55 protein-coding genes and 1 pseudogene (2 of these 56 running past the window's edge) are annotated in these 56335 nt (G+C 68.4%); 25 read left to right on the plus strand and 31 right to left on the minus strand.

Annotation, left to right across the window (positions count from 1 at the left end; all coding sequences use genetic code 11):
• Window positions 1-1877: the 5' portion of a serine/threonine-protein kinase gene (locus IT779_RS19215; protein WP_196150711.1), read on the minus strand. It extends 1807 nt beyond the left edge of the window; only the first 1877 of its 3684 coding nucleotides appear in the window; the start codon lies at window positions 1875-1877; its stop codon lies beyond the left edge, outside the window.
• A gap of 384 nt (window positions 1878-2261) precedes the next feature.
• Between IT779_RS19215 and sthA the strand changes: the two genes are divergently transcribed.
• Window positions 2262-3662, plus strand: coding sequence for a Si-specific NAD(P)(+) transhydrogenase (gene sthA / locus IT779_RS19220; protein WP_196150712.1), 1401 nt, complete (start codon window positions 2262-2264; stop codon window positions 3660-3662).
• A 38-nt stretch (window positions 3663-3700) separates the two neighbouring features.
• Here sthA and IT779_RS19225 read toward each other — a convergent pair whose 3' ends face one another.
• Genes IT779_RS19225 through IT779_RS19245 form a run of 5 tightly spaced genes read right to left on the minus strand, consistent with a single transcriptional unit; the run spans window position 3701 to window position 7176 of the window.
• On the minus strand, window positions 3701-4105 hold the full coding sequence (locus tag IT779_RS19225; RefSeq protein ID WP_196150713.1) for a hypothetical protein: 405 nt from the start codon (window positions 4103-4105) through the stop codon (window positions 3701-3703).
• On the minus strand, window positions 4102-5217 hold the full coding sequence (locus IT779_RS19230; protein WP_196150714.1) for a molybdopterin-dependent oxidoreductase: 1116 nt from the start codon (window positions 5215-5217) through the stop codon (window positions 4102-4104). The genes IT779_RS19225 and IT779_RS19230 overlap by 4 nt, the downstream gene beginning before the upstream one ends.
• A complete protein-coding gene (locus tag IT779_RS19235) occupies window positions 5214-5852 on the minus strand; it encodes a methyltransferase domain-containing protein (RefSeq protein ID WP_332838865.1) in 639 nt (212 codons plus the stop codon). The genes IT779_RS19230 and IT779_RS19235 overlap by 4 nt, the downstream gene beginning before the upstream one ends.
• Window positions 5849-6520: a TIGR04282 family arsenosugar biosynthesis glycosyltransferase gene (locus tag IT779_RS19240; RefSeq protein WP_196150715.1), complete on the minus strand. Its 672-nt coding sequence runs from the start codon at window positions 6518-6520 to the stop codon at window positions 5849-5851. The genes IT779_RS19235 and IT779_RS19240 overlap by 4 nt, the downstream gene beginning before the upstream one ends.
• Window positions 6517-7176, minus strand: a complete 660-nt coding sequence (locus IT779_RS19245; RefSeq protein WP_196150825.1) for a glycosyltransferase family 2 protein — start codon at window positions 7174-7176, stop codon at window positions 6517-6519. Before IT779_RS19245 ends, IT779_RS19240 begins: the two co-directional genes overlap by 4 nt.
• Before the next feature lie 126 nt (window positions 7177-7302).
• Between IT779_RS19245 and IT779_RS19250 the strand changes: the two genes are divergently transcribed.
• The 3 genes from IT779_RS19250 to IT779_RS19260 are packed head-to-tail and all read left to right on the plus strand — an operon-like array spanning window position 7303 to window position 10376.
• Window positions 7303-8634 carry a hypothetical protein gene (locus tag IT779_RS19250; RefSeq protein ID WP_408637770.1) on the plus strand — a complete coding sequence of 444 codons (1332 nt, stop codon included), beginning with the start codon at window positions 7303-7305 and terminating at the stop codon, window positions 8632-8634.
• A gap of 4 nt (window positions 8635-8638) precedes the next feature.
• Entirely contained in the window at window positions 8639-9340 is a 702-nt protein-coding gene (locus IT779_RS19255) for a response regulator transcription factor (protein ID WP_196150716.1), read from the plus strand.
• The gene (locus IT779_RS19260; protein ID WP_196150717.1) at window positions 9333-10376 is read left to right on the plus strand and encodes a sensor histidine kinase; all 1044 of its coding nucleotides are present in this window, start codon (window positions 9333-9335) and stop codon (window positions 10374-10376) included. The genes IT779_RS19255 and IT779_RS19260 overlap by 8 nt, the downstream gene beginning before the upstream one ends.
• Here IT779_RS19260 and IT779_RS19265 read toward each other — a convergent pair.
• Window positions 10294-11409 (minus strand): NAD-dependent epimerase/dehydratase family protein, encoded by a 1116-nt coding sequence (locus IT779_RS19265; protein WP_196150718.1) that lies wholly within the window; start codon window positions 11407-11409, stop codon window positions 10294-10296. The two genes, IT779_RS19260 and IT779_RS19265, sit on opposite strands and share 83 nt — an antisense overlap.
• A gap of 152 nt (window positions 11410-11561) precedes the next feature.
• Window positions 11562-14825 carry a protein kinase domain-containing protein gene (locus tag IT779_RS19270; RefSeq protein ID WP_196150719.1) on the minus strand — a complete coding sequence of 1088 codons (3264 nt, stop codon included), beginning with the start codon at window positions 14823-14825 and terminating at the stop codon, window positions 11562-11564.
• Window positions 14826-15054: 229 nt separating this feature from the next.
• Here IT779_RS19270 and IT779_RS19275 point away from each other — a divergent pair, with 229 nt between their 5' ends.
• Entirely contained in the window at window positions 15055-15522 is a 468-nt protein-coding gene (locus tag IT779_RS19275) for an RDD family protein (protein ID WP_196150720.1), read from the plus strand.
• 3 nt (window positions 15523-15525) lie between these two features.
• Here IT779_RS19275 and IT779_RS19280 read toward each other — a convergent pair whose 3' ends face one another.
• A complete protein-coding gene (locus IT779_RS19280) occupies window positions 15526-16398 on the minus strand; it encodes a TauD/TfdA dioxygenase family protein (protein ID WP_196150721.1) in 873 nt (290 codons plus the stop codon).
• Window positions 16399-16419: 21 nt separating this feature from the next.
• The gene (locus IT779_RS19285) at window positions 16420-17394 is read right to left on the minus strand and encodes a quinone oxidoreductase family protein (RefSeq protein WP_196150722.1); all 975 of its coding nucleotides are present in this window, start codon (window positions 17392-17394) and stop codon (window positions 16420-16422) included.
• A gap of 236 nt (window positions 17395-17630) precedes the next feature.
• Between IT779_RS19285 and IT779_RS19290 the strand changes: the two genes are divergently transcribed.
• The 3 genes from IT779_RS19290 (at window position 17631) to IT779_RS19300 (ending at window position 21609) form a co-directional block, all read left to right on the plus strand.
• The gene (locus IT779_RS19290) at window positions 17631-18731 is read left to right on the plus strand and encodes an AraC family transcriptional regulator (protein WP_196150723.1); all 1101 of its coding nucleotides are present in this window, start codon (window positions 17631-17633) and stop codon (window positions 18729-18731) included.
• A 423-nt stretch (window positions 18732-19154) separates the two neighbouring features.
• The gene (locus IT779_RS19295) at window positions 19155-20375 is read left to right on the plus strand and encodes a cation:proton antiporter (protein WP_196150724.1); all 1221 of its coding nucleotides are present in this window, start codon (window positions 19155-19157) and stop codon (window positions 20373-20375) included.
• Window positions 20376-20484: 109 nt separating this feature from the next.
• Window positions 20485-21609, plus strand: coding sequence for a serine hydrolase domain-containing protein (locus IT779_RS19300; protein ID WP_196150725.1), 1125 nt, complete (start codon window positions 20485-20487; stop codon window positions 21607-21609).
• Between the two features lie 79 nt (window positions 21610-21688).
• Here the strand turns inward: IT779_RS19300 and IT779_RS19305 are convergent, their stop codons facing one another.
• From IT779_RS19305 to IT779_RS19315, 3 genes are all read right to left on the minus strand, one after another.
• Window positions 21689-22039, minus strand: coding sequence for a PASTA domain-containing protein (locus tag IT779_RS19305; protein ID WP_196150726.1), 351 nt, complete (start codon window positions 22037-22039; stop codon window positions 21689-21691).
• Window positions 22040-22101: 62 nt separating this feature from the next.
• Window positions 22102-23841 (minus strand): class I adenylate-forming enzyme family protein, encoded by a 1740-nt coding sequence (locus IT779_RS19310; RefSeq protein ID WP_196150727.1) that lies wholly within the window; start codon window positions 23839-23841, stop codon window positions 22102-22104.
• Window positions 23842-23884: 43 nt separating this feature from the next.
• Entirely contained in the window at window positions 23885-25087 is a 1203-nt protein-coding gene (locus IT779_RS19315) for an amidohydrolase family protein (RefSeq protein ID WP_196150728.1), read from the minus strand.
• A gap of 239 nt (window positions 25088-25326) precedes the next feature.
• Here IT779_RS19315 and IT779_RS19320 point away from each other — a divergent pair, with 239 nt between their 5' ends.
• The 3 genes from IT779_RS19320 to IT779_RS19330 all read left to right on the plus strand — a co-directional run bounded on the left by IT779_RS19320 (window position 25327) and on the right by IT779_RS19330 (window position 28463).
• Window positions 25327-26448 (plus strand): acyl-CoA dehydrogenase family protein, encoded by a 1122-nt coding sequence (locus IT779_RS19320; RefSeq protein WP_196150729.1) that lies wholly within the window; start codon window positions 25327-25329, stop codon window positions 26446-26448.
• A gap of 10 nt (window positions 26449-26458) precedes the next feature.
• Entirely contained in the window at window positions 26459-27703 is a 1245-nt protein-coding gene (locus IT779_RS19325) for an acyl-CoA dehydrogenase family protein (RefSeq protein WP_196150730.1), read from the plus strand.
• A 112-nt stretch (window positions 27704-27815) separates the two neighbouring features.
• Window positions 27816-28463 (plus strand): TetR/AcrR family transcriptional regulator, encoded by a 648-nt coding sequence (locus IT779_RS19330; protein WP_196150731.1) that lies wholly within the window; start codon window positions 27816-27818, stop codon window positions 28461-28463.
• A gap of 15 nt (window positions 28464-28478) precedes the next feature.
• Here the strand turns inward: IT779_RS19330 and IT779_RS19335 are convergent, their stop codons facing one another.
• Genes IT779_RS19335 through IT779_RS19350 form a run of 4 tightly spaced genes read right to left on the minus strand, consistent with a single transcriptional unit; the run spans window position 28479 to window position 30248 of the window.
• The gene (locus IT779_RS19335) at window positions 28479-29285 is read right to left on the minus strand and encodes an SAM-dependent methyltransferase (protein WP_196150732.1); all 807 of its coding nucleotides are present in this window, start codon (window positions 29283-29285) and stop codon (window positions 28479-28481) included.
• Window positions 29282-29749, minus strand: coding sequence for a nuclear transport factor 2 family protein (locus IT779_RS19340; RefSeq protein ID WP_196150733.1), 468 nt, complete (start codon window positions 29747-29749; stop codon window positions 29282-29284). Before IT779_RS19340 ends, IT779_RS19335 begins: the two co-directional genes overlap by 4 nt.
• Window positions 29746-30096, minus strand: a complete 351-nt coding sequence (locus IT779_RS19345) for a DoxX family protein (RefSeq protein ID WP_196150734.1) — start codon at window positions 30094-30096, stop codon at window positions 29746-29748. The genes IT779_RS19340 and IT779_RS19345 overlap by 4 nt, the downstream gene beginning before the upstream one ends.
• Window positions 30093-30248 (minus strand): hypothetical protein, encoded by a 156-nt coding sequence (locus IT779_RS19350; RefSeq protein WP_196150735.1) that lies wholly within the window; start codon window positions 30246-30248, stop codon window positions 30093-30095. Before IT779_RS19350 ends, IT779_RS19345 begins: the two co-directional genes overlap by 4 nt.
• An 89-nt stretch (window positions 30249-30337) precedes the next feature.
• On the opposite strand from IT779_RS19350, the gene IT779_RS19355 reads away from it, so the two are divergent.
• Window positions 30338-30979, plus strand: a complete 642-nt coding sequence (locus tag IT779_RS19355) for a TetR/AcrR family transcriptional regulator (RefSeq protein WP_196150736.1) — start codon at window positions 30338-30340, stop codon at window positions 30977-30979.
• Window positions 30980-31007: 28 nt separating this feature from the next.
• Here the strand turns inward: IT779_RS19355 and IT779_RS19360 are convergent, their stop codons facing one another.
• Window positions 31008-31589: a TetR/AcrR family transcriptional regulator gene (locus IT779_RS19360; RefSeq protein ID WP_196150737.1), complete on the minus strand. Its 582-nt coding sequence runs from the start codon at window positions 31587-31589 to the stop codon at window positions 31008-31010.
• A gap of 168 nt (window positions 31590-31757) precedes the next feature.
• On the opposite strand from IT779_RS19360, the gene IT779_RS19365 reads away from it, so the two are divergent.
• The 3 genes from IT779_RS19365 (at window position 31758) to IT779_RS19375 (ending at window position 33942) form a co-directional block, all read left to right on the plus strand.
• On the plus strand, window positions 31758-32183 hold the full coding sequence (locus tag IT779_RS19365) for a nuclear transport factor 2 family protein (protein WP_196150738.1): 426 nt from the start codon (window positions 31758-31760) through the stop codon (window positions 32181-32183).
• Window positions 32184-32221: 38 nt separating this feature from the next.
• The gene (locus tag IT779_RS19370) at window positions 32222-33232 is read left to right on the plus strand and encodes a zinc-binding dehydrogenase (RefSeq protein WP_196150739.1); all 1011 of its coding nucleotides are present in this window, start codon (window positions 32222-32224) and stop codon (window positions 33230-33232) included.
• 392 nt (window positions 33233-33624) lie between these two features.
• Window positions 33625-33942 (plus strand): hypothetical protein, encoded by a 318-nt coding sequence (locus IT779_RS19375; RefSeq protein WP_196150740.1) that lies wholly within the window; start codon window positions 33625-33627, stop codon window positions 33940-33942.
• A 190-nt stretch (window positions 33943-34132) separates the two neighbouring features.
• Here IT779_RS19375 and IT779_RS19380 read toward each other — a convergent pair whose 3' ends face one another.
• Window positions 34133-34996: an endo alpha-1,4 polygalactosaminidase gene (locus IT779_RS19380; RefSeq protein WP_198428669.1), complete on the minus strand. Its 864-nt coding sequence runs from the start codon at window positions 34994-34996 to the stop codon at window positions 34133-34135.
• A 119-nt stretch (window positions 34997-35115) separates the two neighbouring features.
• Between IT779_RS19380 and IT779_RS19385 the strand changes: the two genes are divergently transcribed.
• The 3 genes and pseudogenes from IT779_RS19385 (at window position 35116) to IT779_RS19390 (ending at window position 38163) form a co-directional block, all read left to right on the plus strand.
• The gene (locus tag IT779_RS19385; protein WP_332838866.1) at window positions 35116-35715 is read left to right on the plus strand and encodes a histidine phosphatase family protein; all 600 of its coding nucleotides are present in this window, start codon (window positions 35116-35118) and stop codon (window positions 35713-35715) included.
• A gap of 501 nt (window positions 35716-36216) precedes the next feature.
• A pseudogene (locus tag IT779_RS39095) lies at window positions 36217-36438 on the plus strand (CYTH domain-containing protein); the annotation flags it as partial.
• Window positions 36439-36510: 72 nt separating this feature from the next.
• On the plus strand, window positions 36511-38163 hold the full coding sequence (locus IT779_RS19390; RefSeq protein ID WP_332838867.1) for a CYTH domain-containing protein: 1653 nt from the start codon (window positions 36511-36513) through the stop codon (window positions 38161-38163).
• Between the two features lie 73 nt (window positions 38164-38236).
• Here IT779_RS19390 and IT779_RS19395 read toward each other — a convergent pair whose 3' ends face one another.
• Complete coding sequence (locus IT779_RS19395) at window positions 38237-39034, minus strand: SDR family NAD(P)-dependent oxidoreductase (protein WP_196150743.1); 798 nt, start codon at window positions 39032-39034, stop codon at window positions 38237-38239.
• 38 nt (window positions 39035-39072) lie between these two features.
• A complete protein-coding gene (locus IT779_RS19400; RefSeq protein WP_196150744.1) occupies window positions 39073-39942 on the minus strand; it encodes an LLM class flavin-dependent oxidoreductase in 870 nt (289 codons plus the stop codon).
• A gap of 160 nt (window positions 39943-40102) precedes the next feature.
• On the opposite strand from IT779_RS19400, the gene IT779_RS19405 reads away from it, so the two are divergent.
• Window positions 40103-40870: an SDR family NAD(P)-dependent oxidoreductase gene (locus IT779_RS19405; protein WP_196150828.1), complete on the plus strand. Its 768-nt coding sequence runs from the start codon at window positions 40103-40105 to the stop codon at window positions 40868-40870.
• A gap of 10 nt (window positions 40871-40880) precedes the next feature.
• On the opposite strand, the gene IT779_RS19410 is transcribed toward IT779_RS19405, so the two are convergent.
• The 5 genes from IT779_RS19410 to IT779_RS19430 all read right to left on the minus strand — a co-directional run bounded on the left by IT779_RS19410 (window position 40881) and on the right by IT779_RS19430 (window position 46060).
• The gene (locus IT779_RS19410) at window positions 40881-41507 is read right to left on the minus strand and encodes a TetR/AcrR family transcriptional regulator C-terminal domain-containing protein (RefSeq protein ID WP_196150745.1); all 627 of its coding nucleotides are present in this window, start codon (window positions 41505-41507) and stop codon (window positions 40881-40883) included.
• Window positions 41508-41583: 76 nt separating this feature from the next.
• Window positions 41584-42882, minus strand: coding sequence for an acyl-CoA dehydrogenase family protein (locus IT779_RS19415; RefSeq protein WP_196150746.1), 1299 nt, complete (start codon window positions 42880-42882; stop codon window positions 41584-41586).
• Between the two features lie 4 nt (window positions 42883-42886).
• Complete coding sequence (locus IT779_RS19420; protein WP_196150747.1) at window positions 42887-44035, minus strand: CaiB/BaiF CoA transferase family protein; 1149 nt, start codon at window positions 44033-44035, stop codon at window positions 42887-42889.
• Window positions 44032-44808: an enoyl-CoA hydratase/isomerase family protein gene (locus IT779_RS19425; protein ID WP_196150748.1), complete on the minus strand. Its 777-nt coding sequence runs from the start codon at window positions 44806-44808 to the stop codon at window positions 44032-44034. Before IT779_RS19425 ends, IT779_RS19420 begins: the two co-directional genes overlap by 4 nt.
• Before the next feature lies 1 nt (window position 44809).
• The gene (locus tag IT779_RS19430) at window positions 44810-46060 is read right to left on the minus strand and encodes an acetyl-CoA C-acetyltransferase (protein ID WP_196150749.1); all 1251 of its coding nucleotides are present in this window, start codon (window positions 46058-46060) and stop codon (window positions 44810-44812) included.
• Window positions 46061-46288: 228 nt separating this feature from the next.
• Here IT779_RS19430 and IT779_RS19435 point away from each other — a divergent pair, with 228 nt between their 5' ends.
• Window positions 46289-47152 (plus strand): SDR family oxidoreductase, encoded by an 864-nt coding sequence (locus IT779_RS19435; protein WP_196150750.1) that lies wholly within the window; start codon window positions 46289-46291, stop codon window positions 47150-47152.
• Between the two features lie 18 nt (window positions 47153-47170).
• Here the strand turns inward: IT779_RS19435 and IT779_RS19440 are convergent, their stop codons facing one another.
• Both IT779_RS19440 and IT779_RS19445 read right to left on the minus strand, forming a co-directional pair.
• Entirely contained in the window at window positions 47171-47788 is a 618-nt protein-coding gene (locus IT779_RS19440; protein ID WP_196150751.1) for a TetR/AcrR family transcriptional regulator, read from the minus strand.
• Between the two features lie 5 nt (window positions 47789-47793).
• Window positions 47794-48864 (minus strand): NAD(P)H-dependent amine dehydrogenase family protein, encoded by a 1071-nt coding sequence (locus tag IT779_RS19445; RefSeq protein ID WP_196150752.1) that lies wholly within the window; start codon window positions 48862-48864, stop codon window positions 47794-47796.
• Window positions 48865-48919: 55 nt separating this feature from the next.
• On the opposite strand from IT779_RS19445, the gene IT779_RS19450 reads away from it, so the two are divergent.
• The 3 genes from IT779_RS19450 to IT779_RS19460 are packed head-to-tail and all read left to right on the plus strand — an operon-like array spanning window position 48920 to window position 51957.
• On the plus strand, window positions 48920-49804 hold the full coding sequence (locus tag IT779_RS19450; protein WP_196150753.1) for an SDR family NAD(P)-dependent oxidoreductase: 885 nt from the start codon (window positions 48920-48922) through the stop codon (window positions 49802-49804).
• Window positions 49805-49819: 15 nt separating this feature from the next.
• Window positions 49820-50884: an NAD(P)H-dependent amine dehydrogenase family protein gene (locus tag IT779_RS19455; RefSeq protein WP_196150754.1), complete on the plus strand. Its 1065-nt coding sequence runs from the start codon at window positions 49820-49822 to the stop codon at window positions 50882-50884.
• A gap of 8 nt (window positions 50885-50892) precedes the next feature.
• Window positions 50893-51957, plus strand: a complete 1065-nt coding sequence (locus IT779_RS19460; protein WP_196150755.1) for an NAD(P)H-dependent amine dehydrogenase family protein — start codon at window positions 50893-50895, stop codon at window positions 51955-51957.
• Window positions 51958-51981: 24 nt separating this feature from the next.
• Here IT779_RS19460 and IT779_RS19465 read toward each other — a convergent pair whose 3' ends face one another.
• Together IT779_RS19465 and IT779_RS19470 are read right to left on the minus strand one after the other, a co-directional pair.
• Complete coding sequence (locus IT779_RS19465; protein WP_196150756.1) at window positions 51982-52839, minus strand: SDR family oxidoreductase; 858 nt, start codon at window positions 52837-52839, stop codon at window positions 51982-51984.
• Between the two features lie 119 nt (window positions 52840-52958).
• On the minus strand, window positions 52959-53996 hold the full coding sequence (locus tag IT779_RS19470) for an LLM class flavin-dependent oxidoreductase (RefSeq protein ID WP_332838868.1): 1038 nt from the start codon (window positions 53994-53996) through the stop codon (window positions 52959-52961).
• Between the two features lie 378 nt (window positions 53997-54374).
• On the opposite strand from IT779_RS19470, the gene IT779_RS19475 reads away from it, so the two are divergent.
• Window positions 54375-54806: an NUDIX domain-containing protein gene (locus IT779_RS19475; protein ID WP_196150758.1), complete on the plus strand. Its 432-nt coding sequence runs from the start codon at window positions 54375-54377 to the stop codon at window positions 54804-54806.
• A 68-nt stretch (window positions 54807-54874) separates the two neighbouring features.
• Here the strand turns inward: IT779_RS19475 and IT779_RS19480 are convergent, their stop codons facing one another.
• Complete coding sequence (locus tag IT779_RS19480; RefSeq protein ID WP_196150759.1) at window positions 54875-55342, minus strand: NUDIX hydrolase; 468 nt, start codon at window positions 55340-55342, stop codon at window positions 54875-54877.
• 252 nt (window positions 55343-55594) lie between these two features.
• On the opposite strand from IT779_RS19480, the gene IT779_RS19485 reads away from it, so the two are divergent.
• Window positions 55595-56335, plus strand: the 5' portion of a protein-coding gene (locus IT779_RS19485; protein WP_196150760.1) for a phosphotriesterase family protein. 231 nt of this gene lie beyond the right edge of the window; 741 of the gene's 972 nt are visible here — the first part of the coding sequence; it begins with the start codon at window positions 55595-55597; its stop codon lies off the right edge, out of view.

A 56335-nucleotide genomic window follows, 5' to 3' on the forward strand; every position in this document is an offset into this window, starting at 1 on the left:
GGCACGGCCAAGTCCGGCGCCGCCAAGTCCGGCACGGCCACGTCCGGCACGGCCACGTCCGGCACGGCCACGTCCAGTGCCGCCACGTCCGGTCCGACCAGGTCTGGTGCGACCGGGTCCGGTCCGGCCACACCCGGTCCGGCCACATCCGGTGCCGCCACGTCCGGTCCGACCAGGTCTGGTGCGACCGGGTCCGGTCCGGCCACATCCGGTGCCGCCACATCCGGTGCCGCCACGTCCGGTGCCGCCACGTCCGGTGCCGCCAGGTCTGGTCCGACCAGGTTCAGTGCGGCAAGGTTCGGTGCGGAATCCGCGTATTCAAGCTCCGTCGAATCGGAGTGGTCCGCCGCGTCCGGCAGAGGATCCAAATCGGACCGAGATGACGAATTCGATGGTCCAGCTGAGACTTTCGGCGGGGAGAGCGCTGCCACATCCGTCTCCCCCGTGCCCGCCTTCGTCTCGGGATTCTCTGCCGTCGCCTCCGCAGCGTCCGGCCCAGCCGTCGCCTCCGCAGCGTCCGCCCCTCCCACGCTCGGTTCTGCCGTAGACGGCTCCGCCGGGTTCGCTCGTTCCGGGTTCGCCCCTGCCAGGTTCACCCCAACGGAGTTCGGCTCAACGGAGTCCACCCCAGCGGAGTTCGGCCCAGCCGTCGCCGCCTCCACTATGGTCGCTTCCGCCGCGTCCAGCTGTCCCGTTGACTTCCCCACCGAGTCGAAACCGTTCGGATCAGGTTCCGGCCGAGCGGAATTCACGTCGGCGGCTCGCGGCGGGGTCTCCGGCAATTCCGCGGCAGGTCGGCGCGCCGCGACCGGATCGGCTTCGGAGCCTGCGGGTTCCGCACCGGCACGAGGACGAGCGTGTGGTTCCTCGAGATGGGCCGTCGCGGCCGCCGGACTCGGTGAGCTGAACTTCGGTATGGGGTCGGCCGGATCCTGGTCGGCGGTGATCGGTTTGGTGGAGTGGGGTCGGCGCGGCTGCGGCGCGGGTGGGCGGTCCGGGATCGACACGGCGGGAACCGGCCCGGACTCGACGGTGAGCGCTTGCGCGGCCGCCTCCGCCAGCGCCACGCAGGTGGGATAGCGGGATGCGGGCTTCTTGGCCAATGCGGTGGCGATCACGGAGTCGAAGCCGACCGGAAGTTCGGGACGCACCGTGCGCGGACTGGGCGGCGCTTCGGTGAGATGCGCGGCGATGACGGCGGCTTGGTCGTCGCGCGGGAACGGATACCGGCCGGTGAGGAGGTGGTAGAGGGTGCAGCCGAGGGAGTAGATGTCGGCGCGGTGGTCGGCGGAATTGGTGAACCGTTCGGGGGCGGCGTAGGCGAAACTGACCGAGATGGACGTCAAGGTGACGGTGTCGTCGAGTGTGCGCGCGATGCCGAAATCACCGAGCAGCGCCCGCATCCCACCCTTCGGCAAGCGCTCTATCAGCAGGTTCGCCGGTTTCACATCCCGGTGCACGACCCCGTGGTCGTGCGCGAAATCCAATGCCTCGGCGGCGTCCCGGATCAACCGCACCGCCAGTTCGGGCGGCAATCCGCGCGGCGCCGCCTCGAGCAACGCACCCGCGTCACCACCGGTGACATAGCGCATGGTCAGCCAGAGCGCGGGATCGTCGGGTCCGCTGCGGTCGTAGACGGCCACGATATTCGGATGATCGAGGCGGGCAGTCAATTTCACCTCACGGTCGAACGCCGCGCGCGCCTTCTGATCGCCGGTGAACGAATCGGTGAGAAGTTTCAACGCCACCAGGCGATCGAGCCGAGGATGCCGAGCCAGATACACCGAACCCATGCCGCCGGTGCCGAGACATCGCTCGATCACATATCCGGCGAAATCCGCCCCGGCCTGCAACTGCACGGCACTCTCCGAGTCCACTTGCGGTGAGCGTCGTGCACACCATCCCTCATATGATGGGCGACGCGGTGCACCCTGTTACGCACCGCCCCCGTGGCAGAGCACTACCAGGGTAGTGCTCTCCGACACCTGTGTCGAAACGTCGCCTACGATCCGACAACTCACACATCCCTCACCACCGGCACACCCGGATTGTGGCGCGGCACCGCCGACGGTTTTTCGGTAGTTCTGCCCCGCGTCAGTGGATATCTTTCGTGCGGAACCGTCGGCTCGCGACCACCCAGCCATTCTAGAACCGACCGGTCCGCGCCTGTCACGCCGCCGCGCGACATGGCCCGGCAACCGCACCGCAGTGTTGACTTGCAGGCCCTGTGGATTTCACAATCCGCTGTCACACTGAGCCGCATGTTCGACTACGACGTGCTGGTTCTCGGCTCGGGTCCGGGTGGTCAGAAGGCCGCGATCGCCACCGCGAAACTGGGACGGCGGGCCGCGATCGTGGAGCGGCGCGACATGGTCGGCGGTGTGTGCATCAACACCGGCACCATTCCGTCGAAGACGCTGCGCGAGGCCGTGCTCTACCTGACGGGTCTGAGCCAGCGCGAGCTGTACGGGCAGAGTTACCGGGTCAAGGAGGACATCACCGTCACCGATCTGCTGACCCGCGCCCAGCACGTGATCGGACGCGAGGTCGACGTGGTGCGCAGCCAGCTCTCGCGCAATCGCGTGGCGATGCTGCCCGGACTCGGATCCTTCGTCGACGAGCACACCATCGAGGTGCTCGACGGGACCGGCCGCGAAACCCACGTCACCGCGGACAAGATCGTGATCGCCACCGGAACCCAACCCGCGCGGCCCGACGCCGTCGACTTCGACGGCGCCACCGTCATCGACTCCGACGGCATCCTCCGACTGGAACGGGTGCCGCAGTCGATGATCGTGGTCGGCGCGGGCGTCATCGGCATCGAGTACGCGTCCATGTTCGCCGCGCTCGGTTGCAAGGTCACGGTGGTGGAGTCGCGGGAACGGATGCTGGACTTCTGCGATATCGAGGTGGTCGAAGCGCTCAAGTACCACCTGCGTGATCTCGCGGTCACTTTCCGCTTCCGGGAAACGGTCGCGGCGGTCGAGCGACGCGCGCAGGGCGCGATCGCGATCATGGAGAGCGGCAAGAAGATTCCCGCCGAAGTGGTCATGTATTCGGCGGGCCGCCAGGGCATGACGGCGAGCCTGCGGCTGGAGAAGGCCGGGCTGAGCGCCGACAAACGCGGCCGCGTGACCGTCGACGAGTACTTCCGCACCGAGGTGCCGCACATCTACGCCGTCGGCGACGTGATCGGCTTCCCCGCCCTCGCCGCCACCTCCATGGAACAGGGCCGCCTCGCCGCCCACCACGCCTGCGGCGAACCGGTGCACGCCCTTTCGGCATTGCAGCCCATCGGCATCTACACCATCCCGGAGATCAGTTTCATCGGCAGGACCGAAGACGAATTGACTGCCGCCCGAGTCCCGTTCGAGGTCGGCGTCTCCCGCTACCGCGAACTCGCCCGAGGCCAGATCATCGGCGACTCATACGGCGTCCTCAAACTCCTGGTCTCGGTCGAAGACCGATCCCTGCTCGGCGTCCACGTATTCGGCACCGGCGCAACAGAACTGGTTCACATAGGTCAAGCCGTCATGGGCTGCGGCGGCACCGTCGACTACCTCGTCGACGCCGTCTTCAACTACCCCACCCTCGCCGAGTCCTACAAGGTGGCCGCCCTCGACGCCATGAACAAGATCCGCCAGATCGAACGCATGAACTGAGAACGCGATCACGCGGGCCGATCGGGTCGGCGCGCGAATCACTCTCCGGCGCGACCGATCACCGAGATGATCGCGACCACGGACCACACCGTCAGCAGGGCGGCCGCGAGACCGAGGGCATAGGGGCGATCGAGGATCGTCGGGTTGTCGGACATGGCGTCGCCGCGACCGAGTACCGGGGCGGCGAGCAGGAGCAGGGTGACGGTGCAGACGGCGCCGCAGGCGGTGGGAGCCCACCAGCGGGTGGGTAGGAGGCGGCGCCCACCGAGGCCGACGGCGGCCGCCAATGGGGCGAAGAGGAAGTCGTGCAGCAGGATTCCGGCGCTGAACCACAGGATCACCGAGAGCAGGGCGGGGGTGGGGAAGTCGAGGAGTGTGGTGGCGCCGTGCCAGGCGAGAAGGATTCCGACTATCAGGAGGGTGGCCCGCAGGGCGATGGTCACGGTACTACCTCTATTCGGGACAGCCATTTGGTCTGGAGCACGCCGGGGCGGTTGGGGGCGATGAGTCGACACGGGAAGCCGTGGTCGAGGTCGAGGGTCTGCCCGTTCACCGTGAGTGCGATCAGGGTGTCGCGGTCGGTCACGTGGCGGGCGGGCAGTACCGAACTTCGGTACAGCCCCGCGGTTTCCAGTGACTCACAGCGCACGTCGCCGCCGGTGTAGCCCACTTCGGCGAGCAGGTCGCGCAATCGGACTCCGGACCAGTGCGCCGAGGCCGACCAGCCTTCCACGCAGGCGATCGGCAGCACCGCGCCCGCCTGCGGGAGAGCGAGGAGTTCGGCGCGGCTGAACTCGCGCCGACGCTCCCCCGCGATGACGACCAGTCGATAGTCCGCGTCCCGCGCAGGCCCGGCGACGCCGGCCGAAACCGCCGTGCGGTTGACCGGAACCCCCTGCGGCCCTTCACCACTGCGCGGAGCGAGAACCGACACCCGACGCAGGAACGGCACGCTCTGCCCGGCGACGGCCACCGCGGCCACGGTCGCGGACACCAACGCCGCGTTGAGGACCGCGCGGCGGGAGATCCCGGATGCGGGCGGAGACTCCAGTGGGCGGCTCAGCGCGTCGCGGATGACGGGCAGTTTCACCGCGAGATGCACCGCGAGCGCGCCGATGGCGAGATATCCCATCGCGTAGTGCGCGGCGGGGAAGAAGAACTTCCACGGGTAGTACTGGGCGATATTCAGCAGTCCGGTGGTCAGTTCGAAGAACACCGATCCCACGAGCAGCGCGATCGACCCGCGTTCGGCGATCCACAGCGGCGAGCGCGGTCGCGGGCGATCGAACAGGCGCGGGTAGACCGCCCACATCTTCACCAGCAGCAACGGGATCGCCGCGATGCCGCAGACGACGTGGGTGCCCTGGGTGAGGCGATACAACCACACCGGGCGGGTCGGCCACCAGAACCAGCCGGGCGGATGTTGTATCCAATGGCTGAGCAGGCCGGTCACGAAGCACACCAGCAGCGCGATGCCGAGCGGCACGCCGACTCTGGCCGCCACCTCGGGGCCGCGCGCCGATGCCGACGGCCGCGGCCGCCACGACACGCTCATACGAACACCGCCGCGGGGAGCCGATCCATCCAGACGATGTGACGCCCGCTCACCTCGACGTCCGCACGCACTCGGAACCCGGTGGCGTCGGCGAGCCGAGCCGCCTGCTCGACACCGACCCGACTCCACGAGAACCACGGTCCCGCGGCGTCTTCGGTTTCGACGCGCAGGCGCTGGCGCACCATTCCGGTTCCCGGACGGTCGAATTCGACCACGGCGACCCCGTCGGCGGCGAGCAGTTCCCTGGTGCGGGCGAGCAGGCGGTGCGGGTCGGCGCCGATGCCGATATTGCCGTCGGCGAGCAGGGCGTAGGACCAGCGACCGCTGCCGGGCAGCGGTTCGAACAGGTCGCGGTGCAGGGCGGGCGCGCCGCGCGCTCGGGTGAGCGCCACCGCGACGGGTGAGATGTCGACGCCGAGCGCGGGCACGCCGCGCCGCAGCAGGGCCGCGACCAGCCTGCCAGGACCGCAGCCGAGGTCGATCGTCGGGCCGTCGCACCGGTCGGTCATGGCGGTGTCGGCGCGGCAGTCGTCGGCGCCCGACCAGCGGCGGGTCGGCAGGGTGCGCGATGTTCCGTCGGCGGCGCGGATCCGGCACGGCCCGCCGGTGAGCGCCTGGTCGAAGTTCGCGGTCACGACACCACCGAATGCCGGAGCCGATGCACGGCGTCCGCGAATCGTCCTGTCGCACTGTCTGCTACGCGCAGCGCGTCGGCGAACACATCGACGTCGGAGTGGGTCGCCAAGGTGCGCACGGGCAGCCCGCACGCGCGCACGGCGGCGCGGGTCAGCGTGCCGGTGCGCGGCGTCGACATCGGCACGGTGAGCAGTGCGCGCGCGGGTTGCGGCGTGGGCAAGCCGAGCGCCCACCAGCCGCCGTCGGTGGCCGGGCCGAGGACAGCGGCGCCGAAGTCGACGAGTTCGGCCGCGGCGGCGGTCAATTCGTCGGCCTCCAGCTGCGGGGTGTCCATGCCGATCTGGAGTACCGGCAGTGCGGCGCGGGCGGCGTCGGCGTGCGCGTTGGCCAGTCGCTCGCCGAAGGTGCGGCCGCGTTGCGGCACCACCGAGTACCGGCGCAGCATCCGGCGGAGTTCGTCGGAGCGCTCGGCCGCGTCGAGGTCTCCGGTGAAAGCGACGACACGGTGCTCGACATCGGCGGTCAGGACCGCGTCGAGGGTGTCGAGCAGTGCCGCGGCGGCCAGGTCGGCGGCTTCGGACGGGGTCAGCGGCGGCGTGAGCCGGGTTTTGGCGAAACCGGCCACCGGGGCTTTGGCGACAACGAGAAGTGTTGCGGCGATGGTCATTTCAGCACCGACCAGAAGTCGCGGGTGGCGCGCAGCGAACCGCGCAACGAACCGGACACCTTCGACACTCCCCCGGCGCGGGGCCGGTAGGTGATGTCCTTCTCGATGATTCGCCAGTCCGCGCGCGCGGCGCCGACGAGCAGTTCCAGCGGATAGCCGAACCGGGTGTGCAGCGGCCCGAGCGAGAGCAGTTTCGTCCGGCGCGCGACCCGCATCGCGCCGATATCGTGCACCGGAAGTCCGTATTTGCGCCGCAGCCGACCGGCGATCACGCGGTTGCCGAGGTGTGCGTGCCACGGCCAGACGCCGGGGCGCGTCGGGCGGCGGCGACCGACGGCGAGGTCGGCGCCCGCCAGGACCGCCCCGACCAGGGTCGGCAGCTCGCCGGGGTCCATGGAGCCGTCGCCGTCGAGGACGGCGACCAGTTCGGTCCGCGCGGCGGCCACCCCGGTCTGGACCGCGGCGCCGTAACCGGGTTCGGATTCGGCCACCACCCGTGCTCCCGCCCGGCGGGCGACGGCGGCGGTGGCGTCGGTCGAGCCGTTGTCGACGACCACGATCCGATAGCCGTCGGGGACGGCGGCCAAGACCTCTGGCAATGCTTCAGCTTCGTCGCGGCACGGGATGACGACGGTCACGTCGTGCCGCTGATCCATGCGTTGGGTCACCGTGTCGACGCTATTACCCCGAGGGCCGGAAATGACCGCGACACCGGTGACGAAACTCTGACATCACGTGCTGACTGGTCCACATGCTCGACGGAGCGCCCTATCGTTTGCCGAGTGCATGATCTCGACCAGATACCGCGCGAGCGAACCGCGCGGCGCGCCGAACTGGTGGCCGTAGGCGCGGCCATCGTGTTGGTTGCCGCCGCTTTCATCGTCCCGCGAATCGCCGGCGAACAGTGGCGGCTGTCACTCTACGCGGCGGCCGCGCCCATTTTCGGCAGTTGGCTGCCGCATATCGGGTGGGGCACCGTGCCCGCGATCGTCCTCGCCGCGGCGGTCGTGGTGGCGGGTCCCGCCGCGGCGGCCAGGTTGTCCTGGCCGCGCCTGCTGGTCACCGGATATGTCGCCGCGGTCGGCTGGGCCTTGTCGTTGGCGCTGGTCGACGGGTGGCGGCGCGGGTTCGCCGAGCGCTTCACCGATCCGAACGAGTATCTGCACGAAGTGCCCGGTGTCACCGACATTCCCGCGATGCTTCGCGGGTTCGCCGACCGGATCCTGGACTTCCAACCCGATTCGTGGACCACCCATGTCTCCGGGCATCCGCCCGGCGCACTGCTGTTCTTCGTGCTGCTTGACCGCGTCGGACTCGGTGGGCCGACGCCCGCGGCGCTGGCGTGCCTGCTGATCGGATGCAGCGCGATACCGGCGGTCGCCGTCGCGTTCGACGCGCTCGGGGTCCGCGAGCACGCGCGGGCGGCGCTGCCCTATCTCGTGCTCGCCCCGGCGGCGCTGTGGATCGCGGTCTCGGCCGACGCGATGTTCATGGCCGTCGCCGCGTGGGCCGTCGCGATTCTGGCCGTGGCCGCCCGCCGCGCCAGCGCTCCACTCGCGGTGGCCGCCGGAGTCCTGTTCGGGCTGACCGTCTTTCTGAACTACGGCCTGGTGTTGATGGCGCTGCCCGCCGTGGCGGTGTTGATCGCCGGAAAGACGATGCGGCCGCTGGGATACGCGCTCGCGGGCGCGGCTGCGGTGGTCGCGGCGTTCGCCCTCGCCGGATTCTGGTGGCTCGACGGCTACCACCTCGTGGTCGAACGCTATTACCAGGGCATCGCCACCACCCGTCCGTTCGCCTATTGGTGGTGGGGCAATCTCGCGGCCACCGTGTGCGCGATCGGACTGGCGAGCGTCGCAGCTCTCACCAGGGTCCCCGCTCGGTTGCGCGCGGGCGATCCGGCCGCGATCCTGATTACCGCCGCCCTGTGCGCGGTCCTGCTCGCCGACGCCAGTGGCCTGAGCAAGGCCGAGACCGAGCGGATCTGGCTGCCTTTCGACATCTGGCTGCTCGCCGCCCCGGCGTTCCTGCCGAGACCGGCGGCACGGATCTGGCTCACCGTGCAGGCGGCGGGCACACTGTTGCTCGTCCATCTGCTGCTGACGAATTGGTGAACGCATGCGCATACTCGTCGCCGACGACGATCCCGTGGTCCGCGAGGTGGTGCGCCGCTACCTCGAACGCGACGGCCTGACCGTCGTCGAGACCGCCGACGGCGCGAGCACCGCCGCCGCGCTGGCCGACGACGGCGCGGACCGCGTCGAACTCGCGGTGCTGGATGTGATGATGCCCGCGCCCGACGGTATCGAACTGTGCCGGGCGGTTCGTGCGGGCGAGCGTCCCGATATGCCGATCATCCTGCTCACCGCGCTCGGCGAGGAGGACGACCGAGTCGTCGGACTCGAGGCGGGCGCCGACGACTACGTGACCAAGCCGTTCAGCCCGCGTGAGCTCGCGCTGCGGGTGGCATCGGTGCTGCGCAGGTCGAGGGCGGCGCCGTCACCGGACCGGACGGCGTTGTGCGACGGCCCGATTCGGCTGCGCCCGGCCGCTCGCGCCGCCTCGGTCGGCGATGCCGTGATCGAGTTGACCCCGCGCGAATTCGATCTGCTCGAATTCCTGCTCCGCCACCCGGATACGGTGTTCACCCGCGAGGAACTGCTCGCGGGCGTGTGGGGCTGGGACTTCGGCGATCTGTCGACGGTCACCGTGCACGTCAAGCGACTGCGCGCCAAACTCGGCGACAACCATCGGCTGCACACCGTCTGGGGACGCGGCTATGCCTGGCGACGCGACGACGCGGAACCCGCGCATGGATGAATCCCTCGCGCAACTGATCGGCTACACCGCCGCGGGCTCGCTGCCGGTGGTGCTGATCGGCGCGGTCCTGCTGCGCCTTGCGGGCCGCCGTTCGTTGACCACGAGCATGGTCGTGCTGGTGCTGATCCCGATCCTGTCGGCGCTGACCGGGATGATCGCGGTCAGCGGCCTGATGTTCACCGCGGAACTGCACCGCATGCTCGTCGTGCTCGCGGTGGTCGCCGTGGTGACGGTGCCCGCCGCCGTGCTGCTCGGACGCGCACAGGCCCGGAGAACGGTGTGGGAGAAGCAGATCCGGGAGCAGGAACGCGCCGCCGAACGCACCAGGCGCGAACTCGTCGCCTGGGTCAGCCACGATCTGCGCACCCCGCTCGCCGGTATCCGCGCCATGTCCGAGGCGCTGTCGGACGGTGTCGTGACCGACGGCGCCGACGTCTCACGGTACGCGACCCAGATCGGCAGGGAGGTCACCCGCCTGTCCGGCATGGTCGACGACCTGTTCGAGATGTCGAAGATCAACTCCGGATCGCTGCGACTCGAGCTGGGACCGGTCGACCTGCGCGAACTCGTCGACGAGGTGTTGGCGGCGAACCGCAGCACCGCCGAGCGCCTCGCGGTCGCCCTGCACGCGCGGCACCCTGACACCGACATCACCGTCGCCGCCGACGACCGCGCGCTCGTGCGCGTGCTCACGAATCTGGTGTCCAACGCGATCGCGCACACCCCGCCCGGCGGCTTGGTGTCGGTCTCGGCGGGTTCCGACGACGGACACGCCTGGGCCAGGGTCGACGACACCGGACCCGGTATCGCCGAACACGACCTGCCTCGCATCTTCGATGTCGCCTATCGGGGCACCTCGGCGCGCTCACCGGTCGCGGCGGGCGGCGTACCGCCCGGCAGCGGAATGGGTTTGGCCATCGCCGCCGGGCTTGTGCACGCCCACCGCGGTGACATCACCGCCGAGAACCGGGAACAGGGATGCCGTTTCGAAGTGCGGCTGCCATTGGCTCGACAGCGGGTCGACGTGCCGATGTGACCGTGCCGCGCAGCGGTGCGAAGGCGAATTCCGCGAGTCCGTCGCGGGGCCGCACCCGCGCGGCGAATCCGAGTTCGCGCCGCGCCTTCGCCGGATCGGCCACGATATGGCGCACATCGCCCGGCCGGTATTCGCCGGTGGTCACCGGGGCGGGGCCGCCGCGCGCGTCGGCGAGCGCCTCGGCGACCGCACCGATCGTGATCGGTTCCCCGGAGCAGATATTCAGTGCGACGAACCCGCTCAACGGCTGTTCCAGGGCCACTACATTCGCGGCCGCGACATCGGCGACGTGCACGAAATCCCTGACCTGTGCGCCGTCTTCGAACACCCGCGGCGCCCGGCCCGCCTCCAACGCCGAACGGAAGATCGCCGCGACTCCGGAATACGGCGTGTCCCTCGGCATATCGGGTCCGTAGACATTGTGGTAGCGCAATGCGGTGACCGTGCCGCCGGTCGCGGCCGTCCACGCCACCGCGTAGTGCTCCTTGGCGGCCTTGCTCGCCGCGTACAGGCTGCGCGGGCGCAGCGGAGCCGACTCGGGCACGAGTTCCCAGTCCAGCGCCGAACCGGTAGCGGGGCAGCGGTGTTCGAAGCGCCCACGCTCGAGATCGTCCCGATCGCGAGCCATGACCTCCGTGATCGCACCGTGCGGCCCCCGGTACCGGCCCTCGCCGTAGACCACCATCGACGAGGCCATGACCAGCCTGCGGCACCCGGCCTGCGCCATGGCCGCCAGTAGAACCGCGGTGCCGAGGTCGTTGTGCCCCGCGTAGGCGGGCGCGTCCGCGAGGCTGACGCCCGCACCGACCACGGCCGCCTGGTGGCACACCGCGTCCACACCGCGCAGCAGCGGTGCGAGAGCCGCGCCGTCGCGGACATCGACGCGACGCACCCCCTCGGGCGCCTCCGCGCCGTCACCGTGCGCGGCGGGCAGCATCAGATCGACCGCGACCACCTCGTGCCCGGCCTCGGCGAGCGCCCGGTGTATCCGGGTCCCGATGAATCCGGCGGCGCCGGTCAGCAACACTCGCACCGAACCGACCTCCCGCCCTGTCGCACTGTTCCACCCATCAACCCTGCGTCGACGTTCATACGGTCATTCTGTGCGCCCGGCGGCCGGAAACCGATCACCGACGCCCCGGCGTCACACTTCCGTCATTCCCGCCCCGGTCGCCCGCACGGCCCCTACTCCGTTCCGGCGACCTCCTCCACCCAGGTCGCGATCTGGGCGCGGGTGGTCCGGCCGATCTTGGTGAGGATGTGCCGGACATGGTTCTGGGTTGTGCGTACCGAGATCGACAGTTCGTCGGCGATCTCCGGGTTGCTGAGTCCCCGTGCGACCAGATCGGCGACCTGGCCCTCGCGCGGAGTCAATCCCGGAATCGTCACCGGCGGCGGTGGGGTGTCGGCGGGTGACTCGTCGAGGGCGTAGGCGACCGCGGATTCGGTCTCCAGCGTTCGACCCCGACGGATGGCGGCCGCGAAATCCTTGGCGCCGAGGGCATCGCGCACCGTGCCCTCCCACCGCTCGTGGAATCGGGCGACATTGACGAAGGTGATCCGCATATCGGCGCCCGATGGCCACAGCGCGGTCGCCGCGCCGCGCAGCACCACCGCCCGTTCCGGGTCGCCGCGATCGGCCGCCGTCCACGACAGCGCTTCCAGACCGAGCGCGGCCAGCACCGGACTGTCCAACTGCCTGCTGACCCGCAACGCCCGTTTCAGCAGTTGTTCGGCACGCTCGTACTCACCCCGCTGCCACGCGGCCATGCCGAGTCCGCGCAGTGCCGCGCAGCGGTTCAGCGATTCGCCTTCGGCCTCGGTGCGGGCGACGACGCGCTCGTAGCGCTCGCACGCGGACTCCGTCCGCCCCTGGATCTCGTAAGCCCACCCGAGCAGCATCTGCACGCCGACGTAATGCAGCCCCGTCTCGTCCGCGTCCAGCGCGTCGGTGGCCCGCACCAGGCACACGGACGCCCGTTCCGCGTCACCGCCCGCGAAGGCGAGAATTCCGTCCGCGCAGGCGATTCGAGCCTCGAGAGCGGCGGCGTTCGACTCGGTGACCAGCGCGCGGGCCTGCGCGAGCAACACCGCGGCTCGCTCGGAATCGCCTTGCGGCCCGGCCAATTGGCAGCCGACGCACATCGCCTTGACCCGCGCCCGCACATCGGTCTCGGCGGCCGCCGGATGGGCCAGCAGGCGGTCGATCCAGGACCGCCCCTCACCGAACAGGCCGCGCATACCCCAGAAGTCGTAGAGCGCCGCCGCGGTCCGCAATCCGGACAGTGCGGCGTCCGCATCGGACGCCGACAGGCAATTCCGCAGTGCCTCACGCAGATTCGGCTGTTCCCGTTCGAGTCGGGCGATCCAGTCGAGCTGACGTCCGCCGATCCAGCCCGCCTCGGCGTCCAGCGCGAGTTGCTCGTACCAGTGGCGGTGCCGACGCCGCAGTTCACGCCGCTCCCCCAATTCGGCGAGTTTGTCGCGGCCGTACTCGCGCACCGTCTCCAGCATGCGGAACCGCACCACGCCGCGCGGCTCCTCCCGCACCACGATCGACTTGTCGACCAGGGCCGACAGCACATCGTGCACGGAGTCGACCGCGGACTCGCCGCCGCAGATCCGTTCGGCGGCATCGAGTTCGAAGCCGCCCGCGAATACCGACAGCCGCGCCCAGAGCCGCTGCTCGGCCCGCGTGCACAGCCCGTAACTCCAGTCGATGGACCACCGCAGGGTCTGCTGCCGGGTCGGCGCGGTGCGATTGCCCCGGGTCAGCAGCGTGTACCGGTCGTCGAGGCGCTGCAGGATCTGCTCCGGCGACATCGTGCGCATCCGCGCCGCGGCCAGTTCGATCGCCAGCGGCAGGCCGTCGAGGCGGGAGCAGATACGCGTCACCGACGCCTTGTTCGCCTCATCGACCGCGAATCCGGGCACCGCGGCGGCGGCGCGGTCGGCGAACAAGGTCACCGAGTCGAAGCGGCGCAGTTTGGCGAGCGTGCGCGCCTTGTCCGGGTTCGGCACCGGCAGCGGAGCGATCCGCAGCACCGTCTCGCCCGCGATGTTCAACGGCTCCCGACTCGCGATCAGCATCCGCAGGCCGGGGCAGCGGCGCAGCAAGGTCTCGGTCAACTCGGCGGCGGCGACCACCACCTGCTCGCAGTTGTCGAGCACGAGCAGCGCGCGCCGCCCGGTCAGATGTTCGACGACATTGCCGAGCAGCGCGTGCGCCGACTCGTCACGCACCCCCAACGTCGCCGCCACCACGTCGACCAGCAGCGAGACGTCCGACACCTCCGCCAGCTCCACCACCCACACGCCGTCGGGGAAGTCCGGGCGAAGACCGGCGGCGGCGCGCAGCACGACGCGGGTCTTGCCGACACCGCCGATACCGGCCACGGTAACCAGCCGCGACGAGGACAGCAGTCGCCGCACCCGCGACACCTCGGTCCGGCGGCCGATGAAACTGGTCAGCTCCAGCGACAGATTGCCCTCGGCGTCCGGCGCGGTGTCGGCGTCCGGCGCGATGTCGGCGGCCGACCGCGCACCGTCGACTTGCGGTTCACCGGACGCGACGGTGACGAATCCGCGCCGACGCTGGATGCGCCCGAGTTCGTCCCGCACGGCGGCGGCGGTGGGGCGCTCGTCCGGGTCGCGACTCATCGCCGCCGCGACGATGGCCGCCACTTCCGCATCGATGCCCTGCTCCCGCAGATCCGGCACCGGCCTGCTGGTGATCCGCAGGAACTGCGTCACCACGTTCTCCCCGCTGCGGCGCTCGAACGCGGCATGCCCGGTCAGCGCGCAGAACAGGGTCGCGCCGAGGCCGTAGACGTCGGCGGCCAGGGTCGGCGCGCCGCCCTCGAGCACCTCGGGCGCGGTGAACGCGGGCGAACCGGTCACGATGCCGGTGGCGGTGCGGAACCCGCCCGCGACATGGGCGATGCCGAAATCCGCCAGCGCGGGCCCGCCGTGCTCGGTGAACAGGATATTGCCCGGTTTCACGTCGCGGTGCATGATGCCGAGCTGGTGGGCGCTGTCCAACGCGCCCGCGATCGACTCACCCACCCACACCGCCTTGTCCAACGGCAGCGGGCCGTCCTTGCGAATCAACGCGTCCAGCGAATCCGAGGGGTGATAGGGCATCGCCAGATACGGATGCCCGTCCGGCGTCGCGCCCGCCTCGAGCACGGTGACGATGTGCGGATACCCCGTCAACCTCCCCATCGCCCGCTGCTCCCGCAGGAACCGCTCCTGATTCTCGGCATCCACATCCGCGATCATCACCTTGACCGCCACCGTCCGGTCCAGCGCCGCCTGCCTGCACCGATACACAACGCCGAACCCGCCGCGCCCGATCTCGACCGCGTCCTCGAATCCGACAGCACTCAACTCCGCCGCGAGGGATGTCTCCACCTCCCGGCGCGTCCGCAGCGGATCATCCTCGGTCATCAGCGGCCACCTCTGCCAGCGTATCGCCGACCAGGCCCCCTGCGTGTCACACACGACAGATCGACGGACACCGGAGTCCGTTGAACGGCAGGTAACCATCTCGCAGCGGCGTGGTGCATCCGGCCGCGGAGGCCGGGGATTCGTTGCACACTTGGAGGTGCTGACCTGTGGTGATACGGGAGGCGGGGGCACCGTGGGATGCGGCGCACACCCGACTCTAGGAGGAACGATGACCGCAGGTGGATACGACCCGGCTCTGGGGCAGACGGCCGCCGTGCATCCGGCAGGCATCGGTGGACGCGCCTTCGCCCGATTCGTCGACTGGATCATCGCGGGCATCATCGGCGCGATCTTCTTCTGGCTGTTGAACAAGGCCGACATCCCGGAGTGGGTGTCGATCCTGCCCGGCGCCGGATTCGGCTTCCTCTACTTCGTGTTCTTCGAAGTCGCCACCGGGTCGACGCCGGGCAAGAAGATCCTGAACCTGCACGTCAAAGGTTCCGACGGCGGCGCGAAACCGAATATCAAGGACTCCGCGCTGCGCAACGCCTACATGCTGCTCAATCTGATCCCGTGGGTGGGCGGACTGTTCTGGTTCATCGCCGCCATCGCCATCGCGGTCACCGTCAGCTCCAGCCCGACCAAACAGGGCTGGCACGACCGCCTCGCAGGCGGGACCCAAGTCGTGAAGGACTGAGCGTCAGTACGTGGCGTCGCCGATGATGCCCGCTCGCTCCATCTTGCGCACCGCGGGCCAGTAGTCCTGGACCGCGTAGTGCTGGGTGCAGCGGTTGTCCCAGATCGCGAAGCTGTTCTTCGTCCACCGCCAGCGCACCTGGTATTCGGGGACGGCGGCCTGGCGGATCAGGTAGTGCAGCAACTCGGCGGCGCCCGGCGCGTAGTCGGCGCCGAACCGCACGTTCTCGGGCGTGTGGTAGTTCACGAAATGGGTCGTGAAGGAGTTGACGAACAGGATCTGCGCACCGGTCTCGGGGTGGGTGCGCACCACCGGATGTTCGGCGTCGGGAAACCGCCGCGCGAGGTCGTGCCGCTGTTCGATCGGCATGGCCGCACCGAGGCTGGCCTCGATGCTGTGTCGAGCGCGCAGGTGCCGGATGCGCTGCTTGACCGGCTCGGGCAGTCGCCGGTGCGCTTCGACCATGTTCACCCAGATCGTGTCGCCGCCGACCGGCGGGGTCTCGACGCAGCGCAGCACGCAGGCCATCGGCGGCTCCCGGCGCCAGGTGGCGTCGCAGTGGTAGGCGTTCTCGTAGTGTTCGGGCGGACTGTCGAGATCCTTGTAGATGCGCACCAGACCGGGGTGGTCCGGATCACTGCCCGCCACCGGATGGTCTTCCAGCGCGCCGAAGCGCTGCGCGAGGGCGACGTGATCGGCGCGGCTGATGTCCTGGTCGCGGACGAACAGCACCTTGTGTTCGAGGAGCAGGGCGCGCAACTCGGCGAACAGCGCGTCGTCGTGAGCCACCCGGGCGAGGTCGACATCGCCGAGTTCGGCGCCGATAGAGCAGGTCAGCGGCGTCACGGCGATCGATGCGGGAGCGAAGGTTGTCATTTTTCCTCCTTGGGACAGGGTTCAGACGACGAAGATCGAGGGGCCGATGCCGCGTCCCGATTCCAGTTCGCGATGCGCCTGGATGGCCTCGGTGAGCCCGAAGCGCTGGTTGATCTCGACACGGATGCGCCCGGCGGTGACGTGGGAGAACAGTTCGCCCGCGAGTTCGGCGCGCTCGGCCGGGTCGGCGATGTAGTCGGCGAGGGCCGGGCGGGTGACGAACAGCGAACCGGCGACCGCGAGCCGCAGCGCGTCGATGGGCGGGACCGGACCCGACGCGGTGCCGAAACACACCAGCAGTCCGCGGCGGGCCAGCGAATCCACCGAGGTGTCGTAGGTGGTCTTTCCGATGCTGTCGTAGACCACCGGCACGCCCGCGCCGTCGGTGATCTCCCGCACACGGGTCGCGACGTCCTCGCGGGTGTAGACGATCGTGTGGTCGCAGCCGTGCGCGCGGGCGACCTCGGCCTTCTCCGGGGTCGATACGGTCCCGATCACGTTGAGCCCCAACAGTTTCGCCCACTGGGTGAGGATCAGCCCGACACCGCCCGCGGCGGCGTGCAGCAACACGGTGTCACCGGCCCGCAGCGGATGGATGCGGCGCAGCAGGTACGCGGCGGTGAGGCCGCGCATGGTCAGCGCCGCGGCCGTCTCGAAATCGATGGCGTCGGGCAGGGCGATGAGGTGTTCGGCGGGCATCACCCGTTCGGTGCTGTAGGCGCCGAGCGGGCTGCCGGTGTAGGTGACGCGATCACCGATGTGGAAACCGTCGACGTCGGGTCCGATGGCCTCGACCACCCCGGCCGCCTCGACACCCATTCCGGCGGGCAGTTCCGCCGGGTACACGCCGCTGCGGTAGTAGGTGTCCGCGAAGTTCAGCCCCACCGCTTCGTGCCGGATCCGAATCTGTCCCGCGCCCGGCTCGCCGACCTCGACGTCTTCCCAGCGCAGGACTTCCGGTCCGCCGGTTCGATGGAAGCGAACAGCGACTGCCACCTCGTGTCTCCTCACTTCCGGCCGTGTGTCGGGCACGACCGGATCTTGTTGCGAATCAAGGGATTTTCTTGCCTGCGAGCACGACCGGCGCCGCCTCGGCGGCCGGTCGAATGCGATGTCGTCGAATACCGCGTCGACCTCGCTGTAGTACGACCAACAGTAAGCGGGATGGGGGGCCATCGCTTATCCTGGCGGGACAGGAACATGGTCATTCCGGGACATCGGACGGAGAGCCGATGAAGCCATTGGCGCGCTACGCCGCACTGCACGGCTACACCGAACTCGGCCGGTCGCTCGGCTTGGACACGGTCGAGTTGCTGCACGCCGTCGGCCTCGACCCGGCCGGTCTTCGGGTGCAGGACCGATGGGTTCCCGCGGTGGCCGTCGCGGATCTGCTGGAACGTTCCGCGAGCGCGTCGGGTCGCGAGGACTTCGGACTGCGCCTCGCCGAACGCCGCCGCTTCGGCAACCTCGGCCCGCTCGGCCTGATCGTGCGCGAAGAACCCGACGTGCGCAGCGCGCTGCGGGTGATAACCCGGCACGAGAGCATGTTCAACGAGGCTGTCCGCACCCGGCTCACCGAACAGGACGGCATCGCGACGCTGCGCATCGCGCTCGACCTCGGCGAGCCCGTCGAGTCCAGACAGGCCATCGAACTGGCGGTCGCCGTGCTGCACGGTCTGCTGCGCGGATTCATCGGCGCGCGCTGGCGACCGCTCGAGGTCCGCTTCACCCACCCCGCGCCCCGCAACCTGCGCACGCACCTGCGGATCTTCGGCCCGCACGTCCACTTCGACCAGGAAACCAACGCGATCCGCACCAACACCACCGACCTCGACCTGCCCAACGACATGTCCGACCCGCAACTGCGCGCCTACGCCAGGAAGCTGCTGCCGGATCCGCCCTATCGCACCCGCCGAGCGGACACTCTCGACCGCGTCCGCGAGCTCATCGAGGTCATGCTGCCCACCGGCCGCTGCTCGGTCGAGCAGGTCGCGCGCAGTCTCGGCGCCGACCGACGCACCGTGCACCGCCGTCTCGCCGCCGAAGGCGAAACCTTCTCCTCGCTGCTCGACGCCACCCGCGCCGAACTCGCCCAGCACATGGTGACCAACCGCACCCACACGCTCACCGAGATCGCCGAACTCCTCGCCTTCTCCACACCGGGCAACTTCTCCCGCTGGTTCCGCCACCGCTACGGATGCAGTCCGACGCAGTGGCGAGATCGCGTGCCGCAAGGCCAACCGGATACCCGTACCAACGGAGACGGCCGCAACACCGAAGACGGGCAGCGACGCCGGACGCAGCCGGACCTCGCCGAGGCCGCGCAGCGATAACCCCGTGCCAATGCCGACAAGCCGTTATTCGACAGCCAGGCCGACCGGCAGCGGAATCGGAAGGCATCTCGCCTCCGCGCGCGGCCGCGCCGACTTCCGCTACCAGGGATTGCGCATGGTCACCGCCGAGTCGCCCGCAGCCTCGACCGCGACGCGACGACACGTGTGGTCGACGCGTTCCCGGCCCGTGAGCCGAGTCCGTTCGGCGGCAGACACCTCGAGACGACTCCGCTCGCTTCTACCCGAGGAATCGGGCCGTTCACCCGTGGCGGGTGAAGATTCGGCGGTCGAGGCGGACTTACCGTCGAGTCCGACCGCGCTCGCCCACCGCGCCAGGGAGACCGTCATGACCGGGTCGACAGCCGTCACATCGCGTCGCTTCCGGCGGCTCGGAACACCTGCCCTCGGCCCTTCGGCATCGCGGTGACCTGGGCGCTGCCCGCGATCGCGGCGGTCCTGCTCGCCTACGCCGCCGTCTCGGGCCGTCTTGCGGGCACCCCCGTCACCGCGCCGATCGTCTTCACCTGCGGCGGCCTTCTGCTCGGCGCCGTCGAACTCATCGACGTGGAGAGCACCGCCGAGACCGTCAAGCTGCTCGCCGAGGTCACGCTCGCGCTGGTGCTGTTCTCCGACGCCGCCCGGTTGAATCCGACCGAACTGCGCGCCGAGGTCGCCCTCCCGGCCCGACTGCTCGGCATCGGCCTACCGCTCACGATCCTGGCGGGCTTCGGCGCCGCACTGCTCGTCCTCCCCGACCTGGCCTGGCCGGAAGCGCTACTGCTCGCGGTGATCCTCGCCCCCACCGACGCCGCACTCGGCCAGGTCGTCGTCACCCTCCCGATCCTGCCCTCGCGAATCAGGCAGGGACTCAATGTCGAAAGCGGACTCAACGACGGAATCTGCGTGCCGCTGTTCCTCATCGTGCTGGCCGTCGCCCAGGCCGAAGCGGGCGCGATCGGCGACGGCGCGGCCGCCCGACTCGTCCTCGAACAGATCGGCTACGGCATCGCGGCGGGCGTCGTGACCGCGGCGATCGCCGCGGCGGTCCTGATCCTCGCCCGACGCAGGCACACCATCGACCCGGCCTGGGCGCGGATCGTTCCCGTCGCAGCCGCCGCCCTCGCCTACACCGTGGCCGTGCCGGTCGGCGGATCCGGCTTCATCGCGGCTTTCGTCGGCGGCATGACCTTCGGCGCGATCACCGCCCGTCAACCCGACGACGCGGCCCCGACCGACCTGCTCGAGGAGTCGGGCGACCTCTTCAACGCCGTCACCTTCATCGTGTTCGGCGCAGTGCTGTTCGGCCCCGCACTCGACCACCTGTCCTGGTCGATCGTCGGTTACGCCGCCCTGAGCCTGACAGCGGTCAGAATGCTCCCCGTCGCGGTGTCCATGATCGGCGCCGACACCCGCGCCCCGACCACCGCCTTCCTCGGCTGGTTCGGCCCCCGCGGACTCGCCACCATCGTCTTCGTCATCCTGATCCTCGAGGAACACCGACCGCTCCCCCACCAACAGCCACTGGTCACCACCGCGATCGTCACCGTCGGCCTGTCGGTACTCGCCCACGGACTCAGCGCCGCGCCACTGGCCCGCCGCTACGCCCACTGGACCCGAACCTCTCCCGAGTCGAACCCGACGTAGTCTCCGCGACACGGGCGTCCTCGCGCCGCCGAGGCCGGGTCGGTAAACGTGGGCGGCGCGGACGGCGATATCCCCCGCGGGGATTCGCGATCACAGCCAGGAGATGCCGATGCGGCAATGGATAGTCCGAACGATGGTGATCGCCGCGGCTGCGGGGCTCGTCGCGCCGCCCGCTGTCGCCGCGGCGGATGAGCCGAGTGCTCGCCTGCGGTCCGAGTTGAACGAACTCGTTGCGGCGGCAGGCGTGCCGGGCGCGCAGCTGGTATACACGTCGGCGGGCGGAGTAGAGCAATACGACAGCGGGACAGGAGATCTGACCACCGGCGCACCGTTCCCCGACGACGCGGGCGTTCGGGTCGCGAGCATCACCAAGACGTTCGTGGCCACGGTCGTGCTCCAATTGGTCGCCGAGGGACTCGTAGACCTCGACAGCCCGGTCGAGCGGTATCTGCCCGGCGTGGTGCACGGGCCGGGCGGCGACGGCGCCCTGATCACAGTCCGAGACCTGTTGCGCCACACCAGCGGTATCCCGAACTATCTGCCGCTGTTGGATCAGCGGTCGGTCGAGGATCTGACGACGCCACGTACCCGAGGTGACTTGATCCGCCTCGCGCTGGCGCAGCAGGCGGAATCGGAGCCGGGAACGACCTTCGGCTATTCCAATACCAACTATCTGCTCGCGGGCGACCTGATCGAACGGGTCACCGGACTACCCGTCGGAATAGCCGTCACCCAGCGAATACTCCTGCCGCTCGAATTGTTCGACACCTACTGGCCGCTGTTCCCCTTCGACATGGCGCTGCACGGCCCGCATCCGCGCGCCTACCACCGTTTCGACGACACGCGCGTCGACATCACCGATATCGATGCCGCGTGGGGCCTACCCGACGGCGCCATGGTCTCCACCGGTCGCGACCTCAACCGGTTCTACTTGGCGCTCCTGTCGGGGCGACTCCTCGCGCCCGACCAGCTCGAGGAGATGCGACGCACCGTGCCGACCGGGCTGGTCGGCTATTCCGAAGCCTCCGGACTCGGCCTGTTCCGATTCTCCACCGAATGCGGACGCTCGGGGTGGGGCCACACGGGTTCCATCCAAGGCGCCAGCACCGTCACCGTCGCCGACGGAGAACGCGCGGTGACCGTCGCCATGAACGAATTACCCGATTTCGCCGGGAATATCGCGCTGATCATCGGCATCGACGCGGTCTTGGAGGCAGTGCTGTGCGAAGTGTGACCGGACCGAGGCCCGGCGGGCAGCGATCGCACCCGCCCGCGCGGACGCGATCGTGTCGGGAACCGGGAAGAGCTCACGCTCAACAAGGTTGGGGGGATTCACCCACCTCGGCGGTGCGCAGCGCTACCGTCGAGCCAACGGGCGCCGGGTTTCCGGGTGCGGGCGTCTGATCGCCGACGACACACTGTCCGCCGTTGGGGCCGCGGCTGGTGCCGCCGATGAAGTCGGTGCGGAAACCGGCTTCCTCCATGATTGCCCTTGCGGCGTTGGGACGTTCGCCGCGAACATCGGGAACCGGTTGGTCCGAGATGGCATAGGGTGACCCGGCGTCGGGGCCGTAATCCTGCGGCGAGGCGGCACCCGTCCCGACACTTCCGGCCACCAGCCCCGCCGCCGTCACGGCCGCGAATACGAAGGCGCGCACGCGCATGTGATCTCCTCTCGACACCGTGAGGGTTCCCTCTCGCGCCGAGGTAAACACGTGGGGTGGATTCAGTACCCGGTCACCACCGAGGACAGATCCTCCGACACGATCGTTCGCAGCGCCTTCTTCGCGATCTTGCCGGTCGCCGTGCGCGGCACGTCCCGCGCGATGTACATGGCTTCGGGGCATTTGAAGACCGCGAGGCGGTCGGCCGCGAAGGCGCGCAGATCGGCCAGGTCGGGGACGGTGTCCGCGCGCGGGACCACGACCGCGCACACCCGCTCCCCCATCGTCTCGTCGGGCAGCCCGATCACGGCCGCCTCCACGAGCGCCGGATGTTCGAACAGCACCGCTTCCACTTCCGCGCAGTAGATGTTCTCGCCACCGCGAATGACGACGTCCTTGAGTCGGTCGACGACGTAGACGAAACCGTCGGGGTCGATGTAGCCGAGATCGCCGGTGCGGAACCAGCCGTCCACGAATGCCGCCGAGGTGGCCGCCGGGTCCTCCCAGTATCCGCGCACGACCTGCGGGGAACGGAAACACAGTTCACCGATCTCGTTCGGTCCCACCGCACTGCCGTCGGCGTCCAGCACCGTCAGTTCCGCGGTGAGGTTTATCCGCCCGACGCTGTCGACCCGGCCGTCGTATTCGACGCCGACATTGGTCACCACCGCCGAGGTCGTCTCGGTCGCTCCGTATCCGTTGAGCAATTGCAGAGATCCGCCGAATACTTCGGCGGCGCGACGCGGGAGTTCCGGCGGCACCGCCGCGCCTCCCATCGGAAACCCGCGCACCTGTCCGAGCAATTCGGTGATTTTCGGATGTTCGAGAATTTCGCGAGCCATCATCGGCACGCCGCCGAAACTGGTGATCCGTTCGCGGATCGCCGCCTCGACCGCCTCGTCCACATTCCATTTGGTGAGCATGACGATTTTCATCCCGGACATGGCGCCGCCGACGATCGCGGCGATTCCGCCGATGTGGAACAGCGGCGCCGCGCTGATGGAAGCGGCCTGTCCCGGCGGCGGCGCCGTGCGACCGGACAGCAGCGATTCCCGCAGGGTGGCGAATCCCATGTTCATGAGGTTCGCCATCATGTTGCGATGGGTGGCCACGGCGCCTTTCGGGCGTCCGGTGGTGCCCGAGGTGAAACTGAACAGCGCGGGCTGGTCGGGGCCTACGGCCGCCCACTCGGTCTCGGCGAGTTCGTCACCGTGACACAGATCGTCGAAGCGTACGACGCCGGGCGGGTCGGTGCTCGCCGGTTCGACGGCGACGATCGTCGCGCCCACCTCCCCGTGCTCCGAGGTCAGACGCGCCACGCGCGGCCCGTCGGCGAAAACCACCTTCGCGCCGCAGGTGTCGAGTCCGTACCGCAACTCCGGCCCGGCCCACCAGGCGTTCAGCGGCACGACCACCGCGCCGAGCACCGCCGCCGACCAGAAGGCGATCACGAATTCCGGCAGGTTGCGCATGGCGATCGCCACCCGATCGCCTTCGGCGACATCGAAGTCCGCGCGCAGGCGCGCCGCCACCGACAACGCGCTCCGGCGGATCTCGGTGAAGGACCGGCGATCCTCCCCGAGCACGAGGTGGGTCGCGTCGCCGTGCAGTGCGGTGAGCCGGAACGCGTCGAGCATGGTCGCCGGGCCGCGCACGAACGATCGCACCGCGATGCCGTCGATCACCGTGTTCTCGGTTTCGAACGGTCCGCCGGGGCCGAGCAGATCCCGCAAGCGCGGATCGGCGTCGTAGGCGATGGTGAAGACACCGTTGTCGTCCACCCGTAAGTCGGCATTCGCCATATTCATTCCTCTGTGACCCGACCGCGTCTTTCGAACTTGTGCGTCAATGGTCGATACCGAGGAAGTCGAGTGCGTTCGTCCGCATGATCCGATCGATATCGGTGGAATCGAACCGGTCGAGTTCCGCGGTGAAATCGACCGGTGTCGCCAGCCCTTCCCCGTGCGGCCAATCCGACCCGAACAGTACGCGGTCGACGCCGATCACATCGGCGAGTTTGCGAATATCTTCCTCGTAATACGGCGCGATCCACACGTGCCGCCGAATCGTCTCGGCCGGATCCTCGTGGAATGCCTTCGGCGTCTGGTTGGCCTGTTTGCGCAGTCGCTTGATCAGGGTGTGCACCCAGTCGGAGCCGTTCTCGATGCTGGCGACCCGCAATGCGGGATGGCGGTGGAAGACCCCGTCGACCACCAGGCTCGCGACGGTGTCGTGGATCGCACGGTCGGCCACCACGATGCCCGCGAGCACGTTGTGGTCCTTGAACGGCCGGAACCGGTCGGGAGCGCCCCACGCGGCGGCGAACCGGCTGTATCCGCTGTCGCCGAGGTGGAAGCCGACCGGGATATTCGCTTCGGCCAACTTCGCCCAGACCTGGTCGTAAGCCTCGTGCCCGAACGAGCGCGATCGGCCCGCACCGATCGGCACCGGCGCGGGACGCACCGACACCACTCGAACACCGCGTTCGATCAGGCGATCGATTTCGCGGACCGCCGCGTCGGGCTCCGCGAACGACAGCATGGGCGCGGCGAAGATCCGACCGCGGTAGGAGTAGCCCCAGTCCTCGTCGAGCCAGGTGTTGAAGGCGCTGAGGCTGGCCGTCAGTGCGGGAATGTCGTGACGGAGGGCTTCCTCGACGCCGCAGCCGAGGGTCGGGAACAGCACAACGCCGGACAGTCCCTGTTCCGCGACCACCGCCGACCGCGCGTCGCGGTCCTGATAGGCGGGGTGCAGCGGTTCCACCTTCATCAGACTGCGCGGATCGACTCCATCGGGCACCTCGCCGCGGAACAGCAGATCCTGGCAACCGGGAACGATGATCGGGTCGAAGGTCGGGTTCGGCACGAATTCGAACAGTTGCCCACCGGCCAGCAGCACCGTGTGCTTGCCGCGCTTGACGACCTCGATGCCCCGCTCCGCGAATCGCGGATCCAGGTGTCGGGTGAACGCGTCGAGCTTCTCGTAGTAGTGGTTGTCGCAGTCGAAGGGCTGGGTATAGGTGATCGGTTCCGACGAGATCGCGGTCATGGGTCTTCCACCTCCGGAAAACGTACATCCGAAGCAGATCCGCCCGGACTGTCGTCGCACACGACCACATTCGGCGGGCTCCGGCCCCGAGTAAGGGGTATCGGCCTTGCGCCGGATAAGACAGTAGGACATCATGTGTTCAATTGTCTAGGCCATTCGGCGCGGCCAGATCCGGGAGAGATCAACGATGTCAACCTCCGGCGACTCCACCTCCGTGCTCCGCGATGCGAGGCGCGACCATGCATGACACCGCCACCGCGGACCAGCGACTGCTGCTCGACGCCTCCGCGGACCTGATAGCCGACCTGTGCCCGATGGACGCCGTCCGGGCCGATCGTCACCTCGACACCGAGTGGGCCGTGACCTATCGACGCCGCACCGCGCGGCTCGGCTGGTATTCGCTGCTCGTGCCGGAAAAGCTCGGCGGCGGAAACGTGTCGGGCAACGGGCTGGTCGACGCGACCCTGATCGCCCACCGCAGGGGCCGAGAACTCCAGCCCGGCCCGTTCGCCGCCGCCAACGCGATCACCCATGCGCTCGCCACCGACGACGGTCACGAGCGCGGCCCCGACATACTGGCCGCCGTCATCGCGGGCGAACAGGGCGTGAGCTGGGCCGTCGGCATCCCCGGCGTGCACGCGGCGCATAGCGGACCGCATGCGCGGCGAGTCGGTGACGGCTACGAACTCTCCGGGACGACCGGACTGGTGGTCGACGCCGACACCGCCGACTGGATCCTGGTGACCGCGACGTCCGAGGAAGGGCTCTGCCAGTTCCTGCTCCCCCGCGCCACCCGAGGACTCACGATCACCCCGGTCGAATCGCTCGACATCTCCCGCCGCTTCACCGAGATCACCTTCGATCGCGTCGCGGTCACACGCGCCGATCTGCTCGGCGCGCCGGGCCGCTGCGACGACCTCGTCCACCGGCAACTGGCGATCGCCGCCGTACTGACCGCCGCCGAAGCCGTCGGCGCGATGGAGCGCGACCTCGAACTGACCGTGCGTTACGCCAAGGACCGCATCGCCTTCGGCAGGCCGATCGGCTCGTTCCAGGCGATCAAACACGTACTCGCCGACATGAGCCTGTATCTCGAGATGAGCATCGCGACCGTCCTCGCCGCCGCCGAGGATCTCGGGACCGGCGACAGCCACGGCGTTCTCGCCGCGAGCATGGCCAAGGCGTTCGTCGGCGACCACGGAATCGATCTGGCGCAGAACTGTTTCCAAGTGTTCGGCGGAATCGGCTTCACCTGGGAACACGATCAGCACCGGTACCTGCGGCGCATCACCACCGATTGCGCCCTGTTCGGCGACGCGGCCTGGCACCGCGAACACCTGTGCCGGTTGTCGGGACTGTGAGGAGCAACGCATGACCGTCGATCTCGACGCCTTCCGCCGCGAAGTGCGCGACTGGGTGCGCGCCAATCTGGAACCCGCGCCACGGCCGGGGCGCCGCCGCTACGGCCCCGAGGACACCACACCCGAGGACATCGCCGTCGCCCGCGCCCTGCAGCGGACCCTGTTCGACGCGGGCTTCGCGGGCATCTCCTACCCGGCCGAATACGGCGGACGCGGACTCACCGCCGCGCACGAACGGGTCTTCCGCGAGGAGACCGTCGACTACCGGACACCGGATTTCGGCGGTGTCGGCCACGTAACCTTCGGCGCCATCGGCCGATCGCTGCTCGCGCACGGCGATCCCGACCTCCTCGCCCGGCACATCCCGAGAATCCTCGCGGGCGAGGAACTGTGGTGCCAATTCTACTCCGAGCCCGCGGCCGGATCCGATCTCGCGGGCATCAGGACCAGAGCCGTGCGCGACGGCGAGCGCTGGATACTCAACGGCGCCAAGATCTGGAGCACCGGAGCGCATCTCGCCGATTACGCGATGTGCCTGGCGCGCACGAACTGGGATGTCTCCAAGCATCGCGGACTGACCTGGTTCGTGGTCCCGACGGACGCGGCGGGACTGACCATCCGCCCGATTCTCCAGATCAGCGGCGTCACCGGCTTCTGCGAGGAATTCCTCGACGACGTGGTCGTCGAGGAGGTGATCGGCGGGGTCGACGACGGCTGGACCGTCGCGCAGACCATGCTCGTCTACGAACGCGGCGCGGGCGACTCCTCCGGACTGCCCGCCGAACCGCGCACTCTCGCACCGGATCTGGTCGAGGTCGCACGACGCGCAGGACGACTGCACGACCCGCTGGTCCGACAGATGATCGCCCGCGCGCACACCGACGACTACGCGCAATATCACCTCGGTCGCCGGATCGCGGCCAGGCTGCGCGCGGGCACGACCCCGCAACCCGCGATCGCCGCATACGGCAAACTCGCGGCGGGCACCTTCGCTCCACGTCGGGTCCGCACCGCACTCGAGATCGCCGGACCCGGGGCGTTGCAGTGGCACGCCGACGATCCGAACGGCGCCGAGACGGCCACCGACTACCTCAACGGACGCCTCAGCGCCATCCCCGCGGGCACGAACGAGGTGCAGCGCAACGGCATCGGCGAACGCGTACTCGGTCTGCCGAGGGAGCCGAGTTTCGATTCGACCAAACCGTTCTCCGAGGTGCTGCGCGACGCCGAGAACTGGAACCACCGCATCGGCTGACCCCGGCGGTTCCCCGCACCGCGCGTCGATCCTCGGCCATTGGCTATTGTCGAACCGCGCGCGGGCCGATCTCGCGCCTCGGAGCACCGACGAACGAAGGGAGTACCGCGCCATGGCCGCAGAGCCACTGTTCTCGACCACCGCGCCGCGCTCCCCTGAACCGGACGAGACCACCGAAACGGAAGTGCGGCGCCGCCTCCTCGACGCGACCGAGGAGGTGGTGCGGAAGGTGACCTTGGCCAAACTGAGCATGGCCGACGTCGCCCGCGCCGCCGGTGTCGCGCGCGGCACGCTCTACCGGTACTTCGAATCGCGCGAAGTCCTGCTCGACGCCGCGCTCACCCGCACCGCCGACCGGTTCTTCACCGAGGTCGCGCTGGCGATGGACCGGCGATCCACACTGTCCGAGCAGCTGGGTGAATTCTCCCGGATGCAGATCCGCTCGATCCACCCCGAGGTCGAACACGGCGCGAGCCGCGACGCGCTGTTCTATCAACTCCAGCGCGGCGAGGGCACCCAGGCACTGCGCCGCACGGCGAAATTCCTCATCCCCTACCTCGAAGCGGCCCGGGTGCGCGGCGAGATACGCGACACCATCGACGTGCTCGACGCGGGTGAATGGCTCGCTCGCATTCTGCTGTCCTTCAGTGTTTTCCACGCCTCGATGTCCTACGAGGCGACCGATCCGGAATCGGTCAGCTCGTTCGTCCAGCGCTACGCCATCGACGGCCTGTCCGCGCACGAGCCCGCCTCCGGCTAGATCGACGCGGCGACTTCACCCGTGCCGTTCCGGGTGGCCGCGCAGGAGTGGATGCGATTCGTAGGCGACCTCGACCCTGTCGATCGGCGGGTCTGTCGGAGTGTCGTTGCGGTGCGCGATGACTCGGACATAGCCCAGGTGCTCGCCTCGATCCTGTTCCAGCGCCGAGATTTCGGTGGCGTTGTCGGGTGCGACATCGTGCTGCCAGTCGAGCCAGCGGCGCCATCCGTCGGGCATGGTGTCGGCGCGGTCGACGTCGAGTACGCCACTGCGCCGCCAGTGGTTTCGCCACCAGGTCGCCGAATGCAGGCAGGCCATACTCGGTTCCCACCAGTCGCGCAGGTGTTCCGGTGGGAGGCCGTCGATTTCGCGGGTCAGTCCGGCGCCCGCGATGGCGAGGGCGCCGCCGGGGCGCAGGAAGGCCGCGAGGTAGTTGGCGTAGAGGTCGTCGGTGCCGTAGTAGAGGAAGGAGTCGATGCTGATGACCGCGTCGAAGAAGCCGGGGGCGAACGGGAGCGCGCGGGCGTCGGCGCGGATCGGGAACACCGCGTCGGCGACGCCCGCGTCCCTGGCCCGCGCGGCGCGTTCACCCGGATCGAACCACAGATCGGTGGCCCAGACCTGGACGCCGAATTCGCGGTGCAGGAACACCGAGGACGCGCCGCGTCCGCAGCCGAGATCCAGCACTCGCATATCCGGCCGCAGTTCCATTGCATCGGTGAGCCATTCGGTGAGCCACAGCGAGTTGGCGCCGCCGCTGACACCGGCGCGGATCCAGTCGGGGTGGTAGGCGGCGGTTCTGGGGAAGATCTCGTCGTTCACGGTCGCATATCCTCTCGGAAGGGGCCGAGTTCACCGAAATCGACGCTGCGTTCGATGATCCGGTGCCCGGCGGTGCGGAATCGGTAGGTGCGGCGGACGGTGAACCGTAGCCCGCTCGGGCGAAGGACGCGGGCAGGCGTGCCGTGGCGGTCGTGCAGGGTCAGCGCGCCGGTGTGGCGACCGCGCATCTCGGCGGCGACGAGCACGACCGGTCCGCGTCCCGCGACCGCGCGGACCGTCCAGTCGAGTTCGCCGAACGCGCGGCGCAGCCATCGCGAGGTCGCCCATACGGCGTCCGGGCCGGTGCCGCGGCAGGGTCCGGGGGCGTAGTCGCCGGGTCGGTTGACGGCATCGGCGGCGAAACAGCGACGGAAGTCGCCGCGGTCGCCGTGGCTCAACAGTTTGACCGCGAGCACCGCGAGCACCTGGGCTTCGGTGGGCCGGACGGCGGTGGCGGCGGTCATCGGGCTACCAGGACGAGCAGGACCAGCGCGGCGACCGACAGCGCGAGAAATACGGTGGGAGGGACGATCGCGTTGTCGCGCGCCCGGATGTGCAGGTAGACGGCCGCGAGGAAGTACGCCACCAGCCCGGCCGCCGCGGCGACGGAGATCGGGAGCCACAGCAGTCCGAGCCCCAACCCGAGCGCGGCGGCGAGTTTGAGCGCGCCGAGCACCCGGAGGTGAGCGGTGGGAAAGCCGACCGCCTCGACGGTGGCGACGATCGCGGGCTGCCGGGTGAGCGTGGCCACGGCCGAGCCGGTGACGGCGAGGGCGAGCAAGCCGGTGATGAGCACCGTCGCGATATTCATTTCGACTCCTGAAGGGTTTTCGATCCGGACGCGAGCAGTGCCGCGCCGATGGCCGCGGAGATCGCGGTGACCACGAAGGGGATCGTGCGGACGAAGGCGACGGTCGCGGGAACGGCATCGACTTCGCGCGGGCAGGGAACCGTCTCCGTCATATTCACTCCATTTCGTCCGACAACTTGTCTGATGAAATCGTGACTTTCAACGGACAACCTGTCAAGTGAAATATGGAAGGATGGCGGACATGACCAAGCGCAAGTACGACCAGGCGGCCCGCGCCGATGCCGCCGAACAGACCCGGCGCCGCATCCTCGACGCGGTGGCCGACCAGTTGCGCGAGGCGCCGACCCGGCCGGTCAGCCTGGACAAGGTCGCCAAGGCGGCGGGCGTGTCGCGATCGACCATCTACGTCGACTTCGGTTCCCGCGCCGGACTTTTCGACGCCTTCGTGGCCGAACTGACCGCGCGGACCGGCGTCGCCGAACTGACCGCGGCGGTAGCCGCCGATGACCCACGCGCACACCTGCGCGGCGCGATCGCGGCGGCGAGCGCCATGATGGCCGGAGACCTGGAGATCTACCGCGTCCTACACGCCATGGACCGACTCGACCCGGCGTCCGCGGCCGACGCCGTGCGCGCCATGGAGGAAAACCGACGCGGCGGCGTCACCTACGTCGCCGAACGCCTGCACGCAGCGGGCGCGCTCCGCGCCGACGTCTCGGTGGACTGGGCCGTCGACATACTGTGGGCCCTCACGAGTTTCGAAAGCCTCGATCTCCTGCTCACCGGACGCGGACTCGGCCTGGACGACGCCGTCGAGCGACTCACCACCACGGCCGAACGCACCCTGTGCCGACCGGAAACCGAACCGCCGACTCAGCCGTAGGGGATCTCTCGGCTGTGCGGGGACGAATCTAGCCGCGCGGCGGATAGGGGCGCACCATGCGCAGCACCATGTCGATGGTGCGTTCGAGCGGGCGGTTGCGGGTGGTGACGGCGACCAGCACGACGCGGGTCCAGATGGCGCCGAGCAGCATGTCGAAGACGTCGTCGGGATCGACGCTCGGGTCGACGCTCTCGGGCGGGGCGGCGGCGAGGATGGCGTGGAACTGCGGACGCGCTGACACCCGCAGGTATACCTCGGGTTTGTCGGAGGAGCGGCGGTGGGCGAGCAGACCCGGCGCCGCGACGCGGGCCGCGGGCTCGCCGAACGCGGCCAGATAGGCACGGACGAAGCGGCGCAGATCCCGGCGCAGATCCCCGGTGGGGGCGATGTCGACCGGGCGCGCGGCCGGGAACGCGGCGTCTTCGATCAGCTCGATGCGCGAGGGCCAGCGGCGGTAGAGCGCCGAGGAGTGCACGCCCGCGCGTTCGGCGATCGCCTGGACGGTGGTCGCGTCGAATCCGCGTTCCACCAGTAGGGCGCGGGCGGCGGCGAGGGCCTTCTCGTCGATCGTGGTGTCGCGCGGTCGACCCACCTGCTGCACATTCGCCATGCCGTCAAGCGTAACCCGCGACGACCCGCAGGTCATCACAACCATTACAGGTCAGACCATCCTGAAACTTTCAGGAGGGACTCTTCCGTAATTACCGATCCTGCGGCTATCGTCGGTGGCCGGAACCGCGCCCGATCCACGGTCGCGGCGGCGAGAGGACACAGCAGCATGAACGACTTCCGGGAAGATCAGGCGCAGATCGGCGAACTGCTCATCCGCTACGCCACGGGCGTCGACCAGCGGGACTGGCCGCTGTTCCGCACCTGCTGGACCGCCGACGTCGAGGCCGACTACGGCCAGATCGGCACCTTCTCCGGCGTCGACGCGCTCACCGACTTCATGGTCGCCTCCCACGACGCGATGGGCCCGACCCACCACCGCCTGTCGAATTTCGTCATCGACGTGTCCGGCGACACCGCGACCGCGCGGTCCTACGTGCACGCGATCCTGATCGCCGTCCCCGGCGACCCGTCGAGCTGGATCGACGCTGTCGGCAACTACGAGGACACCCTCGTCCGCACCTCCGACGGCTGGCGCATCGACAAGCGCGTCGTGAACATGGCGCGGGTCATGACCGCGAACAGCGTGGTGTAGCAGGCGATCCCCCACATCGATCCGACGAAGGAGAAATCATGCGCGCAGTCGTATTACGAGGCGGCGAACTGGAAGTCAGGGAGACCGCCGATCCCGTCGCCGGTCAGGGCGAACTGCTCATCCGGCCGCTCAGCGCCGCCTTGTGCGCCTCGGACGTGCACTACATGGACAACCCGAACAGCGCGCCCCGGTTCGTCTGGGACGCCGACCGTGACGTCGTCATGGGACACGAATTCATCGGCGAGGTCGTCGGACACGGCCCCGGGGTGTCGGACGCGTTCCCGATCGGCGCCAGGGTCACGAGTATGCCCCTGCTGCTCGGCACGGGCGACCCGCACGTCATCGGGCACGATCCGGACGCGCCGGGAGCGTTCGGGGAGCTGATGCGGGTGTCGGAGATGATGACCCGCGCCGTCCCCGACACGGCCGCCGACGACGCCGTCGCCGTTGTCGACGCGTTCGCGGTCGGCGAATTCTATGTCCGCAGTTCGGGTATCGGCCCCGGCGAGCTGCCGCTGGTGATCGGCGCGGGCGCCATCGGCCTGTCCGCCGTCGCCGCGTTGCGCTCGCGCGGCATCGAACACATCATCGTCGCCGACTACAGCCCGTCCCGGCTCGAATACGCCCGAACCTTCGGCGCGACCATCGTCGTGAATCCGGCCGAGCGCTCGCCGTACGAGGTGTGGCGCGAAACGGCCCGCGACACCGGCGCGACCTGGCCGCAGGTCGTCTTCGAATGCGCGGGCGCACCCGGAGTGGTCCAGAACATCGTCGACTCCTGCGAATTCGGCACCAAGATCTTCGCCGCGGGCAGTTGGAGCGGCGTCGACCCGCTGTCCATTCCCTCCGCCATGCACCAGGGCCTGACCATCCAGTTCGGCGGCGGCCCACACCCCCAGGACTGGTACGGCACCCTCGACGCGGTCGCCGAAGGCCGCCTCGACCCGCTTCCCAGCGTCGGCCGCACCATCACCCTCGACGAGGTTCCCGAAGCGCTCGACCACCTGCGCAAAGGTCAGGGCCCGCCGCGCGTGGTCGTCCACCCCTGACCGGCCTGTTCCGCGCCTACCCTGTCCCGCACCGATTTCGGGTTCCCGAGATAGCGCGGCACTTCGCGATCGGCTGGTCGTTCTCGTCGCCGAAAACGAGCGTGTGCCCGTCTCGGTCGCGAATCAGCAGCGGACTCGCCATTCGCTCGGCATGACCCACGGGAGTGGCGGGTGCCGAGCGAGCACCAGCGGCGCCGCCGAGGCTCACCCTCAGCTCTCTGGCAACCTTCGAGAAAATCCACATTCCACTGGACACCACCGGGGTGTTCTCCCACGAAAGAAACCTATCTGAGCAGAATCACCGGAACTGGGTAATCAACCACAAGAGCGGTCGAGTAACGAATACGAACGCACAGCGATCATCCAGACAACACCGACCCAGGAGGTTCGACATGCTCACCCCGAAGCGGATCGCCGCCACCGCCGTCGTCGCCACCGCAACAGCCGCCACCGCGCTTCTCGGCGGCGGCGTGGCTCGAGCCGACGTACCGGTATGGCAGGCCAACTGCCACCTCTACAACATCTTCAACACCGGCGGAATGTCCAACTGCGAACTCCCGACCTGGCACCAGGTGAAACTCACCTGCGTCGCCTGGCCCGTCCCGTTCACCTACTGGAAGTACGGCCCGGTGCAATACGGCCAGAACCAGTCCTGGGCGAGCTGCGACGGCCCCGGCGCACTGGTGCAGGTCGAGGTCATCCAGGCATAGCTCGCGCCCCCGGCCTGCACGAGGTCCGCGGCGACGTCGCCCGGAAACCGGTGCAGGCACAGACCTCTCGACCGATCCGAACGCGAACAGGCCGATCCCGCTCACCTATCGAGAACTCGCCCACCGGAACTCCACCGCGAACCTCGTCGGGCGCCGCCCGCGAGTGCACGTTCACAGTCTCCGATCTGTCTCAGCAGTGTTCGTAGACGTGGTTCCGATGCCCGGCGGGCGTCAGCTGTCTGTCTCGGAGGATAGTCGCCGCCGGGGTGCCAGGGCGGGCGCACGCCCGCTCGAAAGGTGTGCCGAGGGTGTCGCTGTATTCGATGTCGAGGACGTACGCGCCGTAAACCTCTACGTAGGAACCGCATTCGTCGAACTGCACGCACTGTTCGGCCACGGCGAAGTCGAAGCCGGTCCGCTTTCCGCGGGTGCTGAGTTCGGCGACGTTCTTCTGGCCGATCGCCAGTCCCCGATCGTGGGCGCGTCGTACGAGCAGCGCCGCGAAGTCTAAATTGTCGTCGGCGGAAAGTCGGCCGCGCGACCGCGTGAACGAGTCCAGGTTGTCGATCTCGACTGCCCGGAAGCCTTTTCGCGCGCACTCGTCGATCGCCTTGCCGACGACCTCGCTCAGCCGGGTACGCTCGTCGGACGTGGAGGTGTCGAGAAGTAGTTCGTCGGGCCAGTCGTCATCGATGACGGGCTCGCCGTCGGGACCATCGAGAACGAGGTCGCGGCGCATACGCAACCAATACTCACGGTCGCTCGGCTGGGTTTGAAATCCATTGACATAGCAGATGTTATAGATGCCCGGTACCGGTTCGGCGGAACTGTCGCGGACCACGAGACCGACTCCGCCCGGCGGGGTGTAGGGGTCGCCGAGTTGATAGTCGAACGGTGTTTCCGCACCCGACTTCCACAACAGCGGCGAGATCGACGACACGGTCGTAGGAACCGAATCCGTGGCCTCGTCCTCCTCCGAGGATGTACACGCCACGAGCATCGCACCCGTCAGCAGCGCCACGACCCATCGTGCTTCCCTCCTCGATCTGCCCACGGTGCGATTATGAATCGCCGAAATCCGTCGCGATGCTCTCCGACCCGCAGGTGCCGCGATCTGCCCGAAACGGTGTCCGGCCCACCCGGAACGCCACGGGCGGCGGGCATGATGAGGTCGTGAACTCTCGTGTTCGGCTGTGGTGCCTACGCCACGGTGAGTCGGAGAACGTCACCGCGGGTGTCGCCGGGGCAGTACCGTCGGCGCCATTGACATCTCGCGGTCTCGATCAATCCGCGGCCGCGGCCGACACACTGGCCGACGAGCCCATCGCTCACGTGTACTGCAGCACCGCGCTCCGCGCGCGGCAGACCGCCGAAGCACTGCTGCCGGGTCGCGCCGTCGACATCACGGCGGTGGCCGACCTGGCCGAGGTCGGGATCGGCGCGGCGGAAGGAAGCACGGATTCCGCTGTCCGCCGTGAGACCTCGGCGGTACTGCGAAGCTGGATCGTCGAACGGCGCTTCGAGCGACGAGTGGCCGACGGCGAATCCGGCACGCAGGTACTCACGCGAATGACCACCGTGCTGGAACGAATCGCACAGACGCACGGCGGCGAATCCGTCGCGCTCGTCGGCCACGTGGCCAGTCTCAGCGTCACACTCGCGCGACTCTGCGGCCTCGGCGCGCAGGTCTGGGGAAAGCCACTCCCGCACGCGACGCCGTTCCTCGTCGAACGGAAGGGACGATATTGGGAGTGTCGATCCTGGCCCGAGTGATCGGTTGTCGAAACCCCTCTCGGGGTGGCGGGTTGATCATCGGCGGCCGACCGGTGATGCTGCCGGTGGAGGTGGCGCCTGCGGCTCGGAAGCCGGATGCGTTCGTCAGGGCGGTGGCACACGAGGAGGGCCGCAAGCCGGCACAGATCGCGCGCCGAGCAAGCAGCCGGTCTATGCGGCACACAGTGGCCGATTGCGCCAGGTACATCGCGAATCTGAATTCGTGCAATGCGAGATCGGAACGGTGGTCGATTCGAAATGTCGTCGACCGACATCCTTCGTAATCGGTGCGACTCCCGCGAATATTACCGCCGGACGCTCGCAGAGGCTATCCACCGATTGAACGACATCTCGGCCTCATCTCGATTCGCCGATCTACGCAATCTGCGGTAGACAGAATCATTTACCGACCGGTCTGTTATTACATTTCGGCTTATCGCGATGCCCTGTGGCAGTAGACCGCTAGCATTGGGTCCTGTTTTGTCGCTGAACGGGGAATCCATGGTTGTAGAGACCGAGATACGGCTGCGTCTCGACGAGAGCAAACTGACCAAGGCACGCGCGGTATTCGACAGCGGGGCCGAGTTGGAGAGCTATCGACTTCGAGCAACCGGCACCCGAGATCACGCGGACACATATTTCGATACCGCCGACAAGCTGCATAAACGGAACTGGTCGCTGCGGATTCGGCGGAGCGCCGAAGGAATCGCGATCACTTTGAAGCGGCCGACAGGCGCGACCGGGGGCGAACCGGTTTCCCGCGACGAACTCGAGAATCCGGCCAGCGGGACCTACGTGGAGGTCACCGAGAAGATCGCCGGGATACTGGTCGATGCCGGGATCGTGGAGAGGTCGCCCGCGTCCGAACAGGTCGTAGTCAACACACTGACCGAAGGCGGTTTCGCGGCCCTGCGTTCGCTGGGATTGCGTGACATCTTCACGGTCCGCAGCACCCGACGGACCTGGGATGTGCGCACGAACGACGGCAAGTTGGTTGCCCAACTGGCACTCGATGACTCGCACTACGAAACGGGAGCACTGCCGAACAACGTCGACAATCGCGAAGTTCGCCTGGAAATCGAACTGCAACAAGAAGGCCGAGTAGACGAGCTGAGCCGGATAGCCGCCTTCTGCCGTTCGAGCCTCGACGCCGAAGATGTTTCCGACTCGAAATTCGAGCACGGTCTCGCCCACTACTACGATGCTAATTTGCGGGACAAGCTCGAGACAAAGGTAGCCTTCGAAGAGCTCGGCGACTACGATGCGGTCGTCAAGCGTGTCGAGCGTGGCGATTTCGTCCCAGGATATCGATTCGCTCGCGCGGGCGGCACGCGGCGCATCGCCGACCTCTATTTCGACACTCCGAAGCAGGAACTGTTCCAAGCGGGCTGCTATCTGCGTTTACGCCAGGAAGGGACACGTCGGCAAGTGGTCTTCCGGCGGTTGACCGAGGAGGCCCGTCAGGGTTTGGTCCTGCAACACGAGGTCATCGCCGACGAGAACGCGGCAGATCCGGCCCGCGGTTGGGATTCGATCATGGAGTGGCTCGCCGAGATCGCCCGTATCTCGCCCATATCCGCTCCCGACTCGTTCGACCACGCCGCCGACACGCTGGCGAAGGTGGGGCTGAGGCCGATACTCGAGATCGCAGTCGTCCGGACCGCATGGATAGTGGAGCGCATTCCCTCGGATAAGCAGCCGGATTCTTTCGGCACCCCCGAACATGTCGCAAAACTCAAGCACGATCAAGTCACCTACGCTCACCCCGGTGACCACGCCAACGTCTCGCGAGACGTGGAGTTCGAAATCACCGGCGTCGAGGACGACAGCGCCGCTCCCGACACCCTGCGACGTCCGCTGTATCACACCTTCCTCGCCCAGTTCGTCGAGGCCTGCACCCACCAGTCCTCCGACCACCGCGTCGAGCAACGGATCAGCGCGAAATACTTCCGGGGCATGGCGATCCTCGGTATCGCCAAATCCACGCCGACTTGGTTGAACGACGGTCGCCTGGCCCTACAAACCTCTCTCGTCCGGGAGAATCCGGACCGCCTTCCCATCCATCGCACGGACATCCGACCGCAGGTACGGCTGCTGACGGCGGTCGTCGCGTTGATCGCGGGCTGGTTCGCGATGGCCAGCGGATCCGATGCAGGCATAGGGTCGGGAGGCGGCCGAATCGTCTGGGGCAGTGTGCTTCAACTGGCCGGGCTGATCTCCGTAACCTTCGCCGTCGTCAGCCTGTTCCGTATCTCGTCGCAGGTCATGGCGAGCAGGTACCGACTGGCGGTGGCCACCATCGCCGCCGCGGCGACAGTTGGTATCGGCCTGCCGTGGTTCGGCCGCCATGCCACAGCTGATGCCGTCGCCTTGCTGAGCATTGTTCTCACATGGAGTGCACTCGTCCGTGATGGAGTGGCCTTCCAGCCGCATCCGGAACAGAAATAATCGGGATTGAACCCGAGAGATGGATACCCCGCAGTTCCGGAAATCGGTGAGATGGTCGCGGCACCGGTGAAAATCAGTAGTACACCGGGCCGGGTACTCCGCCACCCGCTGCGATGGCATCGCCGGTGATGGCGACGCTGCGCGGGGAGGCGAGGAAGGTGACCACGTCGGCGACTTCGGAGGCGTCGATCACTCGGCGCAGGGTGTTGTGGGCGAGGTCGGATTCGTGGTCGGCGATCGACCGGCCGGATTGTTCGGCTTCGGACGTGAGGCGGGCGGTGAGGCGCTCGGTTCTGGTGAGACCGGGGTGGACCACGGTGACGTTGACGCCCGAGGGGCCGAGTTCGTCGGCGAGGTTCTTGGTTAGGGCGGAGACGCCGATGTTGCGGATGGTTTGGGGGATGGAGTTGGCTCGGCGGGCGCCGAGGCCGCTGATGTTGATGATTCTGCCCCAGCCTTGGCGGGTGAGGTGGGGGGCGACGGCGCGGGCGGTGCGGAGGTAGCCGAGTACTTTGATGTCGAATTCGCGGTGGACGGTTTCGTCGTCGGTGCCCGCGAGGTCGGTGCTCGCTCCTGGGCTCCACGGGGTGGCGGCGGAGTTCACGAGGATGTCGATGCCGCCGAGTTCGGTGACCGTACGTTCGACCAGGGTGCGGACTCGGTCGTCGTCGCCGGTGTCGGTGGGGATGGCGAGTACGCGTCGACCTGTTTCTCGGGACAGCGCCTCGGCCGCCGATTCGAGTTGTTCGGCGGTGCGGGCCGCGATCACCACGTGCACGCCTTCGTTCGCGAGCGCGCGGGCGATGGCGTAGCCGATTCCTTTGCTGCCGCCGGTGACTATCGCACGTTTGCCATCCAGGTTCAGGTCCATCCGGCACACGCTAATCAGTGGCGCGGGTGGAGTGATCCTTACCGCTCGGGGTGATTCGAATCCTGGTATGCGTCGATCACCGATCTGCCGAATTCCGTGATCGACGGGAGGCGGGCGAAGTCGGAGAACCAGATGTAGAAGCGTTGTGCGCCTCGGGTTTCCAGATTCTTGAAGTAGTCGATGAGTTCCGGAGCGGTGCCACAGACGAGACCCGCCCCGAGGGAACCGAATACGCGGCGGCTCTTGCTGTCGACCTTCTCGCGGTCGTCGCCTTCCTTGACGAAAGCGACCATTTGCTGCACGGATATTCGCGCCGATCCGATGGCGGGGAGGTATTCGTCCATGCGGTCGACCTTGTCGGCGGGCAGATTCCACCAGTCGGCGTGTTCGGCGACCAGGCCGAGCATGCGTTGGCCGGTGCCGCCGAGCACTATGGGGATCGGATGGGTCGGGTGTGGGGCTTGCGGCGGTTCGGTGTCGTCGCCGACTCCCCAGTAATTCCGCACTCGCCGTAGCGTTTCGCCGAGGTGGGTGATTCGGGCGCCGGGCCCGTCGGTGGTGAAGCCGAATTTGGCCAGTTCGTCGGGAAGAGATCCGGCGCCGAGGCCGAGTTCGAAACGGCCGCCGCTGGCTTCGGCGAGGGTCACGGCCTGTTTGGCGAGGACGGCCGGGTGGCGGAACGCGTCGCACAGGACCAGGTGTCCGATGCGCAGGGTGGTGGTGCGGGCGGCGATCCAGGTGGCGACGGTCATGGCTTCCCAGATGGGGCTTTCGGGGGCCACCGGCGTCTCCACGTGGTCGAGGAACGCGACCCCGTCGAATCCGGCGGCTTCCGCGGCCAGGGAGCGTTCGAGCAGGTCGGCGACGCCGAGTCCGCTCTGCGGCAGGTACAGGAACCATTCGACCACGACGTGGCGCCTTCCATCCCGAATAAATATACGAGGACGGATACTACGTGAGACCGGGGATCTCGGTGCACGACTTCGGGAAGATCACGCGAACCGGTGTAAATATACGTGCTCGACTACTATGGTGAGGTCGGACGACCGAAGGAGGCGTGCGGTGGCGATGAGTTGTGCGGGCAAGGTTGCCCTCGTGACGGGAGCGAGTCGGGGCCTCGGCAAGGCGATCGCCCGGGAACTCGCGGCATCGGGAGCCGCGGTGGCCCTGACGGCCCGGACCATGGAACCGGTGCCCGAGTACGCGGGTTCGCTGCGGCAGACAGTGGCCGAGATCACCGACGCGGGTGGCGAGGCGATCGCGATCCAGGCGGACCTGTCGCAGGCCGAGGATCGCGAAAGGCTGTTCGCCGAGGTGGTCGATCGCCTGCGCGCGCCCGACATCCTGGTCAACAACGCGGCGGTGACCTTCCTGCGTCCTCTGGACGACTTCCCGGAACGGCGCGTGCGGCTGATGTTCGAAATGCACGTCCTCGCACCACTGCACTTGACGCAGTTGGCGATTCCGGCGATGCGGGAACGCGGGCGCGGCTGGATATTGAACGTCACCTCGGTCGGCGGGAATATGCCCGAGGGGCCGCCGTTCTCCGAATTCGACGCCACCGCAGGATTCGGCATCTACGGAACCGTGAAGGCCGCGCTCAACCGGCTCACGAAAAGCCTGGCCGCCGAACTCTACGACGACGGGATCGCCGTCAACGCCGCGGCGCCGACCAATCCCGTGGCGACGCCCGGTGCGGGCGCGCTGGATCTGGCCAAGGTCGACACCGAGGATATCGAGTTGATCACCCGGACGGCGCTCGCGCTGTGCACCGGCGATCCGAAAACGCTGACCGGCCTCGTCACCGATACGCAGACGTTCCTGCGCGAGGCGTGAGCGGCCGGGGTCAGCGGGGAGCCACGCCGCGCAGGAAGAGATCGACGGCGAAGGCGAGGTGGCGCTGCTCGTCCTTGCGGCTGCGGTAGATGCCGAAATCGGCGAGGCGGGCGGGAAACGCTTCGACCATGGCGAGGAAGTGTTCGGCGGCGAGTTCGATGTCGTCGACCTCGATGGCGCCCGCCTCGGCGTGACGTCGCAGTATTTCCATGAGTTGGCGTTGGCGCCTTGCCCAGCCCAACGATTCCGCGCCCATGGCGAATTCGGGGAAGCGGTGGGCTTCGTTGCGGGCGATGCGGTGGAGTTTGACGATATCGGGATCGAGTGCGTGTTTCAGCGCTCCCCGGCCGATCACGGTCAGCGCGGTGCGCAGATCGTCGCCGTTTATCCGCGCGATCGTCTCGTTCTCCAGGGCGCGGGTGAACGCCCACGGAATCGCGTCGAGGAATACCGCGCGCTTGTCGGGATAGCGGGCATACAGGGTGCGTTTGGTGATTCCGGCGGCCGCGGCGATCGCCTCCATGGTGGCGGCGTCGTACCCTTTGTCGAGGAAGACGGTGACGGCGGCTTCACGCAATTGCCTGCGCAGCGCGCTGGACTCGGCATGCGTCGGTCGTCCCCGTCGTGTTTCCACCATCTACCGAAGTATATGTGGCGTCATGTTCGCACCGCGGTGCGACAGCGGACCGATGGGCATGGGCGCTCCTCGAGGTTCAATCGCGGGGTATGCCCGCGAGTCTGTCGGCGAATTTGCGTTCGGCCGCCGCGCGCAGGCGCAGGAGGTGTTCGGAGGGAAACACGTCGGGCGCGGGCGAGTATCCGTTCAGCAGCAGGCGCGCCAGTGTGACCTTGTGGACCTCGGTCGGCCCGTCGGCCAGTCCGAGGACGAAGGATTCGGTGAGGTATTGCACGAACGGCATCTCGTGGGAGGTGCCGAGCGATCCGTGGATCTGGAGCGCGCGGGCCGAAACGTCGTGCAGGACCTTCTGCATCATCGCCTTGACCGCGGAGATGTCGGCGCGCACCGCCTTGTAGTCGTCGTATTGGTCGATCTTCCAAGCGGTTTGGAGGGTGAGCAGACGGAACGCCTCGATCTCCATCCACGAATCGGCGACCATCTCCTGCACCATCTGCTTGTCGGCGAGCCTGCCGCCCTGGGTGTGGCGCGAGACGGCGCGTTCACAGATCATGTCGAAGATCCGGCGCACCAGTCCGACGGTGCGCATCGCGTGGTGGATGCGCCCGCCGCCCAGGCGGGTCTGCGCGACCGCGAAGGCGCCGCCGCGCGGGCCGAGCATGTGGTCGGCGGGCACCCGCACGTTCTCGTAGCGCACATAGCCTTCCCGACCGCCGCCACCGAGCGGCTGGTAGCCGAGGCCGACATCGCGCAGCACGGTGATGCCGGGGGTTTCGGCGGGCACCACGAACATCGAATGACGTTGGTACGGTGGCGCTTCGGGGTCGGTCACCACCATGACGATGAGGAACGAGGCCATCGAGGCGAAGGACGAATACCACTTCTCGCCGTTGATCACCCAGTGGTCGCCGTCGGGGACCGCGGATGTGGTGAAGACCTTGGGGTCGGCGCCGCCTTGCGGTTCGGTCATCGAGAAGCAGGAGATGATCCGGTTGTCCAGCAGCGGCTCGAGGTAGCGCTGTTTGAGTTCCGGTGTGCCGTAACGGGCGAGGATCTCGCTGTTGCCGGAATCGGGCGCGTGCGAACCGAAGACGATCGGCGCGCATTCGCTGCGGCCGAGGATCTCGTTCAGCAGGGCGAGTTTGACCTGTCCGTAGCCGGGGCCGCCGAGATGCGGGCCGAGGTGGGTCGCCCACAGCCCGCGCTGTTTCACGATCTCCTGCAGCGGCGGGATCAGCGCCTGGCGGACCGGGTCGTTCAGGTCGTGGGATTCCTTGACGATCAGGTCGATCGGCTCGCATTCCTCGCGGACGAAATCGGCGACCCAGGCCAGCTGTTCGGCCCATTCGGGATCGGTGGCGAAGTTCCACCCCATCGTGTCAGTCCTCCTGCGCTGCGGCGGCGGCGCTGTGGCGCACGGTGCCGGTGGTGAGTAGTTCGGTGGGATCGAGGCCGAATTCGGCGAGTATCTCGCGGGTGTGGTCGCCGGGTAGCGCGGGCGAGGTCGGCGGCGGGAGCACGGTGCGCGAGAATCGCGGCGACGGTGCGGGTTGGACCACGCCGTCCACTTCGACGAAGCTGTCGCGGGCGCGGTGATGCGGATGCCGCGCGGCCTCGCCGATGCCGAGCACCGGCACGGCGCAGGTGTCGGGGGCGTCGAGGAGCTGTTCCCAGTGGTCGCGGTCGCGTTCGGCGAATCGGGCGGCGAGTGCGGCGCGGTGCGTCGCCCAGGCGGCGTTGTCGTCCGGGTCGTGCGGCACGTCGACGTCGAGGCGTCGGCACAGTTCGGCGTAGAACCTGGGTTCCATGGCGCCCACCGCGATGTGCCCGCCGTCGGCCGTCTCGTAGGTTCGGTAGAAGTGCGCCGCGCCGTCGAGCACGTTGTCATCGCGCCGGTCGCGCCACATTCCCGCGGCGAGCATGCCGTAGTAGGGCGCCATCAAGGTCGCCGCGCCGTCGATCATCGCGACGTCGAGCACTTGGCCGACACCCGAGGTCCGGGTCTCCAGCAGCGCGCTGAGCAGGCCGACCGCGAGCAGCATCGCCCCTCCCCCGTAGTCGGCGACCAGGTTCAGCGGCGGCGTCGGGGCTTCCGAGGGGCCGATCGCGTGTAGTGCGCCGACCAGCGCGAGGTAGTTGATGTCGTGTCCGGCGTGCTCGGCCAGCGGACCCCGCTGGCCGTATCCGGTCATCCGCGCGTAGATCAGGCGCGGATTCGACGCGCACAGTCGTTCGGGGCCGATGCCGAGGCGTTCGGCGACGCCGGGGCGGAACACGTCGACGAATGCGTCGGCGTCGGCGGCCAAGCGGCACACCACATCACGGCCCTCGGGTCGCTTGAGGTCCACGGCGATCGAGCGTTGGCTGCGGCGCACGGTGTAGTCGACGGGCAAGGGGCCGTCGACGTGGCCGATCGGATCGACGCGGATGACATCGGCGCCGAGGTCACCGAGGATCATCCCGCAGAACGGACCGGGACCGAGGCCGCCCATCGAGATCACGCGTACGCCGTGCAGGGGGCCGGTCACGACGACCATTTCTGTCGGCGGCCCGCGGCGTCGTCGGTGGCGTGGCTGAGCACCTGGTTGCGGTTCTCCAACTCCAGGGCCGACCACAGGCTCGGCGCGTCGATGTTGGCCTGGATGGCGCGTTTGGTCATCCTGACCCCGAGCGCCGCCAATCGCGCTATGTCGCAGGCTGTTTCGATCGCCTCATCGAGCAGGCGCTCCGGCTCGACGAGCCTGCTGAGCAAGCCGCGCCGGTCGGCTTCCTCGGCGGTGACGGTCCGCCCGGTCAGCATCCAGTCCGCCGCGACGCTGGTTCCGACGACGCGGGGCAGGTGGTAACTGATGCCCATCTCGGCGCCCGAGAGGCCGAGCAGGATCGCGGCATTGCCGAATGTGGCCGCGGTGGAGGCGATTCGGATGTCGGCGGCCAGACACAGCGCCAGTCCGCCGCCCACGCACGGGCCGTTGACGGCGGCGATCACCGGTTGCGGCATGGCGGTGACGGCTCGGGGCAGCGCGGCCATGGATTCCTGGAACAGCAGGCGGTCGATGGCCGGATCGTCGGCCTCGAGCATAGCGGGGCCGAAGTCGCGCATATCGATGCCCGAGCAGAAGCCGCGGCCCGTGCCGGTGAGGACGACCGCGCGCACCGAGCGGTCGGCGGCGAGTGTTTCGCAGGCGCCGCACAATTCGGCGAGCAGGATCTGATCGATGGCGTTGAGCCGGTGCGGGCGGTTCAGGCGGATCAGGGTGACGCCGTCGCCGACCGTGTCCAGGGTGAGGGTCTCGGGCATGTCAGATCCGTTCGATGATCGTGGCGGTGCCCATGCCCGCGCCGGTGCACATGGTCACCAGACCGGTGCGCAGATCGCGGCGTTCGAGTTCGTCGAGCACGGTGCCGATGAGCATGGCCCCGGTGGCGCCGATCGGGTGGCCGAGCGCTATGGCGCCGCCGTTCACGTTGACGCGGTCGGGATCGAGGTCGAGGTCGCGGATCGCCTTGAGCACGACGGCGGCGAATGCCTCGTTGATCTCCCACAGGTCGATATCGGCGACGGTCATGCCCGCCTTGGCCAGGCAGCGCAGCGCGGCCGGTCCGGGGGCGGTGAGCATGATGATCGGTTCGCTGCCGACGGCGGCGGTGGCCACGATGCGCGCGCGGGCGGTGAGTCCGTGCGCTCGCCGGAAACGCGAGGAGACGAGTAGCGCGGCGGCCGCACCGTCGACCACGCCGGAGGAATTGCCCGCGTGGTGCACGTGGTCGACCCGGTCGATCGGATACCGGTCACGGCAGATCTCGTCGAAGGTGCGGCTCTCGCCCTCGACGCGCTGGGCGCCCAGTTCGGCGAAAGCGGGCCGCAGGCGGGCCAGCGTCGCCGCGGTCGTGCCGGGTCGGGGCTGCTCGTCGCGATCGAGCAGCACCGTGCCGTCGGGGCCGGTGACCGGGATCACCGATCGTTCGAAGTATCCTTCGGCCAACGCATGCGCGGCGCGGTCCTGGCTGCGCTCGGCGTAGTCGTCGACATCCTCGCGGGTGAATTTCTCCACCGAGGCGATCAGGTCGGCCGAGATGCCCTGCGGCACGGTGGGATAGCGGCGGCGCAGGTCCGGGTTGTGGCCGTCGATGGTCGGCACGCCGACGGTGACGTCCCAGCGCGACATCGATTCGACACCGCCCGCGACCACCACATCCTGTGTCCCCGCGGCGATTGCGGTGGCGGCGACGGTGACGGCCTGCTGGCCCGAGCCGCAGAACCGGTTGAGCGTCATGCCGGGAACCGTGTCCGGCCAGCCCGCCAGCAGCGCCGACAGGCGGGCGATGTCGTCGCCGTGTTCGCCCGCCTGGATGCCGTTGCCCGCGATGACGTCCTCGACCTCGCCCGCGTCGACGCCGGTGCGCGCGATCAGGGCGCGCAGGCACTGGGCGAGCAGTTCCTGGGGGTGGCAGCCGTGCAGTCCGCCGTCGGGGCGGCCGCGGCCGCGCGGGGTGCGCACGACGTCGACTATGAGTGCGTCGTTGAGGTACGGCGTGGCCGGTCCCGACATGACTCTCCTCGTGCGGTTCGACCGCCTGGTCGTCGGCGGCCTCATGACAAAGATCTACGGCATCGTATACTTTCGATCCCGAATCGCCTGCGGTTTCATTCAGATGCGCAACTTCGACAGGCATGGATCAGGGCTTTGCCGACCAGCTGCCCACTATCTATATTCCACCTCTACGTATACTTTCCTCGATAGAAGCGGCGCCATCGCCCACCGGAACGGAGACCGAACATGACAGGACTGCACGACCGCGTGATCGCCGTGACCGGCGCCGGGGGCGGTCTCGGACGCGCCTATGCCCGCACGCTGGCGGCCGAGGGCGCCGCGGTGGTGGTCAACGACCTCGGCGGCGCGCGCGACGGCACCGGACAGGGTTCGGCGATGGCCGACGAGGTGGTCGAGGAGATTCGCCGGGCGGGCGGTCGAGCGGTCGCGAACTACGATTCCGTCGCCGAGCCGGAGGGCGCGGCCGCCATCGTCGAGACCGCGCTCGAGGAGTTCGGCGCGATCCACGGCGTGGTGAGCAACGCGGGCATCCTGCGCGACGGCACCTTCCACAAGATGGCGTTCGAGAACTGGGACGCCGTGCTGAAAGTGCACCTCTACGGCGGCTACAACGTGATCCGGGCGGCCTGGCCGCATTTCCGCGCGCAGAGTTTCGGCCGGGTCGTCGTGGCCACCTCGACCAGCGGACTGTTCGGCAACTTCGGACAAACCAATTACGGCGCGGCCAAACTCGGCCTCGTCGGTTTGATCAACTCACTCGCCGAAGAAGGCGCCAAGTACAACATCACCGCCAACGCGGTCGCCCCCATCGCGACCACCCGCATGACGAACGATGTCTTCGACGCCGAACTACAGCAACGACTTTCGCCGGAATACGTGGCGCCGCTGGTGGCCTACCTGTGCAGCGAGGACATCACCGACTCCGGCGCGGTCTTCATCGCGGGCGGCGGCAAGATCCGACGAGTCGTGCTGGCGCAGAACCCGGCGGTGGTGTTCGACACGCCGCCCACCGTGGAGACGCTGGCGAGCCGGTGGGAGGACATCCGCGACCTCTCCACCATCGAGCGGGCCGTGCTCGAGCTCGGCTGAGCCGACCCGCTCCCCCGGTCAGTCGGGGTGGTCCAGATAGCGGACTATGACGTCGACCACCGCGGCGCGGTAGCGGCGGGTGCCGATGGGGTCGGGGTAGAGCAACTGGTCCAAGGCCATGCCGCGCAGGGCGAGCAGTAGCACCCGGCCCGCGGTGCTGTCGCCCTCGGTGACCGATCCGGCCAGACGGGCGACCTCGCGGCCGAAGGGTTCGAGTTGGTCGCCGAGCGCGGGCGCGCGCTGGGTGCGGGTGGCGACCAGGATTTCCAGGCCTGCGCGGGCCAGCGGGGTGGTGTAGGCCTTCCAGCCCGCGTCGACCAGGGCTTCGACGCGGGCGCGGATAGGCAGTTCGGGGATCTCGACGGAGCTCATGGCTTCGACGAGTTCGTGCAGGCCCGCTTCGACGACCGCGGCGAGGATGCCGTCGCGGTCGCCGAAGTGGTATTGGACGACGCCCCAGGTCACGCCCGCGCGTTCGGCGATGTGTTTGGCGCTGGCGGCGGCATATCCGCGTTCGAGGATGCACGCCACGGTTTCGGAGATGATCCGGGCGCGGGTGTTCTCGGCGCGGGCCTGCCTGCCGGTGTGCGGACGCGTCGGGCGGGCGCGGGGTCCCGGTGTCGATGGCGCTGACATGAGTGTCAGCTCATCACACGTCCGGCGTAGCCCGCAGGCAGGTCGACGACGCCGAGAATGCCGGGGTCCGCGGCGCGGACCGCGGCGATCGCGTTCACGACGCGGGCGGCGGTGGAGACGACGCCTGCGAAGGTCTCCGAGATCTCGCCGCCGCCGACGTGGCTGTTGATCTCGATGCCGGGATGGCCTTCGACGAGGACCCGGTGCACGCCGTCGCGGCCTTCGGGCGGGTAGGCCCAGTCGGGCGCGGCGGCGGGGGTGAGCCGGTTGACGTGTTCGACCACGATCACCGCTCTGCCGTCGCGGAAGCCTTCGGCGGCGAAGCGGACGGCGGCGACGCAGTTCGCTTCCACCTTGGTCATGACGCAGTCGATGGGGGTCGGGGTGACCCAGGTCTCCCAGCGGTCGCTGACGCTGTCGAGGGTGATGCCCATGGCCTCGGCGAGCAGGTGCACGCTGCCGCCCCAGATCGATGCGACGATGCCGGGGGTTGCCATGAGCGCCGGTTCGGCGTCGGCGGGAAGTCCGAAACCGAATTGGACGCCGGTGAATTCGCCGTCGTCGTAGTCGGCGTAGTCGAAGACTTCCTGGATGACCACCCGGTCGGCGGAACCCGCCAGGCTCAGCGCGGCGAGGGCGAGGGTATCGCCGGAGTAGCCGGGGTCGATTCCGTTGACATACAGCGAACTTCCGCCTTCCTCGCAGGCCTCGCGCAGCGGGTCGAGCAGCCAGGCGTCGGCGGAGCGCGGGTTGACCAGCCACACGAACGAGGTGGCAACGACGTCGGTGCCCGCGCGCAGGAACGCGCACATCTGGGCGAGGGCCTCGTCGGGGCGGGTCTCGGCCTGCGCGGTGAACACGACGCAGTCCGCACCGAGGGCGACGAGCGCGTCGAGGTCGTCGGTGGCGGTGATGCCGGTCGGTTCGCCGAGACCGCAGAGTTCGGCCGCGTCGCGTCCGATTTTGGCCGGTGACGCCGCGTGGACGCCGACGAGTTCCAGGTCGGGGCGCGCGATGATCATCCGCAGGGCTTCGCGCCCGACGTTGCCCGTGGAGAACTGGATGACGCGATACATGAACTTCCTTTCGACTGCTTGCCAGAAAGCATAAAGCCCTTTATGTTTTTGGTCCATGGCGGAATCCAATACATCCAGCGACGGGGCGGCACTGCACGGCAAGGTCGCCGTGGTCACCGGCACCAGCCGCGGTGTCGGCGTCGGGATCGCTCATGAGTTGCTGCGCGCGGGCGCGACCGTGATCGGCTGTTCGCGCGGCGAACTCCCCGGCCTGCCCGGCGCCGAGGACATCGCCGCCGATCGCGCCCACCAGTGGGTCTGCGACCAGGGGAACATCGACTCGATCGACGGCTTCGTCACCCGCGTCGTCGACACCTTCGGGCGGATCGACATCCTGGTCAACAACGCGGGCGGCACGGTGCCGACGCCCGCCGTGGAGGCCGTGCCGGAACTGGTGCAGCGCATCCAGGGCGCGCCGCGCGCCGAGGACGAATTCACGCGCACCGCGCTGTTCCACGCCTTCGCGATCCAGATGAACCTGACCAGCCCACTGTGGTTCGCGGTGCGGGTCTACCGGCAGATGCGCACCCAGTCGGGCATGGGCAGCATCATCAACATCTCCAGCGGCGCGAGCCATCCCGCCGGATCGCCGACGCTGGTGTCCTACGGCGCGGCGAAATCGGGACTCAACCACCTGACCCGGTCGCTGGCCGAGGAATGGGGCGGGCACGCGCGGGTGAACTGCGTCGCGCTCGGCCCGACCATGACCGACAACTTCCAGTCGTTCGTGCTGCCCTCCGACGACCCCGACGGGCGCGAGTACTTCGCCAAGGTGCCGCTCGGTCGCGCGGGCACCCCCGCCGAAGTGGGCCGAACGTGCGTATTCCTGTGCTCGGGCGCGGCCGACTACATCAACGGCACCACCATCGAGATCGACGGCGGCATGATGCCGGGCGTGCTCTACGACGCCGGTCTCAAGACCATCACCGACCTGCTCTGACAAGGAAGTATCCCGATGCCTCAGCTCGCCACCGACACACCGCTGCGGATCGTGCAGTGGACCACCGGCAATGTCGCCCGCGCCGCGCTGCCCGCGATCCTCGGCAGGCCCGACCTGGAACTGGTCGGCTGCTACGCCTGGAGTCAGGACAAGGTCGGACAAGACGCAGCGCTGCTGTGCGGCCTCGGTGAGCCGTGCGGGGTCGCCGCCACCGACGATGTCGACACGCTGTTGGCATTGAAGCCGGACTGCGTCGTCTACACGCCGCTGTATCCGGATATCGACCTGTTGGAGCGCGTGCTGCGCGCGGGTGTCAACGTGGTCACCACCGCCGAATTCCTCACCGGGCACAGCAAACCCGGATTCCCCGAGAGGTTGCGCGCCGCGGCGGCCGAAGGCGGGGCGAGCATCTTCGGTTCCGGGATGAATCCGGGCTACGCGCAACTGCTTTCGATCGTGGCGACCGGGGTGTGCACGCGGGTGCGCCATATCAGGTCGGTCGAGTCCGTCGATGTGAGCGCGTTCGCCTCCGATTCCAATATGAACGGCCTGGGTTGGGGTCGCCCGATGGGGGATCCGGGGCACGTCGACGATGTCCGCGCGGCGGTCGCGGTGTTCGCCGACGGTGTGCACGTGGTCGCCGCGAGCCTCGGCATCGAACTGGACTCGGTCGACTGCCGGGTCGACTTCGGCGCCGCGACAAAGGATCTCCCGCTCGAAGGACGTCCCATCGCGAAAGGCACGGTGGCCGGGCTCGACGTGCGCTTCATCGGCATCCTCGACGGGCGCGAGGTCATCGAATTGCACCAGCGGTGGGTGATGGATTCCGAGATCGATCCGCCGATGCCCGCCGACCACGGCTATCGAATCGAAATCGACGGCACGCCACAGGTTTCGCTCACTCTCGGCCTGCTCCCCGACCAGCCGCTGGAAACCCTGACCGTCGCCGACCTGCACGGCATCGGCATGACCATCACCGCCATGCCCGCAGTGAACGCCATCCGCCACGTCGTCGCGGCCGCGCCAGGCATCCTCACCTACGCCGACATCCCCGCTCCCGCAGCGGCTCTCGTTCGGTGAACCGTGCGATGACAGCGACCGCCCGCATTCCCGTCGCGGTCTGGGCCACCGGAGTGGTCGGACGCATCGCGATCCGACAGATCCTCACCCGCGCGGACCTCGAACTGGTCGCGGTCCACGTGCACGACCCGGCCAAGGCCGGTCGCGATGTCGGTGAGCTCGTCGGCGTGGCGCCGGTGGGCGTCGTCGCGACCGCTGCGCCCGAGGAGGTGATCGCGGCGGGTCCCCAATGTGTGGTCTACGCCGCAGCCAGTCCCGAACTCGACGCCACCTACGTCCCCGACTACCTGCGGCTGCTCGCGGCGGGGATCGATGTGCTCACCGTGAGCACGCCAGGACTGGTCTATCCCCCGGCCTGGGACCCGAACCACGTCGACGCGCTCACCGAGGCCGCGCGCGGCGGCGGCGCGACGCTCTACGCCACCGGGATCGAACCCGGTTTCGCCGCCGATCAGCTCGTGGTGCTGCTCACGACCATGTCGGCGTCCATCGAATCGATTCGCACGCAGGAGATCTTCCGCTACGACAGCTACGAGAACGATTTCCTGATGCGGGAGGTGTTCGGCTTCGGCAAGCCGCTCGACCACACGCCGTTGATGCTCTTCGAGGGGGCGCAGCAGCTCGCGTGGGGTCCGCCGGTGCGTTATGTCGCCGCGGCGTTGGGCGTCGAACTCGACAGCATCCGCGAAACGTATGAACGGGCGCCGACGCCCCGCGATCTGGATGTCGCGGTCGGGCGCATCGACGCGGGCACCTGTGGCGCCGTGCGCATGGAGACCATCGGTGTGGTGGACGGGCGCGATTTCCTGGTGATCGAGCACGTCAACCGGATGGCGCCGGATCTGGCGCCGGCGTGGCCCGACGCCGACCGCGATGGGACCTACCGCGTGATCATCGACGGAAAGCCTTCCACCACTTGTGAACTCACCTTCGGGTCCACCGAACAGGAGTCGAGCGAACACGGACTGATCGCCACCGCCATGCGCCTGGTGAACGCGATCCCCTATGTCGCGGCGTCCGCGCCCGGCCTGACCACGTCCCTCGACCTGCCCCTCACCGCGCCCCGACTGTGAGATCCGGTGCGGCCGCGCGTCGGACTACGCGCGGCCGTCGACCTCGGCCAGGATCGCTTCCGATTCGCGCCACAGCCGCGCGCGGAGTTCGACATCGCGAGACCTCTCGCTGGACCGGACTTCCTTGCGCTTGATGAAATAGCGGCCGGTGGTATTCGCCACCTCCGGCGCGAGGGCCAGATACAGGATCGTGTCGGCGCCCTTCTCCGGGGTGATCCCGATCGCGCCGTAGATGGCGCTCACCACGAATTGCCGCCAGCCGTCCTGGAGTTGCCTGCCGAAGCCGGAGGAGACGGCGCCGGGATGCATGGCATTGACGGTGATTCCGGCGCCCTCCAGACGGTCGGCCAGTTCGTAGGTGAACAGCAGCTGCGCGAGTTTGGACTGCCCGTAGCCGCCCTTGCGTGGCGCGTTGGGATGTAGGGAGTCGAAGTCGATGCGGGCCGTGCGGTGCGCGACCGAACTGACATTGATCACGCGCGCGGTCCCGGCGGCTTTCAGCTTGTCGACAAGCAGTTCGGTCAGCAGGAAATGGCCGAGGTAATTGCCCGCGAACATGGCCTCGAGACCCTCGGAGGTGATCTGCGGCGGGGTGATCACCGCGCCCGCGTTGTTGACCAGGATGTCGAGCTTGTCGAACCGGGTCGTGAACCGCTCCGCCGCGCGACGCACCTGCGCCATGACGGACAGGTCGGCGATGAGGGGCTCGACGCGGGTGTTGCCGGTCTCCGCGCTGATCTCCCGGCAGGTCGCGTCGGCCTTGCCTTCGTCGCGCGCGAGCACGACGACCGTGGCGCCCTCGCGCGCGAGTTCCCGCGCGGTGACGCGGCCGGTTCCGGACGTGGCTCCGGTCACCAGACAGATCTTTCCTTCGGCACTCATCCTGTTCCTCCTGTGGCGTTCACGCCCTCACGAACGTGATCTTCGAATCTGTCCACAGGTCGGCCCGCAAAGGCAAGGTTCGAATCGGACGGTCCGGTGCGGCGGTACCGCGGGTGCGCTCAGGCGGCGGCATCCCCCGCGGCGGGTTTCCAGCCGAGTTCGGGGGCGACGAGTTCCACCGTGTCGCGCAGGATCTGCTCGTATTCCTCGCGGTGGAATTCGTAGGGCAGTTCGAGACGCAGTTCGGTGGTTCGGGTCAGGACCGGGTCGGCGTGCAGGCGGTCCAGGATCTGTTCGGCGGTGCCGACGAGGTCCGGGGCGAACAGGACGCGGCGTTCACCCTGCGGGCCGAGGGTGCGTTCGTGACGGGATTCGGCATATCGGCGGTAGCGTTCGCGGGTGGGGGCGTCGGCGCTGTCGGTGGGCACGATCACGCGGCCGATGGCGACCCTCGCCGGTCTTGCGGGGTCTACGAGGTCGCGGTAGTCGTCGACCAGCAGGGACTGGGCGGTGGCGAAATCGTCCGCGCGGTCGCCGAATACGATATTGCCGGTCAGCAGGTTCAGGCCCGCGCGCGCCGCCCACTGCACCGAGCGGGTGCTCGCGCCGCCGTACCAGAGTCGGTCGACCAGGCCGGGGCTGTGCGGTTGCAGGCGCGGGCGCTGGGTGTTGCCCGGTGAGTGGATGACGGTGTCCTCGGCGCCGAGATAGTCGCCGCGCAGGTTCTGGACCAGGCGTTCGATGCGCCCGTAGGACAGGTCGTAGTCGCGCCAGTCGCCGTCGAAGACGAGATGGCCCATCAGTTCGGCGTGCGGGGGTGTACCCGCGCTGAAACCCGGTTGCAGGCGGCCACCGGAGAGCGCATCGGCCATCGACAGGTCCTCGGCGAGCCGGAACGGACTCTCGTAGCCGATGGGAATGACGGCGGTGCCCAATTCGATTCGGCGCGTGCGCTGTCCGGCGGCGGCGAGGAATACCGCGGCCGAACCGACGCCGTGCTCGAGGTGGCGCTGACGGATCCAGGCGCCGTCGAAACCGAGCGACTCACCGTATTCGAAGAGTTGCAGGGTGTCCTCGAGGCCGGTGGCGGGGTCGTGATCGGCGTAATTGCCAGGGGTCAGGAACGACAGCGTCGCGACTGCGGGGCGCGTGGTCACCGGATCGCACCGGATGCCGCGTAGCCGAACAGATTCCGAGCGAACGTCATGCGGTGCTCCTCGTGTCGAACTCATCGTCGTTCCGTACGCACGCCACGAGGACACGCGAGCCGTCGCACGCTTCCATCCGCACGTTGCGGCCGCAGTCGGAACACCGCGACCACATGGCGGACAGCCGCGAGCACAGAACGGCCGAGAGATCATGTAATCGCACACACACCCGCGCCACCACCCTTGCGATCACCGCGAGCGGAATGCGGGTAGGGCGACCTCTGGTACCCAGCCGCCCGACAGGGGCGCTACCCGATCCCCTCGGTGGCAACGATATTTGCGACCAGAAACATTTTGAGCCGACCGCCGATACGAAAGGCAATTCACATGAGCGCGGATAGCACCGAGATCATCGCCAGGGCGGTCATCCGCCGAGACGGCAGTCTCCTTCTGGCCAGACAACGGGACAAGTCGTGGTCGTTTCTGCCCGGCGGGCACGTCGAAGAAGGTGAGCGTGTCGAAGTCGCGCTCGTGCGTGAGATCGCCGAAGAACTCGGTGTCGCCGCCGAAATCGCCGGGTTCGTCGGCGTGGTCGAACACGGCTACATCGAGGACGGGACAATTCGTCACGAACTCAACCTCGTGTTCGAGGTGGGGATCGGTGCGTCGGAACCAGTGGGCCAGGAGGACCACCTCGAATTCCACTGGCTCCCGGTAGCCCAACTGGCTGACACCGATGTCCGGCCCGGCGCGCTGAAAGACGCGCTACTGGCCGCCGATGGTGATTTCGCGCCGTTCTGGCACCCGTGGAACGGATGACTCGGCGGTTCCATGACCGGTGAAGGGATGGAGCGGACTGAACGGCGGCGCGGGCCGTGGTCATGGAACTACCAGCCGTAGATCGAGAACGGACGGCTCTCGGCGATGTGGGCCATCGCGGTCCGGCAGTAGGCGATCATTCGGTCGGGGAGCGCATCCGCCGCGAACCATTTCAGGTCGCCGCACTTGTCCGGCTCTCGGTTGACGGGCTCCCCTTGCCAGGTGCGCGCGGTGAAGAAGAACGCTATCCGGCCGCCCGAGGACGAATTGTGCATGATGTGGGTGAATCGCACATCGTTCGGTTCGATCCGCACGCCGATCTCTTCGTCGGCCTCGCGGATCAGGGCGTCGACGACGGACTCGTCCGCTTCGAGGTGACCGCTGGGCAGATGCCACGCACCGTCCTCGAAGCCGGTGTTCCGGCGTCGACCGAACAGCACCTCGTCGCCGCGGCGCAGCAGGAGGTGGACATCGCCGGTGACCTTGTGGCGTTGGGGTTTCGCGTCGGTCGCCGATGCCGTTGCCGTCTGGCTCATGCAGGAGACTTCCTTTCCTGAAAGCACTACTCACATGGTGAATTCCGCTTCGGGTAGCTCGACTCGAGCGTAATCCGTTGACGAGTAACGGACTATGCGCCGGACGTATATCGGTTCGGGCGTGAGGATTCAGGGGGGCGACCATGCGATCGGAGTCGGTCGCCTTCGCGTCCGCACGGCTCTGTGATGGGTTAGAACGGGGTGGCGCGGCGGCCGTCGCGTACGAGAAACGACTTCCCGGAGGTGTGCCGCGTGGCTGGTGTCGACACCGTGACCGGTCCGGTCGCGACCTCGGACCTCGGGCGGGTGCTCATGCACGAACACGTTTTCGTGTTCGACCACGAGTACGCGGCGAACTATCCGCACACCTGGGACGAAGAGGTGCGGGTCGCGGACGCGGTGGCGAAGTTGGAGGCGCTCGCCGACGCGGGTATCGACACCATCGTGGATCTGACCGTGCTCGGACTGGGCCGGGATATCGCGCGGGTGGCGGCGGTCGCCGCGCGGACCAGGGTGCGTATTGTCGCCGCGACCGGCTTCTACACTTTCCGGGAACTGCCCCCGTACCTGCGGATGCGCGGTCCGGGGCGGATGATCGGCAGCCCCGAGCCGATGGTCGAGATGTTCGTCGACGATATCGAGCGCGGGATCGGGGGCACCGGCATCAAGGCGGGCATCTTGAAATGCGCGACCGATGAGCCGGGCGTTACCCCGGACGTCGAGCGGGTGCTGCGCTCGGTGGCGCGCGCTCACCTGCGCACCGGTGTGCCGATCTCCACCCATACCGATCCGCGCACCCGGCGCGGACTCGACCAGCAGCGGATCTTCCGCGAGGAGGGTGTCGAGCTCGGCGCGGTGATCATCGGACACAGCGGCGACACGACCGACCTCGACTATCTCCAGCGGTTGCTGGACGCGGGCTCCTACCTCGGCATGGATCGGTTCGGTCTCGACCCGCTGCTGTCGTTCGAGGACCGGGTTCGCACCGTAGCC

It is taken from the genome of Nocardia bovistercoris (genome assembly GCF_015674855.1).
GTDB lineage: Bacteria > Actinomycetota > Actinomycetes > Mycobacteriales > Mycobacteriaceae > Nocardia > Nocardia bovistercoris.

Coding starts and splice junctions, on each gene's coding strand:
- IT779_RS19365 (WP_196150738.1), top strand. CDS start 31,758: ATGAACGACTTCCGGGAAGATCAGGCGCAGATCGGCGAACTGCTCATC.
- sthA (WP_196150712.1), top strand. CDS start 2,262: ATGTTCGACTACGACGTGCTGGTTCTCGGCTCGGGTCCGGGTGGTCAG.
- IT779_RS19450 (WP_196150753.1), top strand. CDS start 48,920: ATGGCGGAATCCAATACATCCAGCGACGGGGCGGCACTGCACGGCAAG.
- IT779_RS19305 (WP_196150726.1), bottom strand. CDS start 22,039: ATGCGCGTGCGCGCCTTCGTATTCGCGGCCGTGACGGCGGCGGGGCTG.
- IT779_RS19370 (WP_196150739.1), top strand. CDS start 32,222: ATGCGCGCAGTCGTATTACGAGGCGGCGAACTGGAAGTCAGGGAGACC.
- IT779_RS19395 (WP_196150743.1), bottom strand. CDS start 39,034: ATGGACCTGAACCTGGATGGCAAACGTGCGATAGTCACCGGCGGCAGC.
- IT779_RS19290 (WP_196150723.1), top strand. CDS start 17,631: ATGAAGCCATTGGCGCGCTACGCCGCACTGCACGGCTACACCGAACTC.
- IT779_RS19405 (WP_196150828.1), top strand. CDS start 40,103: ATGAGTTGTGCGGGCAAGGTTGCCCTCGTGACGGGAGCGAGTCGGGGC.
- IT779_RS19245 (WP_196150825.1), bottom strand. CDS start 7,176: ATGGATCAGCGGCACGACGTGACCGTCGTCATCCCGTGCCGCGACGAA.
- IT779_RS19320 (WP_196150729.1), top strand. CDS start 25,327: ATGCATGACACCGCCACCGCGGACCAGCGACTGCTGCTCGACGCCTCC.
- IT779_RS19425 (WP_196150748.1), bottom strand. CDS start 44,808: ATGCCCGAGACCCTCACCCTGGACACGGTCGGCGACGGCGTCACCCTG.
- IT779_RS19375 (WP_196150740.1), top strand. CDS start 33,625: ATGCTCACCCCGAAGCGGATCGCCGCCACCGCCGTCGTCGCCACCGCA.
- IT779_RS19355 (WP_196150736.1), top strand. CDS start 30,338: ATGACCAAGCGCAAGTACGACCAGGCGGCCCGCGCCGATGCCGCCGAA.
- IT779_RS19480 (WP_196150759.1), bottom strand. CDS start 55,342: ATGAGCCAGACGGCAACGGCATCGGCGACCGACGCGAAACCCCAACGC.
- IT779_RS19300 (WP_196150725.1), top strand. CDS start 20,485: ATGCGGCAATGGATAGTCCGAACGATGGTGATCGCCGCGGCTGCGGGG.
- IT779_RS19315 (WP_196150728.1), bottom strand. CDS start 25,087: ATGACCGCGATCTCGTCGGAACCGATCACCTATACCCAGCCCTTCGAC.
- IT779_RS19310 (WP_196150727.1), bottom strand. CDS start 23,841: ATGGCGAATGCCGACTTACGGGTGGACGACAACGGTGTCTTCACCATC.
- IT779_RS19230 (WP_196150714.1), bottom strand. CDS start 5,217: ATGAGCGTGTCGTGGCGGCCGCGGCCGTCGGCATCGGCGCGCGGCCCC.
- IT779_RS19430 (WP_196150749.1), bottom strand. CDS start 46,060: ATGTCGGGACCGGCCACGCCGTACCTCAACGACGCACTCATAGTCGAC.
- IT779_RS19260 (WP_196150717.1), top strand. CDS start 9,333: ATGGATGAATCCCTCGCGCAACTGATCGGCTACACCGCCGCGGGCTCG.
- IT779_RS19255 (WP_196150716.1), top strand. CDS start 8,639: ATGCGCATACTCGTCGCCGACGACGATCCCGTGGTCCGCGAGGTGGTG.
- IT779_RS19345 (WP_196150734.1), bottom strand. CDS start 30,096: ATGAATATCGCGACGGTGCTCATCACCGGCTTGCTCGCCCTCGCCGTC.
- IT779_RS19415 (WP_196150746.1), bottom strand. CDS start 42,882: ATGGGGTGGAACTTCGCCACCGATCCCGAATGGGCCGAACAGCTGGCC.
- IT779_RS19330 (WP_196150731.1), top strand. CDS start 27,816: ATGGCCGCAGAGCCACTGTTCTCGACCACCGCGCCGCGCTCCCCTGAA.
- IT779_RS19435 (WP_196150750.1), top strand. CDS start 46,289: ATGACAGGACTGCACGACCGCGTGATCGCCGTGACCGGCGCCGGGGGC.
- IT779_RS19240 (WP_196150715.1), bottom strand. CDS start 6,520: ATGACCATCGCCGCAACACTTCTCGTTGTCGCCAAAGCCCCGGTGGCC.
- IT779_RS19275 (WP_196150720.1), top strand. CDS start 15,055: ATGACCGCAGGTGGATACGACCCGGCTCTGGGGCAGACGGCCGCCGTG.
- IT779_RS19270 (WP_196150719.1), bottom strand. CDS start 14,825: ATGACCGAGGATGATCCGCTGCGGACGCGCCGGGAGGTGGAGACATCC.
- IT779_RS19325 (WP_196150730.1), top strand. CDS start 26,459: ATGACCGTCGATCTCGACGCCTTCCGCCGCGAAGTGCGCGACTGGGTG.
- IT779_RS19360 (WP_196150737.1), bottom strand. CDS start 31,589: ATGGCGAATGTGCAGCAGGTGGGTCGACCGCGCGACACCACGATCGAC.
- IT779_RS19445 (WP_196150752.1), bottom strand. CDS start 48,864: ATGTATCGCGTCATCCAGTTCTCCACGGGCAACGTCGGGCGCGAAGCC.
- IT779_RS19455 (WP_196150754.1), top strand. CDS start 49,820: ATGCCTCAGCTCGCCACCGACACACCGCTGCGGATCGTGCAGTGGACC.
- IT779_RS19465 (WP_196150756.1), bottom strand. CDS start 52,839: ATGAGTGCCGAAGGAAAGATCTGTCTGGTGACCGGAGCCACGTCCGGA.
- IT779_RS19350 (WP_196150735.1), bottom strand. CDS start 30,248: ATGACGGAGACGGTTCCCTGCCCGCGCGAAGTCGATGCCGTTCCCGCG.
- IT779_RS19340 (WP_196150733.1), bottom strand. CDS start 29,749: ATGACCGCCGCCACCGCCGTCCGGCCCACCGAAGCCCAGGTGCTCGCG.
- IT779_RS19410 (WP_196150745.1), bottom strand. CDS start 41,507: ATGGTGGAAACACGACGGGGACGACCGACGCATGCCGAGTCCAGCGCG.
- IT779_RS19460 (WP_196150755.1), top strand. CDS start 50,893: ATGACAGCGACCGCCCGCATTCCCGTCGCGGTCTGGGCCACCGGAGTG.
- IT779_RS19280 (WP_196150721.1), bottom strand. CDS start 16,398: ATGACAACCTTCGCTCCCGCATCGATCGCCGTGACGCCGCTGACCTGC.
- IT779_RS19475 (WP_196150758.1), top strand. CDS start 54,375: ATGAGCGCGGATAGCACCGAGATCATCGCCAGGGCGGTCATCCGCCGA.
- IT779_RS19440 (WP_196150751.1), bottom strand. CDS start 47,788: ATGTCAGCGCCATCGACACCGGGACCCCGCGCCCGCCCGACGCGTCCG.